47 protein-coding genes and 1 tRNA gene (2 of these 48 cut by a window edge) are annotated in these 57,548 nt (G+C 61.4%); 18 read left to right on the top strand and 30 right to left on the bottom strand.

The features are described 5' to 3' along the window. Window positions 1-527, top strand: partial view of an alpha/beta hydrolase gene (locus I5L79_RS09690; RefSeq protein WP_196954829.1) — the 3' portion only. Its footprint begins 352 nt before the window's first position; 527 of the gene's 879 nt are visible here — the last part of the coding sequence; the start codon falls outside the window, past its left edge; its stop codon occupies window positions 525-527. A gap of 119 nt (window positions 528-646) precedes the next feature. Here the strand turns inward: I5L79_RS09690 and I5L79_RS09685 are convergent, their stop codons facing one another. From I5L79_RS09685 to I5L79_RS09670, 4 genes are all read right to left on the bottom strand, one after another. Next, window positions 647-1,678 carry a J domain-containing protein gene (locus tag I5L79_RS09685; RefSeq protein WP_196954828.1) on the bottom strand — a complete coding sequence of 344 codons (1,032 nt, stop codon included), beginning with the start codon at window positions 1,676-1,678 and terminating at the stop codon, window positions 647-649. Between the two features lie 33 nt (window positions 1,679-1,711). Next, window positions 1,712-2,626, bottom strand: a complete 915-nt coding sequence (locus I5L79_RS09680; protein WP_196954827.1) for a helix-turn-helix domain-containing protein — start codon at window positions 2,624-2,626, stop codon at window positions 1,712-1,714. Between the two features lie 266 nt (window positions 2,627-2,892). Beyond that, window positions 2,893-3,888: an aldo/keto reductase gene (locus I5L79_RS09675; RefSeq protein WP_196954826.1), complete on the bottom strand. Its 996-nt coding sequence runs from the start codon at window positions 3,886-3,888 to the stop codon at window positions 2,893-2,895. Window positions 3,889-4,056: 168 nt separating this feature from the next. Further along, the gene (locus I5L79_RS09670) at window positions 4,057-4,959 is read right to left on the bottom strand and encodes a histone deacetylase family protein (RefSeq protein ID WP_196954825.1); all 903 of its coding nucleotides are present in this window, start codon (window positions 4,957-4,959) and stop codon (window positions 4,057-4,059) included. Between the two features lie 970 nt (window positions 4,960-5,929). Between I5L79_RS09670 and I5L79_RS09665 the strand changes: the two genes are divergently transcribed. The 5 genes from I5L79_RS09665 (at window position 5,930) to I5L79_RS09645 (ending at window position 14,016) form a co-directional block, all read left to right on the top strand. Further along, on the top strand, window positions 5,930-7,231 hold the full coding sequence (locus I5L79_RS09665) for a PcfJ domain-containing protein (RefSeq protein WP_196954824.1): 1,302 nt from the start codon (window positions 5,930-5,932) through the stop codon (window positions 7,229-7,231). 81 nt (window positions 7,232-7,312) lie between these two features. Continuing rightward, entirely contained in the window at window positions 7,313-8,842 is a 1,530-nt protein-coding gene (locus I5L79_RS09660) for a TROVE domain-containing protein (protein ID WP_196954823.1), read from the top strand. A gap of 1,526 nt (window positions 8,843-10,368) precedes the next feature. Further along, window positions 10,369-11,772, top strand: a complete 1,404-nt coding sequence (locus I5L79_RS09655; protein WP_196954822.1) for an RtcB family protein — start codon at window positions 10,369-10,371, stop codon at window positions 11,770-11,772. 169 nt (window positions 11,773-11,941) lie between these two features. Continuing rightward, complete coding sequence (locus I5L79_RS09650) at window positions 11,942-12,493, top strand: 2OG-Fe(II) oxygenase (RefSeq protein ID WP_196954821.1); 552 nt, start codon at window positions 11,942-11,944, stop codon at window positions 12,491-12,493. Between the two features lie 86 nt (window positions 12,494-12,579). Further along, a complete protein-coding gene (locus tag I5L79_RS09645; protein WP_196954820.1) occupies window positions 12,580-14,016 on the top strand; it encodes an RtcB family protein in 1,437 nt (478 codons plus the stop codon). A 180-nt stretch (window positions 14,017-14,196) separates the two neighbouring features. Here I5L79_RS09645 and I5L79_RS09640 read toward each other — a convergent pair whose 3' ends face one another. The 4 genes from I5L79_RS09640 to I5L79_RS09625 all read right to left on the bottom strand — a co-directional run bounded on the left by I5L79_RS09640 (window position 14,197) and on the right by I5L79_RS09625 (window position 20,717). Beyond that, window positions 14,197-14,412: a PID-CTERM protein-sorting domain-containing protein gene (locus I5L79_RS09640; RefSeq protein WP_196954819.1), complete on the bottom strand. Its 216-nt coding sequence runs from the start codon at window positions 14,410-14,412 to the stop codon at window positions 14,197-14,199. 79 nt (window positions 14,413-14,491) lie between these two features. Then, window positions 14,492-18,928 (bottom strand): DUF4394 domain-containing protein, encoded by a 4,437-nt coding sequence (locus I5L79_RS09635; protein WP_196954818.1) that lies wholly within the window; start codon window positions 18,926-18,928, stop codon window positions 14,492-14,494. A 381-nt stretch (window positions 18,929-19,309) separates the two neighbouring features. Further along, window positions 19,310-19,834, bottom strand: a complete 525-nt coding sequence (locus tag I5L79_RS09630) for an MOSC domain-containing protein (protein WP_196954817.1) — start codon at window positions 19,832-19,834, stop codon at window positions 19,310-19,312. 181 nt (window positions 19,835-20,015) lie between these two features. Then, window positions 20,016-20,717, bottom strand: coding sequence for a VIT1/CCC1 transporter family protein (locus tag I5L79_RS09625; protein ID WP_196954816.1), 702 nt, complete (start codon window positions 20,715-20,717; stop codon window positions 20,016-20,018). Between the two features lie 123 nt (window positions 20,718-20,840). On the opposite strand from I5L79_RS09625, the gene I5L79_RS09620 reads away from it, so the two are divergent. After that, complete coding sequence (locus tag I5L79_RS09620) at window positions 20,841-21,491, top strand: Dps family protein (protein WP_196954815.1); 651 nt, start codon at window positions 20,841-20,843, stop codon at window positions 21,489-21,491. Window positions 21,492-21,872: 381 nt separating this feature from the next. Further along, a tRNA-Leu gene (locus I5L79_RS09615) sits at window positions 21,873-21,954 on the top strand. A 212-nt stretch (window positions 21,955-22,166) separates the two neighbouring features. Here the strand turns inward: I5L79_RS09615 and I5L79_RS09610 are convergent. The 4 genes from I5L79_RS09610 to I5L79_RS09595 form a co-directional block, all read right to left on the bottom strand. Beyond that, window positions 22,167-23,762 carry an NFACT RNA binding domain-containing protein gene (locus I5L79_RS09610; RefSeq protein WP_196954814.1) on the bottom strand — a complete coding sequence of 532 codons (1,596 nt, stop codon included), beginning with the start codon at window positions 23,760-23,762 and terminating at the stop codon, window positions 22,167-22,169. A 577-nt stretch (window positions 23,763-24,339) separates the two neighbouring features. Then, entirely contained in the window at window positions 24,340-25,110 is a 771-nt protein-coding gene (locus tag I5L79_RS09605; RefSeq protein ID WP_196954813.1) for an MBL fold metallo-hydrolase, read from the bottom strand. Window positions 25,111-25,215: 105 nt separating this feature from the next. Beyond that, complete coding sequence (locus I5L79_RS09600; protein ID WP_196954812.1) at window positions 25,216-25,593, bottom strand: response regulator; 378 nt, start codon at window positions 25,591-25,593, stop codon at window positions 25,216-25,218. A 64-nt stretch (window positions 25,594-25,657) separates the two neighbouring features. Next, on the bottom strand, window positions 25,658-29,716 hold the full coding sequence (locus I5L79_RS09595) for a PAS domain S-box protein (protein ID WP_196954811.1): 4,059 nt from the start codon (window positions 29,714-29,716) through the stop codon (window positions 25,658-25,660). Window positions 29,717-29,855: 139 nt separating this feature from the next. On the opposite strand from I5L79_RS09595, the gene I5L79_RS09590 reads away from it, so the two are divergent. Both I5L79_RS09590 and miaA read left to right on the top strand, forming a co-directional pair. Continuing rightward, window positions 29,856-31,010 carry a glycosyltransferase gene (locus tag I5L79_RS09590; RefSeq protein WP_196954810.1) on the top strand — a complete coding sequence of 385 codons (1,155 nt, stop codon included), beginning with the start codon at window positions 29,856-29,858 and terminating at the stop codon, window positions 31,008-31,010. A gap of 18 nt (window positions 31,011-31,028) precedes the next feature. Next, a complete protein-coding gene (gene miaA, locus I5L79_RS09585; protein WP_317191372.1) occupies window positions 31,029-31,931 on the top strand; it encodes a tRNA (adenosine(37)-N6)-dimethylallyltransferase MiaA in 903 nt (300 codons plus the stop codon). Window positions 31,932-32,000: 69 nt separating this feature from the next. Here the strand turns inward: miaA and pfkA are convergent, their stop codons facing one another. Beyond that, window positions 32,001-32,972 (bottom strand): 6-phosphofructokinase, encoded by a 972-nt coding sequence (gene pfkA / locus I5L79_RS09580; RefSeq protein ID WP_196954809.1) that lies wholly within the window; start codon window positions 32,970-32,972, stop codon window positions 32,001-32,003. A 218-nt stretch (window positions 32,973-33,190) separates the two neighbouring features. Here pfkA and I5L79_RS09575 point away from each other — a divergent pair, with 218 nt between their 5' ends. Continuing rightward, on the top strand, window positions 33,191-33,640 hold the full coding sequence (locus tag I5L79_RS09575) for a tellurite resistance TerB family protein (protein ID WP_196954808.1): 450 nt from the start codon (window positions 33,191-33,193) through the stop codon (window positions 33,638-33,640). Window positions 33,641-33,648: 8 nt separating this feature from the next. Here the strand turns inward: I5L79_RS09575 and I5L79_RS09570 are convergent, their stop codons facing one another. The 4 genes from I5L79_RS09570 to I5L79_RS09555 form a co-directional block, all read right to left on the bottom strand. Further along, a complete protein-coding gene (locus I5L79_RS09570) occupies window positions 33,649-34,848 on the bottom strand; it encodes an aspartate aminotransferase family protein (RefSeq protein WP_196954807.1) in 1,200 nt (399 codons plus the stop codon). A gap of 98 nt (window positions 34,849-34,946) precedes the next feature. After that, window positions 34,947-35,411 (bottom strand): hypothetical protein, encoded by a 465-nt coding sequence (locus tag I5L79_RS09565; protein ID WP_196954806.1) that lies wholly within the window; start codon window positions 35,409-35,411, stop codon window positions 34,947-34,949. A gap of 23 nt (window positions 35,412-35,434) precedes the next feature. Beyond that, complete coding sequence (locus I5L79_RS09560; protein ID WP_196954805.1) at window positions 35,435-35,872, bottom strand: hypothetical protein; 438 nt, start codon at window positions 35,870-35,872, stop codon at window positions 35,435-35,437. A 31-nt stretch (window positions 35,873-35,903) separates the two neighbouring features. Beyond that, a complete protein-coding gene (locus I5L79_RS09555; protein ID WP_196954804.1) occupies window positions 35,904-36,455 on the bottom strand; it encodes an RNA polymerase sigma factor in 552 nt (183 codons plus the stop codon). Between the two features lie 568 nt (window positions 36,456-37,023). On the opposite strand from I5L79_RS09555, the gene I5L79_RS09550 reads away from it, so the two are divergent. Beyond that, window positions 37,024-37,254, top strand: coding sequence for a hypothetical protein (locus I5L79_RS09550; RefSeq protein WP_196954803.1), 231 nt, complete (start codon window positions 37,024-37,026; stop codon window positions 37,252-37,254). 75 nt (window positions 37,255-37,329) lie between these two features. After that, complete coding sequence (locus tag I5L79_RS09545; protein ID WP_196954802.1) at window positions 37,330-37,980, top strand: zinc ribbon domain-containing protein; 651 nt, start codon at window positions 37,330-37,332, stop codon at window positions 37,978-37,980. A gap of 209 nt (window positions 37,981-38,189) precedes the next feature. Here I5L79_RS09545 and I5L79_RS09540 read toward each other — a convergent pair whose 3' ends face one another. Continuing rightward, window positions 38,190-38,924 (bottom strand): DUF481 domain-containing protein, encoded by a 735-nt coding sequence (locus I5L79_RS09540; RefSeq protein ID WP_196954801.1) that lies wholly within the window; start codon window positions 38,922-38,924, stop codon window positions 38,190-38,192. Window positions 38,925-39,012: 88 nt separating this feature from the next. On the opposite strand from I5L79_RS09540, the gene I5L79_RS09535 reads away from it, so the two are divergent. Beyond that, window positions 39,013-39,603: a hypothetical protein gene (locus tag I5L79_RS09535; protein ID WP_231403005.1), complete on the top strand. Its 591-nt coding sequence runs from the start codon at window positions 39,013-39,015 to the stop codon at window positions 39,601-39,603. Between the two features lie 63 nt (window positions 39,604-39,666). Here the strand turns inward: I5L79_RS09535 and I5L79_RS09530 are convergent, their stop codons facing one another. The 6 genes from I5L79_RS09530 to I5L79_RS09505 all read right to left on the bottom strand — a co-directional run bounded on the left by I5L79_RS09530 (window position 39,667) and on the right by I5L79_RS09505 (window position 45,209). Continuing rightward, window positions 39,667-40,623 carry a transketolase family protein gene (locus I5L79_RS09530; RefSeq protein ID WP_196954799.1) on the bottom strand — a complete coding sequence of 319 codons (957 nt, stop codon included), beginning with the start codon at window positions 40,621-40,623 and terminating at the stop codon, window positions 39,667-39,669. Between the two features lie 63 nt (window positions 40,624-40,686). After that, window positions 40,687-41,358, bottom strand: coding sequence for a phytanoyl-CoA dioxygenase family protein (locus I5L79_RS09525; protein WP_196954798.1), 672 nt, complete (start codon window positions 41,356-41,358; stop codon window positions 40,687-40,689). Between the two features lie 92 nt (window positions 41,359-41,450). Continuing rightward, on the bottom strand, window positions 41,451-42,857 hold the full coding sequence (locus I5L79_RS09520; RefSeq protein WP_196954797.1) for a vWA domain-containing protein: 1,407 nt from the start codon (window positions 42,855-42,857) through the stop codon (window positions 41,451-41,453). Between the two features lie 93 nt (window positions 42,858-42,950). Then, window positions 42,951-43,844 carry a transketolase gene (locus tag I5L79_RS09515; protein ID WP_196954796.1) on the bottom strand — a complete coding sequence of 298 codons (894 nt, stop codon included), beginning with the start codon at window positions 43,842-43,844 and terminating at the stop codon, window positions 42,951-42,953. Between the two features lie 103 nt (window positions 43,845-43,947). Beyond that, window positions 43,948-44,397, bottom strand: coding sequence for a thioredoxin-dependent thiol peroxidase (bcp, locus tag I5L79_RS09510; protein ID WP_196954795.1), 450 nt, complete (start codon window positions 44,395-44,397; stop codon window positions 43,948-43,950). 236 nt (window positions 44,398-44,633) lie between these two features. Continuing rightward, entirely contained in the window at window positions 44,634-45,209 is a 576-nt protein-coding gene (locus I5L79_RS09505) for a lipocalin family protein (protein ID WP_196954794.1), read from the bottom strand. Between the two features lie 258 nt (window positions 45,210-45,467). On the opposite strand from I5L79_RS09505, the gene I5L79_RS09500 reads away from it, so the two are divergent. After that, window positions 45,468-47,033: a hypothetical protein gene (locus I5L79_RS09500; protein ID WP_196954793.1), complete on the top strand. Its 1,566-nt coding sequence runs from the start codon at window positions 45,468-45,470 to the stop codon at window positions 47,031-47,033. A gap of 7 nt (window positions 47,034-47,040) precedes the next feature. Here the strand turns inward: I5L79_RS09500 and I5L79_RS09495 are convergent, their stop codons facing one another. Both I5L79_RS09495 and I5L79_RS09490 read right to left on the bottom strand, forming a co-directional pair. Next, window positions 47,041-49,032, bottom strand: a complete 1,992-nt coding sequence (locus I5L79_RS09495) for a M23 family metallopeptidase (RefSeq protein WP_196954792.1) — start codon at window positions 49,030-49,032, stop codon at window positions 47,041-47,043. A 141-nt stretch (window positions 49,033-49,173) separates the two neighbouring features. Beyond that, complete coding sequence (locus I5L79_RS09490; protein WP_196954791.1) at window positions 49,174-49,788, bottom strand: fumarylacetoacetate hydrolase family protein; 615 nt, start codon at window positions 49,786-49,788, stop codon at window positions 49,174-49,176. A gap of 292 nt (window positions 49,789-50,080) precedes the next feature. On the opposite strand from I5L79_RS09490, the gene I5L79_RS09485 reads away from it, so the two are divergent. Continuing rightward, window positions 50,081-50,875: a M48 family metallopeptidase gene (locus I5L79_RS09485; RefSeq protein ID WP_196954790.1), complete on the top strand. Its 795-nt coding sequence runs from the start codon at window positions 50,081-50,083 to the stop codon at window positions 50,873-50,875. 15 nt (window positions 50,876-50,890) lie between these two features. After that, entirely contained in the window at window positions 50,891-51,463 is a 573-nt protein-coding gene (locus I5L79_RS09480; RefSeq protein ID WP_196954789.1) for a hypothetical protein, read from the top strand. 157 nt (window positions 51,464-51,620) lie between these two features. Here the strand turns inward: I5L79_RS09480 and I5L79_RS09475 are convergent, their stop codons facing one another. Beyond that, window positions 51,621-52,331 (bottom strand): alpha/beta fold hydrolase, encoded by a 711-nt coding sequence (locus I5L79_RS09475; protein ID WP_196954788.1) that lies wholly within the window; start codon window positions 52,329-52,331, stop codon window positions 51,621-51,623. A gap of 7 nt (window positions 52,332-52,338) precedes the next feature. Beyond that, entirely contained in the window at window positions 52,339-53,724 is a 1,386-nt protein-coding gene (locus I5L79_RS09470; RefSeq protein ID WP_196954787.1) for a UDP-N-acetylmuramate--L-alanine ligase, read from the bottom strand. 253 nt (window positions 53,725-53,977) lie between these two features. On the opposite strand from I5L79_RS09470, the gene dnaB reads away from it, so the two are divergent. Beyond that, on the top strand, window positions 53,978-55,594 hold the full coding sequence (gene dnaB, locus I5L79_RS09465; RefSeq protein WP_394368793.1) for a replicative DNA helicase: 1,617 nt from the start codon (window positions 53,978-53,980) through the stop codon (window positions 55,592-55,594). Window positions 55,595-55,683: 89 nt separating this feature from the next. Here dnaB and I5L79_RS09460 read toward each other — a convergent pair whose 3' ends face one another. Beyond that, window positions 55,684-57,159 carry a glutamate synthase subunit beta gene (locus I5L79_RS09460; RefSeq protein WP_196954860.1) on the bottom strand — a complete coding sequence of 492 codons (1,476 nt, stop codon included), beginning with the start codon at window positions 57,157-57,159 and terminating at the stop codon, window positions 55,684-55,686. 84 nt (window positions 57,160-57,243) lie between these two features. Continuing rightward, window positions 57,244-57,548 carry the final stretch of a glutamate synthase large subunit gene (gene gltB, locus I5L79_RS09455; protein WP_196954785.1) on the bottom strand. Its footprint extends 4,222 nt past the window's final position, so only the last 305 of its 4,527 coding nucleotides appear in the window; its start codon lies off the right edge, out of view; it ends in the stop codon at window positions 57,244-57,246.

Genomic DNA, 57,548 nt, shown 5'->3' with positions numbered 1-57,548 from the left:
GGCCGGCCCACGGGGCCTCCAGCGGCCGGCGCACCACGCTGCCTTCCTTTGCCCGCGCCGTGCAGGCCGTGGCCGATTCTGTAGGCGAGGTGTACGCGGTGGTGGCGCACTCCTTCGGGGCGGCGGCCTCGGTGGGCGTGCCGGTGCAGTTCAATCAGGCCGCCGATGGGCAGCTGCCGCGCCTGGTGCTGCTGGCCGCGCCGGGCAGCACCACGGCAGTGGCCCAGCGCTTTGCCGCTTTGCTGCAGCTGCCCCCAGCCGTAGTAGCGCGCATGGGCCGCCACATTCGGGAGCAGCACGGCCGCGACGCCGAAAGCTTCAGCCTCACTCAGGTGGGCCGCCGCTTCCCGGCCGGCCGCGCCCTGCATTTCCACGACCGTGCCGATGAGAGCATTCCCTTCGCCGAGGCCGAGGAAATTGCCGCCAATTGGCCGGCTCTGACCTTTCGCCCCACCACCAGCCTGGGCCACAACCGCATCATGCGGGATGAGGGAGTGATAGGGGAGGTGGTGGCGTTTTTGGGGTGAAGGCAGGAACCTGTAGAACGGTCATTCTGAGCGCAGCCGAGGAATGACCGTTCAATGAAGCGGTAGAGATGCTTGGACAAGCTCCAGCATGACGTTTTGGGTTGTTCAGTCATTTCTCCTTACACCGTATCGTGGCCCACGGCGGCCAGCTCGCGGAGGACTTCGCGCAGGCCGGTGGGCTCCTGGATCAGGCGGTGGACGTGGTGGAGGTACTCGGCCTCGGCGCGAAGGTGGCGCTTGAGCTGGCGGATTTCCTGCTCGCGCTTTTTGCCGGTGGTGCCGCTGAAGCCGTTGTCGCCGAATTTCAGCTCGTTCAACTGGGTTTTCAGGTCCAGCTGCTGCTGGTGCAGGGCCTGGGTGTAGCGTAGCAGCAGGGTATCGTCGGTGACCGCCGCGGGTGCCGACTCGGACAGGAGCTGGAGCAGGGTGTAGAGGTCGTTGGTTTCGTAGGCCTCCGTGATGCGCTGCATGAGCTGGTTGCGCTGCTCCCGAATGGCATCGTCCTGGGTCAGGTCGGGGTGGTGGGTGCGGGCCAGCTGGCGGTAGAGGGTCTTGGTGTTCGACAAGAGCAACTGCTTCTGGGCGCGGGCTTGCTGAGCGGCGGCTTCCTCGGCTTTCTGCTGCTTGGTTTTGCGCCGGGCGCGGGCGTGGGCGGCCGCCTGCTCGTGCGGGGGCAGGGTGGGGTCGACGGGTTCGGGCTCGGGCGGGGCGGGGGCTGCGTCGGCCGGGTCGTTGTCGGCCGCTTCGTCCTCGTCGGTGCGGCGGCGGGGGGCGTACTTGCGCAGGATGGCAGCGGCATCTTCCCCGAACCGGTTTTGCAGGGCGCGGGCGTTGCCCACCAGCAGGGCCGTAATTTGCTGTTCCTCCAGGCGGCTGAAGTAGCCCAGCAGCAGGGCGTCTTCCAGCGGGGCAAACAGCGCCTGACGGGCGCGCACCACTTCCTGGGCGGCGGGGCCTACCTGCTGCCAGTAGCGGCGGCGCGCCTCGGCCTGCTCCTGTTGCAGCTCCCGCAGCCGCTGCCGCAGACCCTCCACCTGCGCCACCGCTTCCCGAAACGCCCGCTGGGCCGGGGTGCCGGGCGCTGCGGCGGGGGCGGGCGTGGGCAACTGGCTGGCGGCGGGCAGGTCAGTAAGCGGGTTGTACAGGTTCATGCCCGCAAAGGTAAGGAGCGGCCGCCGCGGGCTCTACTGGGCCGAGAACCGGAAGGCAGCGGGCGTGAGGCCGGTTTTGCTTTTGAACAGGCGGGTGAAGTACTGGGGGTACTCGAAGCCCAGCTGGAAGGCGGTTTCGTTTATGGTAAGGGCGGTGCCCAGCAGCAGGGTTTTGGCTTTCTCAATAAGCGCTTGGTGAATGTGCTGCTGGGTGTTCTGGCCCGTGAGGGTGCGCAGCATGTCGCTTAGGTAAGCCGGCGACACGTGCAGGGCATCGGCAAAGTATTGCACGCTGGGCAGGGGCTGCTCGGCGTCCTGGCGGAAGTAGGTGGTTAGCAGTTCCTCGAAGCGGGAAAGCAAATCGTGCTCGGCGGGCCGGCGCGTGAGAAACTGCCGGTGATAAAAGCGGTTGGCGTAGCTCAGCAGCACCTCCAGCTGCGAGACCAGCACGTCTTGGCTAAAATCGTCAATGGGCTGCTCGTACTCGCGGCGGATGTTGTCCATGAGGCTTTCCAGCGCCTGCTCCTCGCGCTCGGAGAGGTGCAAGGCCTCGTGCACTTGATAGGAGAAAAACCCGTAGCCGGCCATCTTCTTGCCCAGCGGGTAGCGGTGCAGCAGGTCAGGATGAAACACCAGCATCCATCCGCTTATCTCCGAAATATCCAGGCCATCATTACCCTCGCAGAGCTGGCCCGGTGCGTAAAACGCCAGCACACCCGCATCGAAGTCGTAGGCGCGGTGCCCATACCGGATGTTGCCCTTCAGGTTCTTCTTAAGCGCAATGATGTAGAGCTGCCGTAGCGCCGAACCAGTAGGCGGCGTGAGGTGGCGCGTTTTCTCCAGATCAACCACCGTAAGCAGCGGGTGCGCCGGTGCCGGAAACCCAAAGTGCTGGGTGAAATCCGAAACAGTAGCCAGCAGGCGGAAGTCTTTGGCAGGTGGTTTCATGAGAAAGAGAATTAGTTGAATGTCATTCCGAGTAGGTGGCGCATCAAGCCAGGGGCCGAGTCATCTCGCGTGCTGATGTTGCCAACGTAACCGGCATGCTTCATCTGGCGTCCGCGGAGTCGAAGTATCTCTACCGCTTCGTTAGAGCGTCATTCCGAGCGAAGTCGAGGAATCCCGCGTGCTGACGTCAGAATAGCATTGCAACATCAGCACGCGGGATTCCTCGACTTCGCTCGGAATGACGGACGATTATAGGTACAACAAAATCAGAAGCCCGCTGGATACGCGGCGCCAGCGGCGCTACCAACTGGCATAATGGCGTCGAGGTCGGCTAGCTCCTGCGGGCTAAGCACGATGCTGGCGGCGGCTACGTTTTGCTCCAGGTATTTGCGGCGCTTGGTGCCGGGAATTACCACCACGTCCTGGGCCAGCACCCAAGCTAAGGCCAGCTGGGCGGGCGTCACGCCCTTGTTGGCGGCTAAAGCCTTAAGCTTTTCTACCAGCTCCAAGTTCTTATAGAAGTTCTCTCCCTGGTAGCGCGGGAAAAAGCGACGGGAGTCGGTAGGCTCGAAGTCGTCGGGCGTCTTGATGTCGCCGGACAGAAAGCCCCGCCCCAGCGGCGAGTACGCCACGAAGCCGATGCCCATTTCGCGGGCTGCATCCAAGATATCTTCATCCTCCACGCGCCGGTCAAACAGGGAGTACTCCGATTCCAGAGCCGAAATAGGATGCACCGCGTGAGCCCGGCGCAGGATGTCGGCGGGCACTTCCGAGAGGCCGAGGTAACGTACCTTGCCTTCTTCCACCAGCCGGCCCATGGCGCCCACCGTGTCTTCGATGGGTGTGTTGGGGTCGAGGCGGTGCAGGTAGTACAGGTCCACGTAGTCGGTGCCCAGGTTGCGCAGGGAGCGTTCAATGCTTTTGCGCACGTATTCGGGGCGGCCGTTGTAGCCCCCGGTCCAGTTCTCGTTGTCGTCTACCTCGAAGCCGAACTTAGTAGCTACAGTGTACTGCTGCCGGCGGCCGACCAGGGCTTTGGCAATAAGCCGCTCGTTCAGCATGGGGCCATAGAGGTCGGCCGTGTCAAGCATAGTCACGCCCAGTTCCAGGGCGCGGTGCAGGGTGGCCAGGCTTTCGGCTTCGTCAGCGGCGCCGTACACGCTCATGCCGTTGATGCCGCCGGTCATGCCCATGCAGCCCAGGCCTTCCACGGATACGGTGAGGCCCTGGCGTCCCAGGGGTACTTGTTTGATGGTGCTCATAGTGCTTGGTTTGGGTAAGAGGTGTAAGGCAAAAGCGGCGGGCCTTTGTCCTGCACAAAGGTCCCGCACCCTGCCCCGGGCCAGGCTATACAAACCGCAGCATCTGCAATACAAAACGAGGCTCCAGTTGCCGGTTTTTGAGGCGAGGCGGAAGAGCTTTATCACCTGTCACCCATACACCTCATACGCCACCCGGAACGTGTTGCAGTGCGCGTCCACGATGTCGCGCAGCAGCTTGGAGTAGCCGCCGCCCATGCTTACGGCCACGGGTAGCTCATGCTGGCGGCATAACCCCAGCACGTATTCGTCGCGCTGGCGACAGCCGGCCTGGGTGAGGGCCAGCTTGCCCAGCTTATCGGTTGCCAGCACATCTACGCCGGCCTGGTAAAAGATGAAATCGGGCTGCACATCGGCCAGCAGGCGCGGCAGTGTGGCTTGCAGAATGCGCAGGTAGGTGGCGTCTTCGGTGCCCAGCGCCAGGGCCACGTCCAGGTCCGACTGCTCTTTGCGCAGGGGGTAGTTGGCGCCCGCGTGCATGGAAAAGGTGAACACACGCGGCTCTTGCTGGAATATACTGGCCGTGCCGTCGCCCTGGTGCACGTCCAGGTCCACTACGAGTATTTGCCGGGCCAGCTGATGGTGGAGCAGGTGAGCGGCGGCCACGGCAATATCGTTGAGCACGCAGAACCCTTCGCCCCGGTCCCGGAATGCGTGGTGGGTGCCACCCGCCAGACTTAGGCCTATGCCATCCTGCAGGGCCCGTCGAGCCGACTCTACCGTGCCGGCCACGCTGCTCAGGGAGCGTCGCACCAACTCGGGGCTTTGGGGCAGGCCCAGCCGACGCACCTCGGCGGGGGAGAGGCGCAGCTCCTTCACCTTGTACCAGTACTCGGCCGAGTGCACGCGCAGAATGTCTTCCTCGGCAGCCAGGCCCGGGTCGTAAATGTCGGCGGGCTGCGCAACGCCCTGCCACAGCAGCTGCTCCCAAATCAGGGCGTACTTGGCAATGGGAAAGCGGTGGCCGTCGGGCAGCGTGATAGAGTAGTTTTCGGAGGATGCAAGGCAGGGCATGGAAGCTGCTTCTACGGGGCGGAGCAGAGCTGGTTAGCCTTGGAACGGTTTCCCAAATAATGTAGAGACGAATACCTGCGTCTTCTCGACGAACGAAACCCGGCGCAAATGATGCGAAGCAAATGCGCGTTTGTTCAGGCTGTATGCACTATTTTTATTGCGGTTGAAAAAGGCTTACGTATCAATTGATCCAGGATAATTAAGTAGGTGGTAAGAATGATTATTAGCAGTGTTTGAGTCTTACGGGAGGAGTTGAAAAAATAATTCAAAAAATTTAATAAAAAATTTGGTTAGAGCAAAATAACCTTTCTACCTTTGACCCGTTCAAAGACCCAAACGTCACCGACTTCTACCACTTCCCTCGTCATGCGCCGGCACTTCAATCAATATTTAGGTACCCCATCAATGCTGGATAGCAAGATCCAGCCGGGGTTCGGCGCGCTAGCAGCAAGGTGAAGTTCTACCAATAGAGCATCCTCCCGCGAAACGCCCGAATCCCGCCAGATTCGGGCGTTTTGTTTTTCAACTATCTGTTACCTATTCTCCTGCCTCCCCATGCTTACGCCCAACCAGTTCCGCTCCCTTGTCGCTTGCGAACGAGTGTTCAGTTCCCGGTGCCACGTGGGCTGCATTCGGGATAAGCGGCTACTTGCACGACGCCGAAAACGCGGCGACGAAACGAGAAGTAGGTTGAAATCGGCTAGCTAAAGTCGAATTAAATTACGGATTTTATTTTCTGTTTTATTGCCTCTTTCGGGGTGATCAGGAAAAATATTGCCCGAATTTTTAAATAAAATAATTTCCAAAATAGCAGTATTCGTGCGCGAATAGCTGACTGATTTTTCACGTCCTTTTTTCGATTTGTCATGTACGAAGGTTTCAGGATTCTGCTTCATCCCAGCGCGCCCCCGGCGCCAACATCTTCTGATTTTTCAATCGGTAAACGACCCCGCGAGGGCAACCCCGACCGATGGCTAACCGTCACAAACCATTATCCCACGAAGCCTGGCAAGCCGAGCAAGCAGTAATTGTGCTGGCGGCAGCCCGGCGCCTCTACTGGCGCAAATGGCCGCTCCGCCAGCAGGTAGAATACTTATTTAACCAGGGCGGGCCTTTGACGGCCGTACAGGCCCAACTCGGCACCGACTGCGTGTTGCTTCCGTTCTACGAAGCCTGCATCCTCAATCAGCCGGAGGAAGTAAGCCAGCGGCAGCGAAAAGTGCTACTGGCCCTGGCCAACCAACGCAGCGAGCTGCTGTGGCGCCCGGAGCTTTGTCAGGCGCTGGCTGCCATCGGCAAGCACTATCCTCAGCGCCGGCGCGAGCTGGCCGACTGGAAACCCCGCAGCCGAAACCCGTTCCGGCAGCTGGAAAGCCTGGTTCGCCACCTGTTCGACCAGTATGGCGACGTGCCAGCCTGGGTGCTGAACTCCTGGATGGCGGGCCGGCTGTACGAGGGTATCGACATTCCGCGGCTTACGCTCCACCTTGGGCAAGGCTTGGCATTGCGCAAGTTTCAGGGACTCCCGCTGACGCTGACCCGCAAGCTGGAGCACCACCTGCGGCAAGCCCCGGCAAACTGCACGTTTCTGGAAGCCCTACGCTACGCCCAGCTTGCCGACCGCAACGCGCTAAGCTGGCTCGGGCCGGTGCTGGACTCGCGGCTGGGCCGGGAAATCGGGCGCGACGACAGCTTCTGGCTAACCGTAGTCGACTTTTTCCGGGCTGCTCCCGCAGTTGATATGTGGCGTTTCGGCCCGGTCTGCGACTGGATCCACCAGAAGCGGAGCATAGGCCTGCCACTGGAACCGCCACAACCCGGCTTCACGCTCAAGGGCCGCTCCATGGCGAGTGTGCTGCACCAAACGGAGCAGTGGCACCGTCAGGTAGCCCGCCTCCCGCCGATACCCGAAGAGGGCCTCGACATCACGGCGGCTACTACCTGGGAACCCCTGGCGGTAGCTGATTTCAACGGAGGCGGGCCGGGCAAAGTGCAGATTACTCAACTGCGCACCTACCGCGACCTGCTCCGGGAGGGCTGGGCTCAACGGCACTGCGTTTCCACCTACGTGCAAGCCTGCGTGCGGGGCCGCTGCGGCATCTTCTCGCTCACCGTTGGGGGTGTGCGGGCCCTTACCCTCGAGGTGCTGGCCAACCGCACCATGGTGCAAGCCCGGGGCGTGTTCAACCGGCGCATGAATGATGAGGAGTTGAGCTGGGTGCAGCGCTGGGCCAATGAAAACCGCCTGCTGGTTCCAAAGCACCTGTACTAGAGGTCAGCTGCTGGTCTTGCCATAAGCCGCCAGCAAATACTTACATAATCGAACAACGAACAACCAAAACCCACTTCCCTCATGCGTTTCAACTTTAGCTTCCGCAAAGCTCAGCCGGCCGCCGTGGTGAACCACGAGGGAGCCGTGGCTTACCAGCTCACGCCAGCCCTGGAGCTGTATGCCGCCGTTGCCACGGCTGCCCTCAGCGACCAGTACTACGAAAAAGCCGATACCCGCCTGCAGCGCCTGCGCGAGCTGGTAGCCCGCAACGACCCGCGCTTTGTGGCTCAGCTGGCCGTGTATGCTCGTGAAAAACTCTACCTGCGCACCGTGCCCCTGGTACTGGCCGTGGAGCTGGCCCAGATCCACCGCGGCGACAACCTGGTGAGCCGCCTGGTAGCCCGCGTAGTGCAGCGCGCCGACGAAATCACGGAATTGCTGGCTTTCTACGCCCTGGCCAACCAGCGCCAGGGCACCAAGCAGCTCAACCGCCTGTCGAAGCAGCTGCAGAAAGGCCTTGCGCTGGCGTTCAACCGCTTCGACGGCTACCAGTTGGCCAAGTACGACCGCGCCGGCCAAGTGCGCCTCCGCGACGCCCTGTTTCTGGTGCACCCCGCCGCCAAAAGCCCCGAGCAGCAACACCTGTTCGACCAGCTGGTGCGCGGCGAGCTGCCCACGCCCTACACCTGGGAAACCGAGCTTTCGGCCCTGGGGCAGGCGAGCTATGCCACGGCGGCGGAACGGCAAGCGGCCTTCCGCCAGAAGTGGGAAGAGCTGATTGGCAGCGGCAAGCTGGGCTACATGGCCTTGCTGCGCAACCTGCGCAACATCCTCGAAGCCGAAGTTTCGGCCGGGGCTATGGCGCAGGTAGTGGCTACCCTCACCGATGCCATGGCGGTGGCGCGCAGCAAGCAGCTGCCGTTCCGCTACCTGGCCGCCTACCGCGAGTTGCTGACCGTGAAGTCGGGGCACGTGGGGGCCTTGCTGGCGGCGCTGGAAACGGCCATCGGCCACTCCATTGCCAACCTGCGCGGCTTCGGCCCCGAAACGCGGGTGGTAGTAGCCTGCGACGTGTCGAGCTCCATGCAGCAGCCGGTATCGGCGCGCAGCAAGGTGCTGCTCTATGATGTGGGCCTGGTGCTGGGCATGCTGCTGCAAAGCCGCTGCGCCCACGTGGTAACCGGCATGTTCGGCAACACCTGGAAGCGAGTGGCCTTGCCCCAGGGCCAGGTGCTGCGCAACGTGCAGGAGCTCTACCGCCGCGAAGGCGAGGTAGGCTACAGCACCAACGGCCACTTGGTGGTGCAGGACCTGATCCGCCACAATGAGCGGGTAGATAAGGTGATGATTTTCACCGACTGCCAGCTCTGGGACAGCACCGGCAACGATGCCTCCCTGGCTACGGTGTGGCGGCAGTACCGCCGCACGGTGGCGCCCCAGGCCCGCCTGTACCTCTTCGACCTGGCCGGCCACGGCACAGCGCCGGTGCAGGTACACGAAGCCGACGGGGTAGCCCTCATTGCTGGCTGGTCCGATAAAGTGTTCGACGTGCTCCAAGCCCTGGAAAACGGAGGCACTGCCCTCACCGAAATCCAGCGAATTGAGCTGTAGTTCTTTAATCAACCGAATTGCTTGTGTGCTTATCGTTAGCCCCGATGGTTATGAACTGCTAACACTACGCGGCCGGGCGGCGGTCAATCCGGGCCGCCGCCCACAAAAACGACTTAGGTAAATGCTGATCGTCATGCTAAGCATGACGCAACAGAGAACAAAGCTCAACATCCAACTTTAAGCTTTACGCGCATGAAACCTTGATAAACAACTTTGTGCAACTCAAACAGCTGCACTTTCGCCGCGGCCAAGCAGGCGGCCGGGTGCCGTCGGAGGGCATTTCTTCGTCTGGTTGAGGGCACTGGACAACCGTCCACGCTCGGGGTTCGACTCCCCAAGAGGCCTTCCAACCCGTTGCCCCGGTTCTTGCTTACGCCTGCCGCCGATACCTTCGCCGGGTGTCGTGGCCTTCACGTACTTCGTGTTATAAGTTCGACTCTTATCGTGGCCGCTTTTTTCGCTGAACGGCCGCGTAGCTCAATGGTAGAGCAGAAGTGGGACCTTTTTTACCCCGGCGAATTTTTCTTCATCATTCAAACAGGTGCCGTAGGAACGCATTCCTTCGCTTAGGACTGGTGCCGCAAGGCGTGCAGGTGCAAACCCTGCCTCGCTGCCTTTGGGTAGCGGGTGGCGGAAGGTAGACGCGCCGGTAAATAAGGGCGCTCCGCCTGTTGCCCTGTCAGAATGATTCTTACACACTCGTTGGGTGCCGTAGCTCAGCCTTACTTCGCACTTCTACTGCCCGGGTCGCGGGTTCGAATCCCGCCCACCGCTTCGGCGGCGGTAGCTCAGTCTGGTAGAGCAGGATATGGTGGCTGGGCGCCCTGTTGCCCTAACGATTTTTTACCTGTTTGCCGGGTGCCGTAGGCGGGCGTTACTTCGCAAGTTGTTTCGTAAGATTCGCGGGTTCGAATCCCGTCATTGTCTTTCCCAAGGCAATGTGGCTGAGTGGTTGAAAGCGCAATTCCCTATGTGCGCCCGCCGCTTTTTGCCCTGGTAAGCAGCTTTTTTCCTGATTGGTGCCGTCGTGCAGCCCTACTTCGATTGGGTCGATGGGGTCGGAGGTTCGAGTCCTTCCTGCTTCTTCGGAAGCAGTAGCTCAGTTGGTTAGAGCACATACAGGCTGCGGAGTTGTTGCCCAATCAGGGGTGGGGCGGGCGAGGTGGCGTCGGGCAGCATTCCTTCGACTGAAAATTGAAACCTGAAGCTGCTCACCTGTAACCCTTGCCCGAACCTACCTGCCTTCCCGGCCGGATGCCGTAGGCCCGCGTTACTTCGACCTGTCTTGTCGGGTAGTATGCCTCCGGTATACCCCAATGTACGCGGGCCGGCCTGTTGCTCCGGCTTTCAGGGAAAAATCATCCTTTTTAAGGTGGAGTGCCGTGCTATTGAAAACTGTCTGATTCAGAGGGTTTCGGCTGTCACGGTTAACCGCCCCGCCCTTCGGGTACCCCTCTTTCAAAAAGGAGGGGAGTTCGTTCATCATTCTTCTTTTAACCTCACGCGACGTTGTTCGCACGATTAGTATGGCCAATCAATTACGCGGCAACGACCTTCGCCAGCTCGGATTTCCCGAAGGCCGGGCCATTGGGCTGGCGCTGGCCCAACTGCAGCGCAAACACCTCAAGCGCCTCTCGCACACCGATCAGCTGGCGCTGCTCAACCTCATCCTGCAAACCCCCAGCAACTTCCTCACCGACCTCGACTGGAGCCATACGGCCGCCGCGCTGCTGCCCGCACCCAGCCGCCACATTGCCCTCACCGAGCGGAAGCCCTACGTCACGTTCGGGGCTGAGCACATCGAGGCCGGGGCCATCCACCAGATGGAAACGGCCATGAAGCTGCCCGTGACGGTAGCCGGAGCCCTCATGCCCGACGCCCACTTTGGCTATGGCCTGCCTATAGGGGGCGTGCTGGCTACCGACAACGCCGTGATTCCCTACGCCGTGGGGGTAGATATCGGCTGCCGGATGGCCTTGTCCGTCTTCGCCTTGCCTCCTCAATATCTCTCCCAGCGGGTGCAGGAGCTGCGTAACGTGCTGCTGACTACTACCAAGTTCGGCAACCGGGACGTGTTCCGCCACGGTCAGAAAATGGGCCACGAGGTGCTGGAGCGGGACGAGTTTGCTTCCATTCCCTTCCTGCGCAACAAGCACGAGTCGGCCATTGCGCAGATTGGCACCTCCGGCTCCGGCAACCACTTCGTGGAGTTCGGCATCGTTGAAGTCACCGACGCGACGAACGAAATGGGCGTGCCGGTAGGTCAGTACCTGGGGCTGCTTTCGCACTCCGGCTCCCGTGGGCTGGGCGCGGCCGTGGCTCAGCACTACACCAACCTGGCCAAGGACGTCTGCAAGTTGCCCGCCGAGGCTCAGCACCTGGCCTGGCTCACGCTTGACTCCGAGGCCGGGCAGGAATACTGGGCGGCCATGAACCTGGCCGGGGACTACGCCTCGGCCTGCCACCACCAGATTCACCAACGCGTGGCCCGGGCCCTGGGCGAGCGGCCCCTGGCGAAAGTGGAAAACCACCACAACTTCGCTTGGAAGGAGCGTCTTGCTGATGGCCGGGAGGTGATTGTGCACCGCAAGGGCGCTACCCCGGCTGGCAAAGGCGTGCTGGGCATCATCCCTGGCTCCATGACCGCGCCCGGCTTTATCGTGCGCGGGCGGGGCGTGGCCGATTCGCTCGGCTCTGCCTCCCACGGGGCGGGCCGGCTGATGTCGCGTACCCGGGCTAAAGCCGAGCTGGGCGAAGCCGACGTGCGCCGCCACCTGCAGCAGCACGGCGTGGAGCTCATTGGCGGCGGCCTCGACGAAGCCCCGCAGGCCTACAAAGACATCCACACCGTGATGGAAAGCCAGCAGGACCTGGTAGATGTACTCGGCACCTTCACGCCCAAAATCGTGCGGATGGACGGAGCCGCGTAGGTATCAGGATAGCGTGTTCGGTTACTGTCATCCTGAGCACAGCAAAGGGCCTTCTCTCGTCAGAACAAGTCGTTCAGGTGTGATAAGAGCCTTCACTCCGCTCAGGATGACAGATGGTAAGCGCTAGAATCGGCGCAAGTGTTTTTTAGTTTTTATATCCTCACTCACAATGACCTGCACCCAACTAGCCGAATCCATCTTTACTGTCGATGACTTCCTGAGCCGGACGGAGTGCCTGGAGTACATGGCGCTAAGCGAGCAGCTGGGCTACGAGGCGGCTAAGGTGACTACAACCTCCGGGGCCCGGCTCGTACCCAGTGTGCGCAACAACAGCCGGGCGTTCTATTCCAACGAGGAACTGGCCCAGAAACTCTGGGAAAAAGCCCAGTCATTCATTCCTGACCGGTTTGGCAACAGCCAGGCCCTGGGCCTCAACGAGCTGTTCCGCTTCTACCGCTACCAGCAAGGCCAGCAGTTCCGGGGCCACTACGACGCGAGCTACGTGCGCAGCCCCACGGAGGCTAGCCTGTTCACCTTTATGGTGTATTTGAACGACAACTTCCAGGGGGGCGACACGGCTTTTCGCAACCTGCGCGTCTGGCCTAAACAAGGGCGGCTGCTGCTGTTTGAGCACGGCCTCTACCACTTGGGGCATACCGTAACGCAGGGCGTGAAGTACGTGCTCCGCACTGATGTAATGTACCGTCTACCGGCCGGGTAAGCCTTTAAGTAGCCTTGTAATAAGCCGCCGCTGCAACCCGCAGCGGCGGCTTTGCGCTAGAGGAGTTCCACCCTTTGCTCTTCGTTATGGCTAAAGCAACCAACAAGCTCCACGGCAAAGACCTGCGCCAGCTGGGCTTCACCGACGATAAACAGATCAGCCTGGCGCTGGATATCCTCGACCAGCGCGAGCTGCGCCGGCTCGATAAAGGCAGCGCCCTGGCTTTGCTGCGCGAAATCAAGGCCGACCCCTTCAAGTATGTACGCGACCAAACCTGGCGGCCCCTGGCCCAGGAGCTGGTGCCCCAGCCCAGCCGCGACGTGCAGCTCAACCCCAGCATCAAGGACTACCGCCGCTACGGCGACGCTTTCATTGAGGACGGGGCCCGCAAGCAGATGGACACCGCCATGCAGCTACCTGTCACCATCGATGGGGCGCTGATGCCCGATGCTCACCAGGGCTATGGCCTGCCCATTGGGGGCGTGCTGGCCGTGGATAACGCCGTCATTCCCTACGGGGTAGGCATGGACATTGGCTGCCGCATGGCCTTGTCGGTGTTTGATGTGCCGGCCCGCTACTTAGAGCAGCGCCGCGACGAGCTGAAAAAGCTGCTCCACAACCACACCCGGTTCGGCAACAAGGAAGTGTTCAAGAACCCCGCCGACGACCCGGTGCTGGCGCGGCCCGAGTTCCGGGAAATCGGGGTGGTGCGGGGCAAGCGCGAAGCCGCCATCAACCAGCTGGGGTCCTCGGGCTCCGGCAACCACTTCGTGGAGTGGGGCGTGGTGGACATTACGGCCGAAGACAACGACCTGAACCTACCCGTGGGCCAGTACCTGGGGCTGCTTTCGCACAGCGGCTCCCGCGGACTGGGCGCGGCCATTGCCCAGCACTACACCAAAGTGGCCATGAATAAGTGCCCGCTGCCGCCCGAGGCTCGCTACCTGGCTTGGCTGGGCCTCGACACCCAGGAAGGGCAGGAGTACTGGGCCGCCATGAACCTGGCCGGAGACTACGCCTCCGCCTGCCACCGCGACATTCACCGCCGTCTGAGCAAGGCCCTGGGGCAGGAGGCCTTGGCCAAGGTCGAAAATCACCACAACTTCGCCTGGAAAGAGCAGCTGCCCGATGGCCGAGAAGCTATAGTCCACCGCAAGGGCGCCACGCCGGCCGGCCAGGGCGTGCTGGGCGTCATTCCCGGCTCCATGACGGCGCCCGGCTTTATTGTGCGCGGCCGCGGGGAGCAGGACTCCATCCAGTCGGCCTCGCACGGAGCGGGGCGGCGCCTCTCGCGTACGCAGGCCAAGCTGCAGGTAACTGAAGGCGAACTGCGCCGCCTGCTGCGCGACCAGGGTGTGGAGCTCATCGGCGGCGGCCTTGACGAAGCCCCCATGGCCTACAAAGACATTCACCAAGTGATGGCGCATCAGCAAGACCTGGTAGATGTCCTCGGCTCGTTTCAGCCCAAAATCGTGCGCATGGACGCCGGTGGCGCCGGCAAAAGCAAGTACGGGGGCGAGTAGGGTCGGGGCTTGCCCTTGCCCGTCGTACGTGCCGGTGGATAGCCGCATTGTAACCACGGACGCAGGCAAGAACCGTACTTTACTGCAGACAGATTAGTGCCTGATAGCTCAATAGCAAAGAAGGCCCGGATGCATGCATCCGGGCCTTCTTTGCTATTGAAGTGTAGTACAGCTGACAGTTCAGACTTTTTTCCGGCGCCGCAGATGGCGCACGCCTAGGCCCACACCGGCGGCCAGCAGCAGGGAAGCGCCCCCGTCAATGGGAACAGCGGTGGGGTCCTCGGGCTTGGGGCCCCCCTCGGGCGGCTCTTCGCTTTGGGCGTGGACCAACGTGGTGCAGCAGAACAGGGCCACGGTGAGGCCGCAGGCGCGCAGAAGGAAGGGAAATCGGTTCATCTGAAAAATCTAAGGCTAAGTCAAAGAAAAAGCAACCCGGTAGAGCAGCCGCCGCCGGAGCGCCGGCCGCTCGCTGGGTTTATTGTACTACCAGGCGCTTGGCAATCAGGCCCTGGGCCGTGCGCAGCTGCACGGTGTATACGCCCGGGGCCAGGTCCCGCAGGCTCAGGCTGCGCTGGTCTGCGGCTACGGCCTGCCGCCGGACTGTCTGGCCCAGGCTGTTGACCAGCACGGCTTCCACCGGCTGCTTGCTCAGGCTGGCGGGCAGCAGCACGCGCACGGCGTCGCGGGCGGGGTTGGGGTAGAGGGCTACCTGCTCGCGCAGGGCCGCCGGAGCCGCGGCCAGCACACTGCTGGCGCTGAGCACCAGCGTAAAGCGCGGAGCCTGCAGGCCGTCGGCGGTGGTGCTAAACGCGTAGCGGGGCTGGGCATTCAGATCCGTCAGCTGGCCGGTCTGCGCGTCGCGCAAATAAGCTTTCATGCCGGCGGGCAGGTTCAGCAGCTGGGCCGCGTGCAGGGTGTAGGTGCCGGCCGCGGGCACGCGCACCGTCAGGGGCAGCTCCGTGGTAGTAGCCGCGTTCAGGGCGGGCAGGCCGCTGATGCTCATTTCCTCGGTGCCGGCCAGCAAAGCCAGGGACAGTCCCGAGCGCACGGGGAACTTCACGGCATCAAACCTGGCGTCGAAGCCGGGGGTAGCACCCTGCTCCCAATAGGCGTAGGTAGCATCGGCCTGGTTCTGGCCCAGCAAGTCGAGCTGCACGAGGGGGCGCTGCTCGCCGGTGCCGCGCTGGAAGGCGGGGCTGGCATAGGTCGTCAGGCGGGCGGCATTGCTGAAGGTGAGCGAGCCGGTCGTGCCGGGCGTGGTCACCCGCACAAAGAAGCCCTGGGCAGCGGCAATGTTCTGGCCATTAAACGGCACCCCGTTTACGAAGGAGCTGTAATTGCCGCTGTACTGGCCCGAGGAGGCGAAGATGTACACGGCTCCGTTCAGGCCCGACGCTCCGCTCTGGTAGAGGGCCGACCAGTCGATGGGCGAGGGGTAGGGGTTGCCTAGCAGGTGCCAGCCGGAGCTGGCCGCGTCGGTGGTGGTGCGGGTCAGGCCGGTTTGGGCAATGGGGCCGTTGTTGAGCGTGCCTTCGAAATCGACCAGGGCCGTGCCGGGCAGGTTCACGGTGTAGCCGCGGCCGCGCTCCAGGGAGCTAGCCAGGCTGGCCGGGGAAAACCAGCCCTTGGTGAAGGGCGCCAGCGCGGTAGCCGGGCTGGTGTCGAGGCGCTGCTCGTCGTAGCCGAACACGGTCGGGTAAGCCTTTACGCTGCCTGGAGTCTCCGAAGTGTTGTAAGCCGGGTTTACCACGGGCGTGAAGCCAGTCGTGGCCAGATCGGCCACCGTGGTGCTCACCACGGGGGAGGAATAGTGGCGGTAGCCCAGGCCGTTGTTGCTGGACAGGATGTAGCGCTGCACAGTGGCCGTGCCCAGTACCGCGCCGCTGGTGTTCACCACGTGGGCCGTGCCCTCGGCATTGGAGAGCAGGGTCAGGTTGCCGTTCGAGGTCAGGTTGCCGTTGAGGAGCAGCACGCGCTGCACCTGCACCGGGCCACCTGCCAGCACGCCGGCCGAGCCTACCGTGAGGTTGTTGAACATCGTCGTCGAGCCGCTGATGGTCTGCGCAGCGGCACCCATAAAGCGCACTTCGCCGGTGCCGGTGCCATCGGTCAGGCCGCCGTTGTTGGTGAAGGCACCGTTCACCGTGAGCACGCCGCCGTTGGCAGTGAAGAGGGTGGCGCCGCTGCCCAGGGTCAGGTTGTTGGCCTGCTGAGCGTCATCCACCACTGGGTCGTTGGCCACGTTCGGGATAATGACGTTGCTGGTGGCGGTGGGCACCTGCATGGGCAGCCAGTTGCCGGCTGTGCCCCAGTCGGTATCCACGGCGCCGGTCCAGGTCAGGTCGCCAGTCAGCACGGGAGCCGGCTCCAGGAAGGCGGCCAGACCGGTCAGGTTCGAGCCCGAGCCGATGCGGCCCACGAGTGAAGCCGCGCCGGAGCCCAGGGCCACGGTGTACAGGTTGTCGGAAGTGCTGCCGGTGGGCGTGGCCACCAGATAGGCCGTGTTGTCGGGCGTGGCGGGGTCAGCTACATCGGCGAAGATGTCGAAGTCCACGCCGGGGTTCACCGTGATGCCCGAAGCGCCCCGCACCGAGTTGGTACCCGCGTTGGGGTCACTGAACACGATTACCTGATTGGTGCTCTGCTCGTAGGCGTAGAGGGCCGTGCCCGTAGCCGTGTTGTTGTCGTTGTTGGTGTAGGCGGCGGCGCTCAGGCTGCGGCCGGTGGTGCCATCGGTGGTGACCACATCGGTGCCCACCGTTGGGTTGAGGCGGTAATTGACGCCGCCGGCCCCTACAACCCGGATACGGTCAGGCACGGGGTTGAAGTCGAAGCCGATGCCGGCCGCGCTGGTGCCCAGGGCCAGATTGTTCACGCCGCCTACGGCCGTGAGGGCCCCGGTGGTGGTGTTCAGGGTGTAGAGCTGAGCCTGCTGGTTGGGGGCATCGTAGCCTAAGGCATACAAGGCGCCGGTAGCGGGCCGGAAATCAACCCCGGCTACCACTTGCCCGGTGCCCAGGCCGGTGATGTTCACGGCTGTCCGAATCACTTCGGGGTTGCCCGAGCCGAACGATACCAGGTTGCCGCCGGCCACGCCGTAGAGCAGGCGGCCGGAGAGTGGGGCCGAGGCATTGGCTCCGGTCAGGAAGGCCGCCACGTCGCGTACCGGAATGCCCCCGCCAATCACGCCCAGGCTGCTGGTGCTGGCACCCAGCAGGTTCACGGAATACAGGGTGCTGAAGCCTGCCGGGCTGCCGCTGCCCGCGTCCGACACGGCAAAGGCCCGGTTTACCAGGGCCGAGGGGTCGAAGTACACATCCAGGTCGATGTTCGAGCTGCCGGCGTCCGCAAACAGGGCATTGCCGTTCACGGCCGTCAGCTCCCCGGCGTTGGGGTTGGTTTGCACGAAGAGCCGGTTGCGCACCCCATCTATGTCGTAGAGCGTGGTGCTGGTAGCGCCCACGTAGGAGTTGGTGTAAGCCACCGCCCCAATGGTAGGCGTGCCCGTGGTCCCGTCCACAAACTTCAGGTCGCCGTCGGGCTGCACCCCCGCTTCGGCGGCGTTGCCATCCACAATAGCGCCATTATTGGGGTTGAGGCGGTAGTTGCTTTGGTTCAGGCTCGTCACCCGGAGGCGGTCCACGGTGGGGTTGAAGTCGAAGCCGATGCCGTTGACGGCTGCGGTGGTAGTGCCCAGATTCAGGGTGATGGGGCCGGAGCCCACGGGCGTAGCCACGGCCGTGCTGCGGTCAATCACGTAGAGGCGCGACTCGCCGTTGGTGGGGTTGTAGCCCAGCCCGAACAGCTGCCCGGTGTTGGGGCGAAAGTCGGTACCTGCCAGCGTCTGGCCGGCGGCTATGCCCGTAATAGGGGTGGCCGAGTTGATGAAGCCCGGCGTGCCCGAGTAGAAGCTCAGCAGGTTGTTGGTGGAACTCACGGCGTAGAGCAGCTGCCCGCTGGGGGCCGGAGCCGTACGGTTAATCAGCACGGCAATGTCACTGAGCTGGTCGCTGGGGCCACCGATAAGAGCCGGCGTGCCCAGCGTGCCGTTGTCCAGGTTGAGGCGGTACAGGGTGGAGCGCTCCGGGCCGGCGCCGGGGTCGGCGGTGGCCAGCAGAAAGGCGTCGTTGGTGCGCGTGGCGGGGTCGAAGTAGATGTCGGCGTCGACGGCGGAAGCGCCCGAGAAGCCGGGCAGGGTGCCCGCGGTGTTGAGGGTGCCGGCATTGGGCGGGTTCTGGGTCAGCAGGCGGCCGGCCAGCTCGTCTATCACATACAGCGTGGTGCTGGTGCTGCCGATAAAGGAGTTGGTGTAGGCGGCCGTGCCCACGCCGGGGTTCTGGCCCGCGTTGGCGTCGGCGGGGGCGTAGGCCAGGGTACCATCGGGCTGCACCCCGTCCAGGACGGCGTTGCCATCCACAATGGCGCCGGTGGTGGGGTGCAGGCGGTAGTTGAAGTCGTTAGAGCTTACTATCCGGATGCGGTCCACGGTGGGGTTGAAGTCGAAGCCAATGCGCTCCGAGCTGCCGCCCAGCTCCAGGCGGCTGGCGCTGCCCACGGCCGTGGCGGCCCCGGTGCTGCGGTTGATGACGTACAGCTGGGCATTGGTGGCCGGCGAGGCCGCCGCGGCGTTGTAGCCCAGGGCATATAGCTCGCCGGTAGCGGGCCGGAAATCAAGCCCCACCAGCATCTGCCCATTGGCCAGGCCCGAAATGTTGGTGGACGTGAGCGTGCCGGGCGAGGCAGCCGCGAAGCTCACCAGCTTGTTGTTGTTGGTGCCCGAGAGGCCGTAGATGGTTTGGGCGGAAGCCGCGCCGGCCGAAGTCAGCAGCAGCCCCAGGCCCAGGGTCCAGCGGCGAAGGGAGGGGTTGTTTCCCGGAAGGCGCAGCCGCGGCGGGAGTAGGGGTGTTGGCATACTCAGATAAGGTAAAAAAGTGAGAAATACACGTTCCACATGCCGGGCCGCCCGCCTCATCGGGGCAACCGCAACCTAGCTGGTGCGTGATATGCCTACGCACCCGGTTGAGCTTTCGGATTGTATAATTGGATTAAAAGGAAGTTAAAAATTAATTATCCTAGTCAACTGCCGCTCAAAACCTTATTGGGACACCAGGCGCCCCGTAAAACCATAAAAAAGGCCCCCTCCGAAACCGGAAGGGGCCTGCAATAGGTGCGAAGGATAGAACAGCGGAACAGCCGGGGCCTAGAGGGCGGCTTTGCGAGTATGCATTTCTCTCGCAAAAGGGTTTTCGTAATCCACAGCTGAGGAAAATTGCCAGATTAGTAGCGTAGGTAGCTACTCACCTGCTTCCACCACCCGCACGGCATCCCCCACGCGCAGGGTGCCGCCCTGCACAATGCGGGCCGTGAGGCCTCCGTGCCCGCGCATGGCGTTGTAGCCGCCGGGGCCCAGCTCTTCCTCCATGCGGGAGCAGGGGTGGCACTCGCCCGTAATTTCGAGTTCCACTTCCTCGCCCAGCCGGATGCGGCGGTTTTTGAGGGCCAGCAGGTTGAGCCCGCTCACCACCAGGTTGCGGCGCAGGCGGCCGGGCTCCACAGGCTCGGGCAACCCCAGGTAGCCGGCCACGGCCGCCAGGTGCTCGTGCTGGATGAGGGTAATCTGCCGCTTGCCCCCGGGCTTGGGCCGGGCATGGTCGCCCAGCAAGTGGCGGTCGGTTTCCACGGTGGCCTCGGCCACGCTCAGCAGGGGTTCCCGTCGGGCCGGGCGCAGGCCTATCCACTCCACGCGGCCGGTTTGGGGCAGGGTAGCCAGCAGCTGGGCTATTTTCGATTTATCGTCGCCAAAGAAGGGGAAAGCCATGTTATTAATGTGGGGAATGTGGGTTGAATGTGCTAATGTGGGAAATGTGCTGAGGTGGGAAAGGGGTTATAACTAGCTGTTAGTTCCCCTCTTTTTTGAAGGAGAGGAATTAGGTTTCTAGCCTCCAACCCATTAGCACATTACCACATTAGCGAAGCGCAGCACATTCAAAACACATTCCCTAGCCCCCGATCCAGCGGGCGACGAGGAAGGCGGCGCCGGCGGCCAGGGCCCCGATGCCGGCCATGCGCAGGGCGCCCAGCACGGGCGGCTGACCGGTGAGGCGGCTTTTGAGAAAGCCAAATACCAGCAGGCACACCAGGGTAATGACGGCCGACCACAGCAGGCCCTCCCGGGGCGTGGCCGTGAAGAAGTAAGCCGAGAGGGGTACCAGCCCGCCCAGGGCGTAGGCCAGCCCAATGGTGAGGGCGCTGTTGCGGGCCTGTTGAGGGTCGGGCTTTTCCAGCCCCAACTCGTACTTCATCATAAAGCGCACCCACTGGTGGGGGTCGGCGGTGAGCTCCTGCACGGCCTGGGCGCGGGTGGCAGGGGAGAGGCCCATTTCGGCCAGCAGCTCGTCTACTTCGGCGCGCTCCACGTGGGGTACTTCGGCTACTTCGCGGTACTCGCGGGCTAGCTCGGCCTGGTAGTGCTCCACCTCCGTGCGCCCGGCCAGGTAGCCGCCCAGCCCCATAGCAATGGAGCCGGCCACAATCTCAGCCAGCCCGGCCGTAATCACCAGCGCCGACGAATCCACGGCCCCACTCAGGCCGGCGGCCAGCGCAAAGGGTACCGTGAGGCCGTCGGAAAGACCAATGACAATATCCTGGAGCATGGCCGAGCTGGTGAGGTGCTCCTCGGGATGCGGATGCTGGTGCTGCATGGCAGGGAAATCTTTGAAAAAGGAAAGTAACGGGTTTTCCTCAACCTCAGGAGGAAGGCTGCGTAAGAAAAGCCCGGCCGCCCCTGTTGAATAGGCGGCGCCCATCTTACTCCGAATCCTATCATGGCAACCAAAACCACTGCTCCCAAGAAGCCGGCCGCCCAGCAAAAAGCGGCTGCAACGGCCTCCAACGGCCGCGCTGCCGCGCCCAGCGTGCAACCCATCCTGAACCAGCAGTTCGACGCCCCGGCGCCCCTGCAGAAGTACGGAACCGTGTCGCAGCGCCTGCCTATCGGCCTCGACGCCGCCACCCGCCAGGAAAGCGTGAACATGCTCAACCAGCTGCTGGCCGATACCTGCTCCATCCGCGACATGTACAAAAAGCACCACTGGCAGGTGGTAGGCCCCACGTTCTACCAGCTGCACCTGCTCTACGACAAGCACTACGAGGAGCAGGACGCCCTGGTAGATATGATTGCCGAGCGGATCCAGATCCTGGGTGGCGTGGCCGTGGCCATGGCCGCCGACGTGGCCGAGCTGACCAGCATCCCGCGTCCACCCAGGGACCGGGAAGAAGCGCCCGTGCAGGTGTCGCGCCTGCTGGAAGCCCACCAGATCATCCTCAAGAACTGCCACGAATACGCCGAAAAAGCCGATGAGTCCGGCGACGACGGCACCAATGACCTGGTGGTAAGCAACGTGCTGCGCACCAACGAGCTGCAAGTGTGGTTCGTGTCGGAGCACGTGGTAGATACCCCGCTGGCCCGGTCGTAAGCACGTTTCGCGCATCGATATAACTGAAGTAGCCCGGCCGGATGGTCGGGCTATTTTGGTTTTAGGGGTTGATGGGTTTCAGCGCGAGGGAAAGTGTTAAACAACGTTTGTGAAGCATCTTTGGTCGGGGAGCAGCCGTGGCCACCTAGCTCCAGAATGAAGGAGTATCTGCCTCATACGAAATAAAAATACGGACAGGCTTATGGCTGAGAATGAGCCGCAAGAGGAAGCAAAGTCGCCGCCAGCTGCCTCAGTAAGGCAAAAAAATACGGCCCCGGCTTGCACTGGTGTAACTGAGTAGCTACTTTTGCCCTCGCTTCGCCGCCTCACCGAAGCCGAAAACAACGGTTTTCGCTCTTTATCGATTTCGCCTTCTCTTTTGCGCACGTGGTGAAACTGGTAGACACGCCATCTTGAGGGGGTGGTGCCTTCGGGTGTGGGAGTTCGAATCTCCCCGCGCGCACGCAAATTCATACACGACCCGCTCTGGCCTGGCCAAAGCGGGTCGTGTTGTTTTAGTACCGTTCAGAAGAGAGGCAAGAAACGTAGTAGGGGCGGGGCTCGTCCCCGCCCATCGTTGAACGGCATCGTTATAGCGGCGCAGCCGGCGGGCGGGAGCTAGCCCCGCCCCTACACCGCAGTGGGCGTCAGACCCGGTTGGATATGCCTCGGCTGCTAATCCCGCTCGAAGGGGTTGGCGGGCACTACCAGCAGCACTTTTTCCCGCTCCACCGCTACTGAGCCGGCCACCGCGCCTTTGGGCTTGCGCACAAACTTCTTGGGCGTGATGGTGACGGGGCAGAGCGAGTCGTTTTTACGACGGGAGTACCAGGCGGCCAGCTGGGCGGCGCGCTCCTGCACGGGCTCCGGCACCGGATGGCCCGGCCGCTGCCGAATCACGACGTGGGAGCCGGTGACGTCCTTGGCGTGCAGCCACAGGTCGTCCTTGTGGGCGTAGCGCTGGGTAAGCAGGTCGTTGTTCTGGGCATTGCGGCCGACGAGGATAGTGAAGCCGCTGTCCTCAAATACCTTGAAAGGCAACTCCTGGGCTGCCGCTTTGGTGGCCGTGGCGGCATCGAGCCCGTGCTGCTTGCGCCAGGCTCGTAGAGTACGCAGCTCATCGGGCGGGAGGGCCGCCAACTCCTCCAGGCGCTCCAGGGCCACAAAGGCTTCGGCTTCGCGGCGCTCGGCCCGCTCCCTAAGCTGGCGGGTTTCCAGCTGCTGATTTTTGGCTTTGCGGTAGAGGTTCTGGGCGGTTCGCTGGGGCGTTTCGGTGGGCTTGAGTTTGATGGTGCGCTGCTCACCGGTCAGGTAATCTTCTACTTCCACCTCCGCGGCGCCGGGCGCAATCTGGTGCAGGTGGGCCATAATCAGGTCGGCGGTGTGGCGGTAGCCGGCCTCGTGCTCCAGGGCGTGCAGGCGGCGCCGGGCGTGGCCGGCGCTGGTGCTGGCTTCCTCGGCGCGCTTTTCCAGCTGCTGGCGCACCTGGCGCAGCTCGGCTTCGTAGGCGCGGCGGCCCTGCAGCAGGGGCACAAAGCGGCGCAGGGCGGCCACGGGGTCTTCGGCGGGCAAGGTGGCTTCCACCTCGCCCACGGGCAGCAGGCTAAGCCGCGTACGGCCCTCAACCCGCACGATGTAGAAAGCGGCGGGCTGCTCCAGCTGCTGCACTACGTCGCGCACCAGCCGCCACCTTTCGGGGAGCGGGGCAGCCTCGTAGCCGTGGGCCTGCAGATACAGGGGCGTCAGGTCGCCAAGGCTGGGGTAGGCTTTGAGCGGATTCTGCGGCGGGCTGTCCTGCGGCACCTCACTTACGGAAGCTTCCGGCTGGGTTCTTTCCGGCGAGTGGGGCAGCAGCTCCGCGTCGGCGGCGTAGCGCTGGTGAAACAGCTCGGCCGGGGAATCGGGCGCGGGGCGAAAAACGGCATTGGGACGGGTGCTGTACAGCTTCAGCAGCAGCGTGGCCCCACCCCGGAAGTTGAGCTGCAGCACCCGGTCATAGGGCCAGGCCTGCACAGAGTCCAGGCGCCGCCCCAGCAAACCGGGCAGCAGATCCACAGAGTTCTGGCGGGCGCGGTGGAAGGTTTCGGGGAGGGCAAGCAAGGCACCAGCCGCGGCCAGGTGCAGCTTCAGCCAGTACTCCGCCGTGCCGTTGGTCAGGCCAATCACCAGCTCATCCTTGTCCTGCGAAAAGCACGTGGCTACGGTGAAGCCTGCCAGCTGCCGGGTAAGCGTCGGCGCCAGCTGTCGCAGGAAGTAGTAGTTGATGTGCATGGGGAGGGGGCTTACAGTTCAGTCAAACGGAGAATACAATGGCTGAGACGAACTATAGCACTGTATTGCTATTGAAAGCCACGGTAAAGCAGATGAGAGAATCGTCTTAACGCGTAAGCCGCCGGCAGATCAGATTTATGCCTTGTACTCCCAAAGCAACCAGCAGGCTCAATACAAGCGCAGTTGACAGTAGAATTATCCAGCCAGCCCATGATTGATTGAAATACTGGCCAGTCATGCTTATAAATACCGTCTGAAGGCCAAGTGCCATGAAAGATACACCCCAGCAGATGCCTATTATCGAGTATAAGCTGAGGTCCGGCCTGATTTGCCGAACTGATATTATCGTTCGTATTAGTATACAAACTAACACAAGCAATAGCAGGTAGCCGTTCAAATAATAGAGTACTGTATCGAAGAGCCGAGTACATATGAGCAGAATACCGCCAATTGTACCATTACGCAACAGGATTTTTGATATGGGCACAGCAAGCAGAACGCCGGTGAAATTATTGGAGACTTGGCTAACCGGCTTGGTTTTGCCAGCGCGCTTAGCGAATAAATATACCAGACTGGCTTACTTCAACTCCACCCGCAGCCCGTCGTACGCCAGCCGGATAAACGGCGGCAGAGTAGCTTCGACTTCACGGTGGCGGCCCAGCTGGTGGCTGATGTGGGTAAGGTAGGCCCGCGTGGGAGCCAGGTCTGTGAGAATGTCCACGGCTTCCTGCAGGGTGAAGTGCGAAATGTGCTTTTCGTGGCGCAGGGCGTTCAGCACAATCACCTCCGAGCCGCGCATCTGCTCCAGGGCCGCCGGAGAAAGGTGGTTGGCATCCGTGACGTAGGTGAAATTGCCAACGCGAAAACCCAGCACCGGCAGCTTGTAGTGCAGGGCCCGAATAGGCTCGAACGGCACGCCTTCCACCAGAAAAGTCTCCGTGTCGCTCAGGATGGGTTGCAGCTGCACCTGCGGGATGCCGGGGTAGCGGTGCTCGGCAAAGATGTAGGCATACTCTTGTTTCAGCTGCTCCAGCACCCGGGGCTCGGCGTACACGGGCATGTCCCGCTGCTGCCGGAAGTTGTAGGCCCGGATGTCGTCGAGGCCGCCGGTGTGGTCTTTGTGCTCGTGGGTGAACACCAGCGCGTCAAGGTGCTGGATGTAGGCGCGCAGGGCCTGCTGCCGGAAATCGGGGCCCGAGTCGATGATAATGTTTTTGCCCTGCACCTGCAGGTGCACCGATACCCGCAGCCGCTTGTCGCGGTAGTCGAGGGAGCGGCACACGGCGCACTGGCACCCAATCACGGGCACGCCCTGCGACGTGCCCGTTCCAAGGAAAGTTATCTGCACTGCGTTTGAATTATGAATGCTGAATTATGAATTATGAATCATGATAAAAGAGCAGGTAGGACGTTTACTGCCAATTCATAATTCAGCATTCATAATTCATAATTCCTATCCTACGTACTGCTTCACCACGCGCACGAGGGCGTCGAAATCGAGGGGCTTGGGCAGGTAGTCCGTTACGCCGGCCTCGCGGAACTGCTCCATGGAGTAGTTGTTGGCGTTGCCGGTAATGGCAATAACCGGAATGGCGGCAATGCGCGGGTCGGTGTGGCGGCGGATTTCGCGGGTGCACTCCATGCCGTCCTTCACGGGAATGTTGATGTCCATCAGCACGCAGTCGATGGGCTGGGCTTCCACCTGCTTCATTACTTCGCCCCCGTTTTTGGCGGACACGATTTTATATTTCTGAAGCTCCAGGATTTTCTTGGTCAGATTCAGAATCACGGAGCTGTCTTCGGCAATCAGAATCGTCTTAGCGTCGGCCATGAGAAAGAGAGGAATAAAGGGGATGGGGAGTGGAGAGGGAGAATGGCTTAAGTAAACGTACCGGTTAGTTTACCCCGGTCAGGGTAACGTAGGTTTCCGCAAAATGGCGGAAAAATTCTTGTAGTAGTGCAAAGTCCGATTTTACCTGGGCCATATGGCCCTGCCGCACGTCGTGCTCCATCTTCTTGGCCATTTCGCCTAATTGGTTCAGGCCAAGCGTGAAGCCAGTGCCCTTGAGCTGATGGACGTGGGGCAGAATCTGCGAAAAATGGTCTTCCTGCAGCAGGGCGGCGGTTTCATCGAGCAGTTGCCCGGCTTCCTGCTCGAAGTCGGCGTAGAGCTGGGCGGCAAATTCGGCCCCGCCGAGCTCCTGCAGCTGGTGCAGCACGTCCACATCCAGGGCGGCGGCGGCGGCTACGGCCCCGGGCAACTCGGGACCCGGCATGTCGGCAGGCACCACGTGCAGCGGACGGGTGGGCGTTTCGCTGGCCGGCCGCCACCGAGCCAGTACCGTGTACAAGTCCTGCGACTTCACCGGCTTCGACACGTAGTCGTCCATGCCTTCCTGCACGAAGCGCTCCGCGTCTTCCTTCATGGAGTACGCCGTCATGGCTACCACCGGCGGGCACTCCGCGCCTAGGCGGCGCCGGATTTCGCGCATGGCCGTCACGCCGTCCATTTCCGGCATCTGGATGTCCATGAAAATCAAATCGTAGCGTGTGCCGCTGGTTGCCCGGCTGATGGCCTCGAACCCGTCGCCGGCCACATCGATGCGGCAGCCCAGCTTTTCGAGCAGGCGTTCGGCCACTTTCTGGTTGATGGGGTTGTCATCGACGAGCAGCACTTGGGGCACGGTGGCAAACCGCTCAATCTCCAGCTGGCTCCGGTCGCGGGAGGAGAGGCGCTGCTGCACAATCTCCTCCTCGTTGTGGGCCACCTGACAGCGAATCTCAAACCAAAACGTGCTGCCCTTGCCCAGGCGCGACTCCACCCCAATCTGCCCGCCCAGCATCTCGGCCAACTGCTTGCTGATGGCCAGCCCCAGCCCCGTGCCCCCAAACGCCTTGGTGGCGCCGTTGTCGAGCTGGGTGAAGTTGGTGAACAGCAGCTTGGCGTTTTCCTCCGTGATGCCGATGCCGGAGTCCTGCACCTCGAAGCGCAGGGTGTACTCCTCCTCGGCCAGTTGGGCCGAGGTGACGGCAATGTGCACGCCGCCCTCGGGCGTGAACTTGATGGCGTTGGAGGTGAGGTTGCTCAACATCTGGAGCAGGCGCGTTTCGTCGGTGCGAATAAAGCGCGGCGTTTCCTGGCTGACGTGGTAGGTGAAGAGCAGGTCCTTCTGCTGGGCGCGGTTGGCAAACAGCGAATGAATCTTGTCGAGGGTATAGTACAGGTCGATGCCGGTGGGGTTGAGCACCAGCTTGCCCGCCTGAATCTTCGAGAGGTCCAGAATGTCGTTCAGAATGGCCAGCAGCGCGTCGGAGGACTTGCGTAGGGTGTCCACGTAGTCCTCCTGCTCCGGCGACGACACCGTTTGGTGCAGCAGGTCAATCATGCCGATGATGCCGTTCATGGGCGTGCGCAACTCATGGCTCATGTTGGCCAGGAACTGCGTTTTGGCGTGCAGGGAGGTTTCGGCCTCGTCCTTGGCGCGGCGCAGATCGTCCTGCATCTGCTTGAGCTCCGTGATGTCGCGCGCAATGCCCTCGGTGCCGGCCGGGCCATCCTTCACGCGCCGGGCGTTGATGAGTACGCTCACGGCATGGCCCGCCTTGTGGCGCATGTCAATTTCGTAGTTGCGCACCTCATCCAGCTCCAGAATAGCCCTGAGCAGCGCGTCGCGGTCCTCGGGGTTCTGGTAGTAGTCGATGATGGGCGTGCCCACTACTTCCTCGGGCCGGTAGCCCAGCATATCGTACACCGAGGGGCTCAGCAGCGTGAGTATGCCCTGCCCGTCGGTGCGGTAGTATACATCCTGGAACGACTCAAAAATGGCGCGGAACTTCTCCTCCTGGGCAGCCAGCTCCAGCTGGGAGCTTTTCTTGTCGGTGATGTCGTGGGCGATGCCCGATATTTCCTCGAACGTGCCGTCGTCCAGGTAAATAGGGTTGAGGTAGATTTCGCGCCAACTTTCCTGGCCGCGGGCGTCGCGCAGCTGCACCTCAAAGCGGCGCGGCTGCCCTTGGAAGGCCTTGCGGTAGTTTTCGATGAAGGCCGTGCGGGCCGGGGGCTCCATCATCGTCACGTCGGCCTGCATCAGGTTCACGTTCAGGGCAGGGTACACACCGTTGCGCCGCAGGAAGTAGGCCGCGTAGTTGCGGTTGAAGGACGTGAGGCGGGCCTGCGTATCCACCGACCACATCAGGTGGGTGCCACTCTCAAAAATGGCGTTCAGGCGGGCGTTCTGCTTGTTGATCTGCACCTCATTGCGCTTGCGCTCAATGGCCAGGGCCACCTGGTTGGAAATAAAGTGCAGAATCTCAATGTCGGAGGAAGCGTAGGCGTCGGCCTTCTGGTAGTCCTGCACGGCAATAACGCCGATGATCCGGTCGCCCACGCTCAGGGGGGAGCAGAGCATCACCTCGGGCATGGAGCCAAAGGACGTGATGGTGCCGCTGCTGATCAGGTTCTGCAGATCTTCGCGCAGCAGATACTGCGGCCGCCCCGTGCGAATGATGTACTCGGAAATGCCCGAGGAAAACGGCCGCGACACCAGCGTTTTCTCGCCCTGCGTGAACTGATCCACGAAGTAGGCAAACTGCAGCTGGGTGCGGTTGTCGTCGCAGAGGGATATGTAGAAGTTGTTGGTTTCGATGATCTTGCTCAGCTCCCGGTGGATGGCTCCGTAAAGCGAGTTCAGGTCCTTGGCGCTGATGGCCAGGTTGGCAATGCTGTAGTACACCTTCTGGAGCCGCTCGGCCTTGATGCGCTCCGTGATGTCGTGCAGAATGGCGCGGGTAGCCACCGGCTCGTCGCCCTGCCAGGAGCAGGAAATGGAGCCGATGAGGTGAACGGGCTTGCCGGTTTTGGTGAGAAACACGGTTTCCAGCTTGTTCACTTTCTCGCCCTTGTACAGGTTACGCAGCTGGTACATCAGCTTGGCCTTGTAGTAGGGGTGCACCACGTCGGCCAGCGTGAGGTCGGGCAGGTCTTCGTCTTCGTAGCCCAGCTTTTCCTTCCAGGCCTTGTTCACGAACAGGAAGCGGTTGTCCACGCTCAGGTTCTGCACCAGGTCGTGGGCATTGTCGAGGAAGTCCTGGAGTCGGTTGCGGTTGTCGCTCAGGGCGCGGGCCGTCACCTGGCGGTCGGTCATGTCGCGGCCTACCAGAAAGATGCCGGTAACCTGGCCGGTGGCATCGTGGGCAAACTCGGCGTGCCAGAACACCATACGCTGCTGCCCCGATTTGGTGGGAATGGCCCGCTCGTAGTAGTCCTGCAGCCGCCCCGTACGGATGCTGATATCAAAGGACTCGCGCCGCAATGTCCGCTCCCCGGGCAAAGAAAAAAGGTCGTAGTAGCAATAGTTCAGCACTTCTTCCCGCCTGTACTCGGTGTACTCCAGAAAGTACTCGTTCACGTCCACCACGCGGGCCTCCAGGTCTAAGAGCACGTAGCTCAGACCCGAGCGACTCAGCAGGTCGCGAAGCTGGGCGCGGCCCTGCTCCAGGAGCTCGGCGGGCTGTGTTGGTGAGGCCGATAGTGCTTCCGCTTCCTCACGGCGAAGCGTGAGCTGAACCCGCGGGCCGGTAGGCAGCTCAATACGGTGCAGGGTGGCGCGGGCTGTGAGCGAAGTGTGGTCGGCGCGGTGGCCGCGCCAGCTTCGGGCAGCCTGCTGGCCGGTCTGAGCCGCGGCGAGAATAGCCAGCCGCAACTGCTCGGGCGACGCCCACTCGTTTTCTGCCGCCTCGTTGTGGTCCGCCATGAAGCCCGTGAGGCCCGAGGAAAGCAGCACGGGACGCGTGGTGCCCAGCAGCGTGAGGGCCGTGCGGTTGCAGTCGACCAGCGTGGCCTGCTCATCATAGAGCAGGATGGCGTCGTACGCTCCATCGAAAAGAGCCTGATACAGAGGCTCCTGAGCGGTTGGCGAGGCAGCCAGGGCAGGAGACGTAGGACGGGTGGCCATACGGGTAGAAGCGAACAGAAGAAGCACCCGGCGGAAAATAGCCCCCGCACGGGAGAGGTTGACTGCTTAAATTTGCTGAAATATCCCGAATCCGCCGTGTGCGGCCGCCGAATAATCCGGTATCGGGCTTTGCTTTGCCATGCCCCGCCTGCTTTTTACTGTCACCACCGACCTGAACTACGACCAGCGCATGCAGCGCATCTGCGGCTCTTTGGCGCAGCGCGGGTACGAGGTGCTGCTGGTAGGGCGGAAGCTGCCGCAGTCGTTGCCCCTCACGCCGCAGCCCTACGCCCAGTACCGGCTGCGCTGCTGGTTTCACAAAGGCAAGCTGTTTTACCTGGAGTTTACGCTGCGGCTGCTGGCCTACCTGCTCACGCAGCGGGCCGCCGCCTGGTGCGCCATCGACCTGGATACGGCTCTTCCCGTGTGGCTGCGGGCGCGGCTAAGCGGGCAGCCGTTCGTGTACGATGCTCACGAGCTGTTTACGGAGCTGCCGGAAGTGGTGCGCCGCCCGGCTGTGCAATGGGTATGGCGCCGCGTAGAGGCATTTATCGTGCCCCGGGCGCGGCTGGCGTATACGGTGGGGCCCGCGCTGGCCCGGCTGTTTGAGCAGCGCTACAACCGTCCTTTCGAGGTCATCCGCAATATCAGTCGCCTCGTTGAAGTGGCTGAGCATGCCCCTGTTTCTGCCCATGGAAACCCGTTTATTCTATACCAGGGAGCCTTAAATGAGGGTCGAGGACTGGAAGCCCTGCTGGAAGCTATGCCGCAGGTTCGTGGCCGGCTGGTGCTCTGTGGGGAGGGCGACCTGTCGCAGGAGCTGCGGGCGCGGGCGGAGCGGCTGGGGCTTCTGGCCAGCGGGCAGGTGGCGTTTCGTGGGTACGTGCTGCCGGCCGAGCTGCGCAGGCTTACCCGGCAGGCCACGGTGGGCGTGATGCTGCTCGAAAACCTGGGGCTGAGCTACTACTATTCCCTGGCCAACAAGTTCTTCGATTACCTGCACGCCGGCGTACCCCAGGTGGTGGTGGACTTCCCCGAGTACCGCGCCCTCAACGAGCAGTACGACGTGGCCGACCTGATACCTGACCTGGCGCCGGACACGCTGGCGGCGGCCCTCAACCGCCTGCTGCCCGGTGGCGACGCGGCCCACTACCAGACCCTGGCTCGTAACTGCCGCCAGGCCCGCCGGGAGCTGAGCTGGCAGCACGAAGAAGCCCGGCTGCTGGAGCTGTACGCCGCATTGGTGCCGTTGAGCGCGCCTGCGAAGCAGTCGGCAGCCGCTTTTATTTCCTGAATCGTTTTCCGATAACCTGTGCAGCTGCATTCCCTGATTTCCTCCGCCAAGCCGACATTGCTGGTCATCACTGGGCCTACCGCCGTGGGCAAAACCGACCTGTGCGTACGTCTGGCGCAGGAGCTGCGTACCGAAATTGTGTCGGCCGACTCACGGCAGTTTTTCCGGGAGCTGACCATCGGCACGGCTAAGCCTACGCCCGAGGAAATGCAGGGCATCCCGCATCACTTCATCAACTCTCACAGCATTACGGAGGAGTACAATGCCGGCCGGTTCGAGCAGGACGCCCTGGCCTTGCTGGCCGACTTATTCACGCGCCATCCCGTGGTGATTCTGACGGGTGGCTCGGGCTTGTATCTGCAGGCCGTCACGGAAGGGTTTGATGTGCTGCCGGCCGTGGCGTCTGAGGTGCGGGCACAGCTGCACGAAGAATTAGCCACCCAAGGCCTTGCCCCGCTGGTAGCCGAGCTGGCCCGACTCGACCCCGTTACGCACGCCCGCATCGACCAGCAAAACCACCAGCGCGTGCTACGGGCCTTGGAAATCTGCCGGGGAACGGGGCAGCCGTTCAGCTCGTTTCACGGCACCAGTTCGGCAGAGCCGCGGCCGTTTCGGATAGTAAAAATTGCCCTCAACCGGGAGCGGGAGGAGCTCTACCGACGCATCGACCAGCGTATGGATCTGATGCTGGTCCAAGGCCTGGAAGCCGAGGCCCGCGCTCTGTACCCGTACCGCCACCACAACGCCCTGCAGACCGTGGGCTACCAGGAGCTGTTCGGCTACTTCGAGGGCCAGTATGATTACGCCGAAGCCGTGCGCCTGCTCAAGCGCAACTCCCGTCGTTACGCCAAGCGGCAGCTCACCTGGCTTCGCCGCGACCCACAATATCAATGGCTGCATCCGACGGAGGTGAACTGGTGAGTTGATGTTCTAAGTTGCAGCACTTGCGCCGTCAGAACATCAACTCACCACTCCATCATCTCACCACTGCTACACGCTCAGGATGTCCACCATGCGCATAAAGCTCTGGTTGATGAGCTTCTTCTTATAGATAGTGTCTTTGAAGGGCGTGTACACCAGCTTGCGGTCTACGATGCCGGCCATTACGTTGCGCATACCGTTCATGAGGCCTTCCACGGCCGCAATGCCGATCTGCGAGGCCAGCATCCGGTCGGCAGCGGAAGGGGCGCCCCCGCGCTGAATGTGCCCGATGATGGTAACGCGGGTATCAAGCTGCGGAATAGCCTCCTTTACCTGCTTGGCCACAGCGTGGGCGTTGCCTTCCTCGTCGCCCTCGGCCACGATAACGATAAACGACGTTTTGGACCGGTCCCAGCTGGAACGCAGGCTGTCGATGACGGCCTCCGTAGAAAGCTTGGTTTCGGGCACCATCACGATTTCAGCCCCGCCGCCAATAGCGCACGGAATGGCAATGTAGCCGGAGTCGCGGCCCATTACTTCCACGAAAAAGCACCGGTCGTGCGAGTCGGCCGTGTCGCGGATTTTGTCGATGGCCTCCAGGGCCGTGTTCACCGCCGTATCGTAGCCAATGGTATAGTCGGTGCCGTACAGGTCGTTGTCGATGGTGCCGGGGGCACCTACCGTTGGGATGCCGAACTCTTCCTCAAACAGGGTAGCGCCGGTGAAGGTACCGTTGCCGCCAATGGCCACCAGGCCTTCGATACCGTTGTTCACGAGCTGATCGAACGCCTGCTGGCGGCCTTCCTTGGTTTGGAACTTCTGCGAGCGGGCCGATTTCAGGATGGTGCCGCCCTTCTGGATGGTGTTGGATACGGAGGCCGAGTCGAGGCGCACAAACTCGCCCTTGATCATGCCGCTGTAGCCGCGCATGATGCCGTACACTTCAATTCCGTGATACACGGCCGTGCGAACCACGGCGCGGATGCAGGCGTTCATGCCCGGCGAGTCGCCGCCGCTGGTAAAAACTCCTATTCGTTTCATGTAAGTCTGGTTCCAAGTACTATGCAGGCGGCCACGGCAGCCCACGCAAATGTTGCGAAGTACGTTAAAATCAACTTGTAAATTGTGGAGTTGGCTGTTTTTTCGGCAATTCCGTATTGCTACCTTAAGGCCGAACTACTATATTCCACCTTCCGTCCTAGGGCACGCGCTGCCATTTTCTCTTTCTCATTTTCACCGTTTTAAGCACTCCCACTGCTATGTTTGGTTTTTTCGAAAGCGAACAGACGAAAAAAGTCAAAAGCCACCTGGCTAACCTGGCCGCGCTGGCTAAAGCCGATGGTCACATCGACGAGCGCGAAATGAATTTCATTGTAGCAGTGGGCAAGAAGAACGGTGTGCGCGCCGACGACGTGCGCACCCTCGTAGCCAGCGCCCACGACCGCACAATGCTCGTGCCCGATAACGACTCCGAGCGGTTCGACCAGATCTTTGACCTGGTGGACATGATGCTGGCCGACGGCGTGGTAGACGACAACGAAATGGACTTCTGCATTGATATGGCCGAGAAGCTGGGCTTCCGCAAAGCCATTGTGGGCGTGCTGGTGCGCAAAATCTCCCTGGGCGTGAAGGATGGCCTGCCCCGCGAAAAAATTAAGGAAGAGTCGCAGAGCTTTCTGAACTACAACGAAGGCCTGGGCCCTCACTAAGCCACCCGCTACACCCGGTCCGTGACAAATGCTACGGCGCGCAGCAGCGCGGTGCAGGCCTCGTCTATTTCCTCGTGGGTGATGGTGAGGGGCGGGGCAAGGCGCAGGGAATTGTCGCAGAACAGGAACCAGTCGGTGAGGATGCCTTCGTGGGTTAGTGCCCGGTCGATGATGGGCTTCAGCACCGCGAAAGACTCGAACTCCACGGCCATCAGCAGCCCGCACCCGCGCACCGCCCGAATGGCCGGGTGCCGCAAAAGCCGCCGAAACCGAGCGGCTTTTTCCGTTACGCCTGCCAGCAGCTTTTCTTCCTGAATAACTCGCAGCGTAGCCAGCGCCGCCGCGCAGGATACCGGGTGCCCGCCAAACGTAGTCAGGTGCCCCAGAATCGGGTCCGACTTAAAGCCTGCCATAATTTCCTGAGGCGCGATAAACGCCCCGATGGGCATGCCGCCGCCCATGCCTTTGGCCGTGAGCAGCATGTCGGGCTCGATGCCGAACTGCTCGAAAGCCCAGAAGGTGCCTGTGCGCCCGAATCCGCACTGAATTTCGTCCAGAATCAGCAGGGCGCCTACCTCTGTGCAGCGCTGCCGTAGCGCCGCTAGGTAGCCGGTTTCCGGTACCCGCACGCCCGCTTCGCCCTGCACCGTTTCCACAATCACGGCGGCGGTGTGCTCAGTAATCAGTCGCAGATCATCTAGGTAGTTGAACTCGATGTGCTGCACGTCGGGCAGCAGGGGGCGGTAGCTGCGCTTGAAATCCTCGGAGCCCGTGACGGAAAGCGCGCCCTGGGTGGACCCGTGGTAGGCGCGGTGGCAGCTCACCAGCCCGGTGCGGCCGGTGTGGCGCTTGGCCAGCTTGAGGGCACCTTCCACGGCCTCGGTGCCGGAATTGGTGAAGTACACGGAGTCGAGGCGGGGCGGGAGGGTTTGGTGCAGGGCGTGGGCCAGTTCGGCCGGTGGGGCCTGCACCAGCTCCCCGTACACCATCAGGTGCAGGTACTTATCGAGCTGCCGCTGAATGGCTTCGATAACGCGCGGATGCCGGTGCCCCACGTTGCTGACGCCAATACCCGAAATCAAATCGAGGTAGCGGCGTCCATCGGGCCCGTACATGTACACGCCTTCGGCCCGCTCAATTTCAAGCAGCAATGGGAAGTCGGAGGTTTGGGCCTGGTGGCGCAGGAACAGCTGGCGGGGCGTAAGCATAAGTTAGTAACAGCGTCAGCCCGCAAAGGTACACCAGCAGAGAATGAGCGAAGCGGCGCATAATACGTCACTTGGCTCTTTTCCCCGGTTATTCTTCCTTATTCGCCGCCCACGCGGCTGCTGCGCCGGTCGGCTACGCGCTGCAGCACCTGCTTGGTAAACTGGCGCTCAGCTACAAACAGGCTGGCCGTCTGACGGATGCTGATGACTTTCTGGAACCGCTCGAAGTAGTCTTTTTCCAGATCTACTTCCTGCTGGCGTAGGGCCAGGGCCTGGCGCAGGTTGTCGCGCAGCTGCTGGTCGGTGAGACTTTCGGGGTTGTCGGTGCGGAGCTGGCGCAGGCGGCGGTTCAGGTCGCGGCGCTTGTCGCTGTACTCGTTGTAGACCGGCCAGAAGCGCTGGGCCTGCTCCGGGGTGAGGGCCAGCTTATCAGTTAGGAAAGCAATTTTGGCGCTTTCAAGCTGGTTGAGCCGTTCTCCCCGGCGGCCGCCCTGGGCCTGCGAGGCCAAAGGAAGCAGCAACAGCAGCAAAGCCAGGGTGAGATAGTGCGGAAAGGATTTCATGGCAACGGAAGGCAAAAGGCAGGTTAGAAGTACACTTCGTCGGCGGGCAGCGCGTCCAACTCGCGTTGCAGCTCATCGGGCGTAGGCTGCGGATACGGGTCGTTGCCGAGGGCAACGGCGTCGGGCAGCTCCGCCAGGTCGGCCAGGGTCACGCGCTGGTCGGACGCCAGCAGGTACTGCACCAGCTCATCCTGCGGGACCTGAGCCAGCGAAATTGCCGCCACATCCGGCGTCGGGCTCAGGAAAAACGAGGCCGCAAAGCCCCCCAATACTAGCGTCGAGGCCAGCGCCGTGCGCAGCGGCGCCGACAACGCCGTGAGCCAGCCCCAGGCCGGTGCGGCGCTGGGCTGCACGCGCTGCATCACGCGGGCGGGCAGCTGCTCAAAATAGCGGTCCGGGGGCGCGGCCAGCGGCGGGTGCGGCCGGCGCCGGTGTTCATCCAGACGGAAAGGAGTATTCATAGGCGGTTAGAGGCGGCCGGGGGCGTCGGGTTTAATTGTTAAGGGAATGTTCAGTAACGTACTGCTCTACCTTTTTGACGGCATGGTGGTAAGAGGCCTTCAGCGCGCCTACGGACGTGCCCGTGACTTCGGCCATCTGCTCGTAGGGCATTTCGTCGTAGTAGCGCAGGTTGAACACCAGGCGCTGCTTGTCGGGCAGGCGCAGGATGGCTTTCTGCAGCTTCAGCTCTACTTCGTCGCCGGCCAGCTGCTCGTCGGCTTCCAGCTTTTGCGCCAGCTCGGCGCCTACGTCGTTAAGGGGCAGGAAGAACCGCCGCCGCTTGCTTTGCAGAAAACTCAGGCACTCGTTGGTGGCAATGCGGTAAATCCAGGTGTAGAGCGAGGCATCCTGGCGGAAGCTTTCCAGGTGGTTCCACACCTTCACAAAGGTATCCTGCACCAGGTCGTCGGCATCGTCGTGGTCGACCACCATCTTGCGCACGTGCCAGTACACCTTGCTTTGGTACTTGCGCACCAGCTGGTTGAAGGCCACGTTGCGGGAGGCCGGGTCACGAAACTTGCTGAGAATTTCCTGGTCTTCCAAGCAGGCGAAGGTAGGGTAGAGGCGGAGGGAGTGCGCGGGATTAGAGGTGCTGGGTGGGTGCGGGTTTAATCTAAGCCCCTAATTTTTATTAAGGCTGCTCAGATGTTACTAGTCATGCGCCAACTTGCACCCTATATTATTCATCCCTAAACAATACGCTGAGAAGTTATCCTGATGAGCTTACTTAAACCCTGCTTTCGCTATCTGAGTGTTTGCTGCCTAGTTCTAATAGGTTTCCCCGTCGTGGCCCAACGTGCTTCCCTCAACAGTATACCCACGATGGAACAGGAACTGGTTGTAGAAACGCCAGCGGGAATTCATTGGTATCAGGCAACCGAGATAATAGTGGAGGATTCCCGCGTTTTAGCATCGGATCAACCGCTGAAACTTCCTTTAGTATCGGTATCCGGCCAACAGGCATAGAGTATGCCCTACGCTGATACCACAGCAACAGGCGCGTATTCAAACGCTGTTGCGCAATGGCTTTCAAGGCAACGACTCAGTGCCCGCAGTTACAGTACGCTGCCGGATACGTGAGAGCTATCAGTTTTTTGCCGTCTCAAATAGAATGGTGACTAACGCTCCGGCAGCGGAGAGCATCAGCCTGATGGCGAGTGTCCAGCTAGAGTTGCTAGACGCTGAAGGTAATATCCTCCATAGCGTTGTGGGAAGGCAGCAGCTTTTGCGGCACAGTAATAATGTTCAGTATAAGATGGCAGGCCAGCTATATATGCTAGTGCTGGAAGGTGCTGTATTTGATGCGCTGCAGCGTTTAAAGGAGCAAACTCAGCCAGAGTAAACTAGTGTGCTCAGGAATAGAACTGGCCGAAGGTAATCCGTATTTTCGCCCCGCCGATTACTTCTACCCACTGCTATGAGCAACATGATTCAGTTCGTCGCCAACCACGACGACCTCAGCACCGACAAGGGCTTCCAGTTTAAATTTTACTGCGACAAGTGCCGCAATGGCCATATGTCGCGGTTTCTGCCCAACAAGGTGGGCATAGCCGGGGAGTTGCTGCGGGCGGCTGGCAGCCTGTTCGGCGGCCACTTCTCCGATGCCGGCAACGCGGCCTACCACGTGCAGCGCGCCATTGGTGGCAAGGCGCACGACGACGCCCTGGACACCGCCGTGCAGGAAGGAAAAACGTACTTCAAGCAGTGCACCCGCTGCGGCCACTGGGTGTGCCCCGATGTGTGCTGGAACCACTCGGCTGGCCTCTGCGAAGATTGTGCCCCCGACGAGCACGAGGAACTAACCGCCCAGCAGCGGCAAGCGGCCCGGGAGCAGATTCACACCAAAACACGGGAGCAGGACTATACCAAGGATCTGGATTTCCTGGGCCGCGCCTCGCTCACCCAGTGCCCCAAGTGCAGCGCCAAGCTCGCCCCCGGCCAGAAGTTCTGCCCCGAGTGCGGCACCACCAACGCGGCGGCCGCTACCAAAGCCAAGTTCTGCGGTGACTGTGGGGCTGCCGTCAAAGCCGAGCAGCGGTTCTGCGCCGAGTGCGGGGCAAAGCAGTAGCACACCAACAGGTCATTGCGAGCGACGCGAAGTAAATCCGTCCTATAAAATGTACTGAACCCGAATAAGTAAAAAGCCCTTTCCCGTTGCAACGGGAAAGGGCTTTTTACATTTTGAGGCGTTGGGCGTTACTCAGGACGGATTGCTTCGCGCCGCTCGCAATGACATGACAGCTGATGAATTGAGGCGTTTTGAGTGTCCGTGCGCGGCTACTTCGTGCTGTAGGCCACGCCTACGGTTACGTTGGTGTTGTCGTTGGGCTTGCCTTCCAGCACGCGGCTTTCGAAGGTGTAGGCGTAAGTGCCCGTAATGGCCAGCCGCGAGGTGAAGCGCAGGGCCAGCGTGGTGAGCTGGCTGAAGCGGTAGTCGTCGAAATTCTGGAGGTTGGGCAGGTAAAACGTGTTGGCCGTGAGGCTGAAGACACGGTAGCTGTACACCACCTTCAGGCGGGCCGAGCTGCGCGTGACTTTTCGGCTTGAATTATCCTGAAAATACGTGGCTTCCCGTATGATGAGGTTGCTCAGGGCCACCTCCCGCCCCAGCGAATCCTGGTAAAACGCCCAACCTGGCCCGGCGCCCAGCTGCGTACGGTTGTCGATGCCGCGCAGGTTGCTGCGCTCGTATCCCCCGATACCGTAGAAGCGGAAGTGGCCTTTCCAGTAGTAAGGCGTGGCGTTGAGCAGAAATTCCCGCTCCTTCAGCCGCCGGTCCTGCTTGCCGTAGGCAAAGCTGCCCATCACGGGCGCGCCAAAGTGCATGCCGCGCAGCAGCGTCACGTTGTGCACGGTGGAAAACAGGGCCCGGTTCACCCCGCCCGACGTGTACTGCCCCGTGAGTTGCCCGCTGTAGCGGATGATAGTGGTATCGGGCCGCTGGGCGAGAGCGGGAGTGGCGGCCAGAAGCAGGATTAGCAGTGGCAGCTTGCGGAGAAAGAAAACGAACATGCGGTAGTAGTGGGGCCGGTTGGCGGCTTATGCGACGCAGGCTGTATCTTGTCAGCCGGTAACAGGCCCCAAAACTACCGATGAATCTTTGTTCGATAATCCAATGAAGTGGATAATACTTACCGTTCTTCTGTGGGTTTCCGGAGCAACGGCTCATGGCCAAACGGTGCTCCAGGGGGACTCGCTGTATCGGGGCTTGCAGGTAGGCAAGTCAACATTCGAGGACATTAAGCGGGTAATGGGCAGCGACTATAAAGCTGAAAAAATAACAGGGGAAAGTACGGGCAAGCTGCGGGATGGGAGGTGTGTTACTATCAGGCGAGTAATCGGACAAAAGGTCTATTACCGTAAACAGGGAGTTACATTTTACATCCGGAGTAATTCCAGACAAGAATGGTTAGGAGGAATTGACTTCAATTCTAGATGTACTGTTCAGTCATCTCAGGGTATTATGCCCGGCCACCACACGTTTGCCGACGTAATTGCTAGCTATGGGCCTATTGATTTCGATAAAAAAGACAACACTACGCCCAAACTTGAGCAATCCTCTGATGATGGCGAAAATTGGATGACAAGCATCGTATTCCCGAACGTCAGTTTTCGAAGTGTCGGCAAGCGTCAGCCCGGCGAAAATATCTTACTCCGAAGAATAGAAATTATTCGTTTGGCCAGTGAGTAAACACAACGTCCCGGCTGCAGTTGCTGCAGCCGGGACGTTGTGTTTATGAGAAGTAGTTAAACCCTACTTCCGCCGCGCCATTACTTTCTCCACGGCGCGCACGATGGCGGCTTCGTTGAGCTCGTATTTTTCCATCAGCTGGTCGGGCGTGCCGGACTCACCGAAGGAGTCGTTTACGGCTACCATTTCCAGGGGCAAGGGCTCCTCGCGGGCCAAGAGTTGGGCAATGGAGTCGCCGAGGCCGCCGTTCATCTGGTGTTCCTCCGCCGTCACCACGCAGCGCGTCTTGCGCGCCGACTCCAGCACCAGCTGCGCATCCAGCGGCTTGATGGTGTGCAGGTTGATGATTTCGGCGTTGATGCCTTTCTCCGCCAGCAGCTTGCCGGCCTGGATGGCCTTCCACACCAGGTGGCCCGTGGCGAAAATGCTCACGTCGGCGCCCTCGTTGAGCACAATGCCCTTGCCGATTTCAAACGTCTGGTCGGCGGGGGTGAAGTTGGGAACAACCGGGCGGCCGAAGCGCAGGTACACGGGGCCTTCGTGCTCGGCAATGGCCAGCGTGGCGGCCTTGGTCTGGTTGTAGTCGCAGGGGTTGATGACGGTCATGTGGGGCAGCATCTTCATCAGCCCGATGTCTTCCAAGATCTGGTGGGTGGCGCCATCTTCGCCCAGGGTGAGGCCGGCGTGCGAAGCGCAGATCTTTACGTTCTTGCCCGAGTAGGCAATGCTCTGGCGGATCTGGTCGTAGACGCGGCCCGTCGAGAAGTTGGCGAAGGTGCCGGTGAAGGGAATTTTGCCCCCGATGGTGAGGCCGGCCGCCAGGCCCATCATGTTGGCCTCGGCAATGCCTACCTGGAAAAACCGCTCGGGAAAGTCCTTCACGAAGGCATCCATCTTGAGGGAGCCAATGAGGTCGGCGCACAGGGCTACCACATTGGGGTTGGTTTTGCCCAGCTCGTGCAGGCCCGCGCCAAAGCCGCTGCGGGTATCTTTCGATTCAGTGTAGGGAAAGTCTTTCATGTGGTAGGGTCTTGGGGCCTTAGGGAATTGATTTTTTTATGGTTGACGCGTATTGCGCGGAGTTCAGGATAAGGGCAGCTTTTCCCGCCACTGCAAGCCTGCGGGCAGTTCAGCGGCGCTGAACTCCAGATGGATGACCCGGCGGGGGCGCGGGCTGGTGCTGCGGTTGGACGCGTGAAGCGTGAGGGGTTGCATCAGCATAACGCCTCCGGCTGGTACATCGCAGTGTATGGCCCAGGACGTAAAAGCCGGGTGCTGGTCGTTCGGGATGACACCGTGGCGGTGGGAGCCGGGTACCACGCGTAGGGCACCGTTGGTGACGTCGCAGTCGTCGAGGTGTAGGCGCAGGGTGATGATGCTTTCCAGGATTTCGCGCGGGGGCAGCACGGTGGTTTCGCCGTTTTTTGTGCTCCAGGGGCCGTAACCGGGTAAGTCAAGCCGCTGGTCTACGGCTATCATCACATCCTGGTGCCAGGCCACCAGCCAGTTGGAGCCGGCCGGTTTGTCAAAATAAATAGCCTTGACGAGTTGTGGCGTTCGGCCGGGAAACAAGGCTGCCAGCAACGACCGTAGCCGGGGCGTCAACAGCAGCTCCTGTAGCTGGGGCAGCTCGCCCAGCAGATTGCGGATGGCAAACACATCCTGGCTGCGGCGGAAGTTGGGCGAGGAGCCTTCGGCTGTTTCGATGGTATGAAGTAGGTCAGCTATTTCCTCGGGGGAGAAGACGTTCGGCAACGTAGCATGGCCAGTTGTAGCAAGTTGAGCGGCCACTTCAGCTGCCTCAAATTCAATTGAGCTACTGCTCGCTATTTCCTTTAGCTGCCCGCTCATTTTCCGAAAATGCTTACCGACGTTGTCTGGCCGGATCTAATGGTGAAGGAGCGCGTGTCAGTGAACTTGCTGCCGGTGGCGGTGCTGGTGCGAAACACCAGGCGGTAAGTGCCCGGCTGCATGGGCAGGTTGATCTTGCTGCTGCCGCCCTCGGGCAGGTTGTAGAGCCAGGTTTGGGTATCGTCGGGGTTCAGGCGGTAGATGCTGCCGTAGCCTTTCAGGTCGCTGATGATGTTGAGCGTGCCAGGAGCGTCGTAGGTCACTACCGTTTCGCGGCCCTGCGTGATAGTGACGCGGCGTAGCTGGCGGGGCAGCGTGAGCAGCTCCACCTCGTAGTTGCCGGCCAGGAGCTTTTGGCGGGTGCCAAAGGAGCGGGAAATGAGCGTGACCGGGTTGCCGGCCTGCCGGACCACGGCCTGCACCCGCCCGTAGGCATTGAGGGTGGACAACGGGTTCTGCAGCACCAGCGTGCCCTGCGGCACTTTGAAGTTAAGCACATTGGCCTTGCCCGGCCGGATGGCCAGGTTCGGGTGGCGCACGGCCGGCACCGTATTAATCACCAGGTCGTAGCTCTGCAGCGGGTCCACGTCCAGCACGTCGGGCTGGCCTTTCTCGTCGCGCCAGTGGATGTAGTTGTACTCCGGCGTCTCCGTCACGTTGTTGATGAACGTCATATTCACGTTCGACTCCACGCCCCGGCCCAGGTCGTCGGTCAGGTTCACGGCTACGGTGGTGCGGGCCAGCGTCTGGGCAATGACGTCGTTGAGAATCGTGCGAAACGTCTTCACGTCGGCGGCATTATAGTAGGTGCCCATACACTCCAGCTGCTTACCAAACTCCCGCTCCGCTCCAATGCCAATCACAAACGGCTTGAGGAAGATGCGCTTGCGCTGCAAGGCCAGGGACGTGGCGCACGGGTCGCCCTTGCACGACTCCAGCCCGTCGGTAATCAGAATGAGCACGTTGCGGGCCGACTTATCCGCCGGAAAGTCGCCGGCCGACTGCTGCAGGGCGTAGGTGATAGGCGTGTTGCCCTGGGGCTTCAGCTGCTGCAGCCGCTGCTTGATGGCCCCCGCGTTTTTGCGCGCAAACGGCACTTCCAGGCGCGAGTCCTCGCAGTTGTTTTCCTTGTTGTCGTGCTGATGCCCGTAGGCGCGCAACGCCAGCTCCAGGTTGGGGTAGGCGTTGAGCGAGTCTACCATCTTCGAGAGCAGGTTCTTGGCTATATCCCAGCGCTGCTGCCCTTCCCACGGCGCCTGCATCGAGCCCGAAGCATCCAGCACAAAGAGGATGCGGGTAGTGCGCGGCTGTTCGGAAGGAGGAGCCTGCTGGGCACGAAGCGGCCCGGCCAGCCACAGCCAGCCAGAAAGCAGCAGAAACAGGACGCGAACGGGGTGGGACATAGGGCAGCAGGGCGCGGCAGGCAGAAAAGGGTGCATAAGAAGCCAAACGAAACCGGCCAGGCTTCTTATGCAAGGCAAAAGCAGTAGCTGTGCTTAGTAGTCGGAAGCCTTTTCTACGGCCAGCTGCTGCAGAGCCATTTCCAGCTGCTCGTTGTTGGGAGCTACGCCGTGCCACTTGTGGGAGCCCATCATAAAGTCAACGCCGAAGCCCATCTGCGTGTCCATTAGCACCATCACAGGTTGGCCCTGGCCGAGCAGGCCCTGGGCTTCCTCAATTGTGGGAAGCAGCTTCTCGAAGTCGTTGCCATCGGTTTCGAGCACGCGCCAGCCGAAGCTCTCAAACTTGGCCCGCAGGTCACCCAGGTGCATCACTTTGTCGGTGGGGCCGTCAATCTGCTGGCCGTTGCGGTCTACGAAGGCAATGAGGTTGTCGACTTTGTGGTGGGGCGCGTACATGGCTGCTTCCCACACTTGTCCTTCTTCCAGCTCCCCGTCGCCCATCAGCACGAACACGGTGCGCGGGTCGTGGTTGAGCTTTTTGGCCTGGGCAGCGCCGGTAGCTACGCTCAGCCCCTGGCCCAGCGAGCCGGACGCAATGCGGATGCCGGGCAAATGCTCGTGGGTGGCGGGGTGGCCCTGGAGGCGGGAGTTGAGCTTGCGGAAGGTAGCCAGCTCACTTACCGGAAAGTAACCCGAGCGGGCCAGCACCGAGTAGAAGACCGGCGAAATGTGCCCATTCGACAGGAAAAACAAGTCCTGGTTGCGGCCATCCATATCAAACGGCTGGGGCGTGTGCTGCATCACCCGGAAGAAGAGCGAAACTAGCAGGTCGGTGCAGCCCAGAGAGCCGCCGGGGTGGCCCGAGTTTACGGCGTGCACCATGCGCACGATGTCGCGCCGCACCTGCGCGGCAATCTGTTTGAGCTCGGCCACGGAGGTGGTGGCGGAAGGGGCGGAAGAAGCGGCGAAAGACGTGTCCTGCGACATGGGCTGGCGGAAAGAAGAAGTTAGGGTAGGCAAAGGTAGGAACTTGGGCCGGCTAGGCCGCACAGAAAAAAGCCCCGCCGGAAAGACGAGGCTTCAAAGGAAATCAAAGCAGTTGCGCGGCGTGGTTCTTCGTATCAACTTTGGTAATGACCTTCTCAATACAGCCCTGCTCGTCAAGCAGAAATGTGTAGCGCATCGTGCCCATGTACTTGCGGCCGTACATCGATTTTTCCTGCCACACGCCGTAGGCTTCCACCAGCTGCTTGTCTTCATCGACGAGGAGCGGAAAAGGCAGCTCATACTTGCCGGCAAACTTCTGATGCGACTGGGGCGAGTCGATGCTCACCCCCAACACCTGAATGCCCGCCGCCAGCAGCGCCGAATAGTTGTCGCGCAGGTTGCAGGCCTGGGCGGTGCAGCCGCTGGTGTCGTCTTTGGGGTAGAAGTAGAGGGCTACTTTGCGGCCCGCGTAGTCCTGGAGGCGGTGCCGGGTGCCGTGCTGATCTAGGGCGTCGAAGGCCGGAGCCTGCTCGCCGACGTGGGGAATTGCCATGCCGCGAAGGTAAGGGGAGATGGGGAAAGGGTAAGTTGTCATTGCGAGGCATGTGGCGCATCAAGCCAGTGTCCGAAGCAATCCGTCCTAGGCAACGTACCAAGCCCTGATACGTGAAAAACCCCAGACGTCCGTGCTGGCGTCAGGGGCTTTCTGGTAGAAGAAGGGGTCTGGTATTGTTCAGGACGGATTGCTTCGCGCTGCTCGCAATGACAGCAGAACATCAACTCACTATCTCACTTCTCCGGCTGGGGCGTGTAGATGAGGTTCTCGACGGGGAAGCCCAGCTCCTTGGCGCGGGCCACCAGCCGGTCGCGGCGGTTGCGCTCCAGGTGCGGGGCGCGGCTTAGCAGCCACAGGTTCTTGCGGCTGGGCTCACCTACCAGGGCATACTGGTAGTCGGCCAGGTCAAGGTCCAGAATCCAATAGTCGCCTTCGAAAGGCCAGAAGAACTGCACTTTCAGCCGGGCATTGGTGGCATCGATAGCGCGGGCTACGGCCGTAGCCGTTTCCACAGGGCCTTCCAGGCCTTCCTTGTGACAGGTATTGCGCACGGCTACTTTGCCATCAGGGCGCAGCTTGTACTCAGCCGTCACGTGCTGGCAGCCTTTCTCGAAGCGGGTGGGCAGCCGGGCTACTTCGTGCCACAGGCCGGCGTAGCGGTGCAGATCTACGTGGGGCACGGTGGGCAGCGGTGGGTGCAGCTTGCGGCGGGCGTAGGCATATACCGCTACGCCGGTGGCTATAGCGGCTGCAGCTGCACCCAGGAGTACCGGCTGGCGTTGTTTGGGAAATTGGGGAATGGGAGGCATAGACACAGGGTGAGTTGGAACTCGGCTATACGCAAGCTGGCGGCCCTGGGTGGCCTATTCACTACCTTGTCGATACTCCCTCTGCAGATGAAGGAGTATTCCCTGGGCTGTGTGGACAGCAAGCAAAAAGAACGTCATGCTGAGCTTGTCGAAGCATCTCTACCGAACGGTTTCGTGCGACCGAAGCAGTAGAGATGCTTCGACAAGCTCAGCATGACGCCCTAGAAAGCCTAAGAATAAATTTTTCGATATATCTTAATGAGAAACTATCTTCTGCGTCTGGTTTTTCTGCTGCTAATGCCGCTCGGGCTTTGGGCGCAAATAGCTACCCCGCCTAGTGGTTACAAGCTGCAGCGGGTGCGGCGGCTGCGGCCGGTAGCGCAGCCACTGGGCGGGCTGGTACCCTATCAGGGCTACTACGACTGGGGTTTATCCGACACCTTAGGCCGGGTGTACGTGCGGCCGATTTTCGAGGATGAGCCAAAGTCCACCGCCGGCCCCTTTTGGGTTTCAGAGTGGAGAAACGTGAAGGATATTTACCTGCGCCGAAGCGAAAGATGGATGGAACTCTGGGGTAAATCAGAAATCTGGCTGAATGCCCGCGGGCAATACCTAGTCGTTCCCTCAGAATACGCCGCCTACCGGCAACCCGATGGCAGCCTGGTTGCTAAACCATACCGCCACCGCCTCACGGAACCGCTGTATCGATACGAGGTACTGCCCTACAGACAAGACAAGGAAGCGCAAGTTCCATCTCCCTGGCGCTACTGGCGCAATCATCGGCGTGGATGGCTTTACTACGTAGGGGCCGGGCTATATGCGGTGCGTGGACCTAGCGAATGGCAATATTTCCGGCGCGAGAGACGGCGTCGCCATCGGTATCGTCATTCAACTGCTATTATGGTTCGTGGGGCGCCGCTGACAGGGCCAGCACAGGCCCTATTCGATAGTGCAAGTCGACGCCTCACGCCTTACCAATACGAAAGGCTTGGGCGAATCCACAGCGGCCGAATTCATTATGCCTTATACAAAACGCCCTTTACCGAGGGGTTCTTAGACCGCAGAGGGCACCAAGTACTAGGCCCTTACCGAACGGCGGCTAACTTCTCGCACGGGCGGGCTGTCGTCTCGTTGGAGGGTATTGGGAAAGAGCCTTTGTACGCGCTTATAGACACTGTCGGTGCGTTCATCATAGCTCCGCAACTGAAGGTACTAGATGGACCTGATGCCCGGGGCTTCGTTCGGCGTAGTATTCCCCGTCCGGCTGAGCGGTCGGTGTACGAGTATCTGGACCTCGACGGAAAGCCTGCTTTCCCAGGTCGTTATTTCGGCTGGGGTGAACAGTTTACCGGCGACTCCGCCGCTGTACCCGACACACTTAACCGGCCCGGTGTTCTGTACGCCAATGGTACCTGGCTGCCCCGGCCAACGACGCCTGAGCAGCAGTACGTAAAGCCCGCCCGAGGAATGGTAGTTCCTGCCGATAGCAGCCGTGTGGTGTTAGTTAGCCCTACTGGTCACCGGGTAACCACCGCCACCTATGCAAAGGGGCAACCTTTAGCAGGAGGATGGTTCGTGGCTTACGATAGCGCCAGCAGCCCAGCCGTGCTGATAACGCCCGCTGGAAACCGGTATCCGCCGCCACCCGGCTACGCACCCGACTTGCTGTATCACGGCCCAGATAACTACAACCACGTGCCCTTCGACAACGGCCTGCTAAAAGTGCGCTGGGGCCAGCCACATCAAGAGGGCTGGGAGCCTAAGCGCGAAGCCTATATGACCCGTAGTGGGCGCATATTGGTCGGTGACCCGAATCCAAAGTAGGTAGCCGCTACAGCGTCACGCTTATTACCTTTTCATTGCCGGCCATGTCCCGGAGAGTGAGGCGGGCGGGGCCGCGCAGGGGCGGGCCCAGCTTGTCGTCGCGCTCGGAGAAGAGGGTGGAATTCTTGTGCTCGAAGCGTAGGAGGCGGAACTGTCCGTTCACTTCCAGCTGGTAGCTGGCCAGGCCCGAGAGGTCGTCGCCTACTTTGAACACCACGCCGGCGGCGCCTTTGCTCACAAGGCGGCCCGAGGGCGGCGTCACGTCCGTCACCAGCTTGAACTGCCCGAACAGGCGGGTATTGAAGCTGAACTGTTCGCCTTCCCACTGGCCGCTTTGCCAGATGCGGGCGTTGCCCCGAATCAGGCAGGCAGCTGTGCGCTGCTTGTCCGTCACCGGCATTTCGGGCTTCAGCGTCACGCGCAGGGCTTCCTGAATGGGCGTCACGGCGCTTTGTACCTTCCAGAGGCCATCCTTGTAGGTGGTTTGCAGGTAAAGCGTGTCGTAAGTGGTGCGGGGCGCAAAAGTCAGGCTAACGAAGGGCGTGGCAAACAGGCGCTCCTGCCCGGCCGGAATAGCGGCTACCCGGTCGAAGGCCTGGGCGCGGCGCAGGCCGGGAAAGCGCAGGGAGTCGGGGAGGCCGGCGCGCAGGTCGTAGAGGTACACCGTGCGGCCCTGGTCGGTGTAGCTGGGGCGCAGCTGCCGTTGGCGGTTGCCGCGCGTGAGGGTGAGGTTAGGTGCCTCGCGGGCCGTATCGTCTGCCGTTACCCGCAGAATATTGCGCACCACTTCGTAGCGCAGGGCGGGTTTGCGGGTGGCGCTGCTGCGGGTTTGCCAGTACTCGGGCTCCTGCCCGCGCAGCACCAGGTGCAGGGGTGTGGCGTTGCCGTAGGCGTCTTCCAGGCGCATTTCCACGTCGTAAATTTTGCCGGCCTCTACCAGCAGCTTGCCTTTGGTGGGGCCGGTCTGGTAGAGGCGCAGGCGGTTGCCATCGTCCACCCACAGCTTCTCGAAGGTGCGGCGCGAAGTCATCAGGTACTCGTAGTCGATGTGCTGGTTTACTTCGCGCGTCTCGCCGGGAAAGCCAATACCGGTGATGGTGTGCGTGTAAAACGGCTGCCCGTTCACGCGCACCGACACCCGGTAGAGCCCGTTCTTGTTCCAGGCCCCGTCGAACCGGTCGAAAGCTTGGAGCAACAGCCCCACGGTCCCGAAGGCGGGAATGGTATCGGCCACGGAGTAGCCGGTGCCGGCCGCGCCGGTGGGCGTGAACAGGCGCTTTTCGAAGCGGCCCTGCACGCGGCCATCAATACTGAGCGGCTCCACAGCGGCGGCCAGCACGGTAGGCGCTACGTGGTCCTGAATTTCGGAGAAGCCGCCCCACTGCAGCGGGTTCAGCTGGTTGTCCTGGGCGTCGCGCACTTCCCAGTGCAGGTGGGGTCCGGCCGAGCCCCCCGTGTTGCCCGACAGTGCCACCACTTCGCCGCGCTTTACCGGAAACTGCGTGGGCTGAAAAAACAGCTCCAACTCGTAGGTTTTTTTCTGGTACTGCTGGCGGCGCATTTCTTCCGCCACCGGCCCCCGGAAGTGGTTGAGGTGGCCGTATACCGTAGTCAGGCCGTTGGGATGCGTGATATAAAGCACGTTGCCGTAGCCGAAGGAGCTTTGCTTCATGCGGGAGATGTAGCCGTCGGCGGCGGCGTACACGGGCAAATCCACCCGCCCGTCGGTTTTGATGTCGAGGCCGCCGTGGAAGTGGTTGGGGCGAAGCTCGCCCATGCTGGCCGCCAGAAAGTTAGGCTGACCGGGCTTGATGGGCAGCAGAAAATAGCCGTTGGCTACTTCGTTGGGCTTGGCCGTGACCGGGGCTACAGGGCGGGGCTTCTCGGTGGAGTCGGGCTCCTGGCCGCCGCAGGAGCTGGGGCGCAGGCCCATCAGCAGCAGGAAGGGCAGGGCCACTCCCAGCAGCCGGCGCGGCCGCAGATTCAGGAAATCAGGCATTCAGCAATAGGTAAGCAATTCGGAAGCCGGCAACCGGCAGTTCGGGGCTTCAACGAAAAAAACGGCGAAATGGGATACGCCGCGGGCATAAATGAAACAAAAAGCCGGGCCCGGGCAGGCGTTAGGCCCGGGCCCGAAAAGCTACTTCACGGCCAGATCGAACATCTTTTCCTCGCCGATAAAGCCCGTGAGCTGGTCGCCAATCTGCACTGGGCCCACGCCGCTGGGCGTGCCGGTGAAAATCAGGTCGCCCATTTTGAGGGTGATAAAGCGGGAGATGTAGCTGATGATTTTGGCGAAGTCATGGAGCATGAGGCCGGAGTTGCCCTGTTGGCGCACCTCGCCGTTCACTTCCAGCCGGAAGTCAATGTTTTTCAGGTCGGGAAAGTCGGCCACGGGCTTGAATTCCTGGGATATGGGCGCCGAGCCATCGAAGCCCTTGGCCAACTCCCAGGGCAGTCCTTTGCTTTTGAGCTTGCTTTGCAGGTCGCGGGCCGTGAAGTCGATTCCCAGGCCGATGGCATCAAAGTAAGTAGGGGCGAATTTCTCCTCGATGTTCTTGCCGTTTTTGCAGATGCGCAGCACCAGCTCAATTTCGTGGTGGATATCCTGAGAGAAATCGGGCAGAAGAAACGGCTGGTTGCGCTGGAGCAGGGCCGTATCGGGTTTGGCAAAGATGACGGGCGCGTCGGGCGTTTCGTTTTGTAGTTCGGCAATATGCTCCGCGTAGTTGCGGCCAATGCAAAGGATTTTCATTTCTTGGGGACTTGGGGACTTGGGGACTTGGGGACTTGGGGACTTGGGGACTTGGGGACTTGGCAACTGGCAACTGGCAACTGGCAACTGGCAACTGGCAACTGGCAACTGGCAACTGGCAACTGGGCAAGATAGCGGGCGAAGGTATCAGAACGAAATCCAAGACCCTAAGAGCCCAAGTCCCCAAGTCCCCATTAAACATTTTGCCCGCTGCCTCACGTATAGCACCCCGTCCCTCCGCGCCGTCGGCGCGGAGGGGGCTGTTTCACGCTTTCCGTACCTTCCTTCTCTCATGCTCAAGAAAATTGCTTTAGCCAGCTCCCTGTTGATAGCAGCCGCTTGCTCTACCGTTCCCATTACCGGCCGCCGTCAGCTCAGCCTTGTTTCTGAAACAGAAATGAACACTATGGCTGCGCAGGAATATCAAAAGGTGCTGGCCTCAAGCCGGGTTACGACCAGTGGCGCCCAGGCGGCCCTGGTTAAGCGCGTAGGCCAGCGCATTCAGCAGGCAGTAGAGTCCTACTTCCGGCAGCAGGGCCAGCAGGCGCAGCTGGAAGGCTACGCCTGGGAGTTCAACCTCATCGAAGACAAGCAGGAAAACGCCTGGTGTATGCCCGGCGGTAAAGTGGCCGTATACTCCGGTATTTTGCCCATCACCCAGGATGAAAACGGCCTGGCCGTGGTTATGGGCCACGAAATTGCCCACGCCGTGGCCCGCCACAGCTCCGAGCGGATGAGCCAGCAGATGGCGGCCCAGGGCCTGGGTACGGCTGTATCTACGGCCGTGGGTCAGAATCCTTCGGCCACCCAAAACGTGTTTCTGCAGGCTGTAGGCATTGGTGGACAAGTTGGCCTGCTGAAGTTCGGCCGCAACCAGGAGTCGGAAGCCGACCACCTGGGACTGATTTTCATGGCCATTGCCGGCTACAACCCCGACGGGGCCGTGCAGTTCTGGCAGCGCATGGATGCCCGCGAAAACGCGGCTTCTCCGCCTGAGTTTCTCTCTACGCACCCTTCCAACGGCACCCGCATTGCCGACATCCAGAAGGAACTGCCCGAGGCCCGCAAGTATTACACCGCCCGCTAATTACCGCTCCCGCGCATGTGCCTTCCCCTTTTTCGCCGCCTCCGCAGGATTCTGCCCGGCCTGTTACTCGCTTCGGCCGGGCTGCTCAGCAGCTGCGAAACTTCCCGCCGTCAGTCGTTTCCCGAAGTCAGCTCCCCGGTGAATGACCCCACCAAAACCGAGCAGCGGCAGCTGGAAGCCACAAGCAAGCTGGTGGCCGATATTGCCGAGGGCAAAACCCAGTACTCCATACCACGCGACCAGCTCACCCACAACTTCATCCGCGAATTTGCCGATGGTACGGTGGTGGATAAAGTGATGATCCGGAAAGTGCAGGAGCGGCCCAAGGATGCGCCGGTGTACTATCTGGTGGGGCTTGGCCTCAAGGATGGCATGTTTCGGGGTATGGCTATTCCGCTGCGCAAATCTTCCGACAACTCTCTGTACCTAAGCTCCAACACGGAGCGGTATATCCTGGAAGGCGTAGGCTGTACGTTCTGCTTTTTCAACTTCCAGGGCAACAAGATAGTAGGCACTACCTGCGAGGAAAATACCGGTGGCTCTTCCTGCGACCTGACGGTGAAGGACAACAATACCTTTTTCCGCTAAGTCATGCTCAGCCGCAAATGGATTCTGCGTCTCTCGCTCACGGCTCTGGCGCTGCTCGTCACCACCGACAGGCGCCGGCCCAAGCCCGCTCCAGTTACCAATAAATAAAAAAGCCCGCCAAGTACCTGGCGGGCTTTTTTTGTGGGTTTCCTCCGGCTTAGCGCGGACCGGCCATTGCCTGCCCGGCAAACTGCGCTACGCGGGAGGCCAGCAGGTCGGGGTTGACTTTATCCAGTGGGTGCGGGGTGTTCATGATGATTTCGAACACGGCGCGGGGCAGATAGTTGGCAAACTGCTGGGAAGTATCCACGCCGGCCGTGGTATCCAGTTCGCCTACCAGTACCTGCACGGGTACTTCCAGCGTGCTGAGGTTGGCCTGGGTGAGCGGGGGTGCGTCGCCGAGGCTGCGCATGAGGGCGGCAGTAGCCTGAAGCAGCGCGGGCAGGGGCGTAGGCGCGTGCAGCTCTTCTAAGTGAGCGGCAAACTGCGGTACTTTCTCGCGCATCTTGTCCGCATCAAGGAAGGCAGTAGCCTGCGCAGCTGTTGCTGGCGACCAACCAAACGTAGTACCCAGCGTGGTGATACTGAGAAACCGGGCTGGAGCCTGGGTAGCGGCCAGCAAAGCCGCGTAGCCGCCCATGCTGTAGCCGAATACGTGGGCCGCTTCCCAACCCTGCGCATCCAGGAACCGGAGCACTTCCCCGGCAAAGCCAGCCATAGAAAAAGCCGGCCCGTCCAGGGGCTGGCCGCCGTGCCCGCTGAAGCTGAATGTGCGCACATCGAAGGCCGTTGCGAGCTGGCGGGTCAGGGGTTTAAGCTGCTTGTCGGAAGCCAGCGCACCGTGCAGCAGGAGCAGAGGAGGTTTCATCGTTGCGCTATTTTGTGACTTCGGCCGCCAGCTGGTTCAGGTCGAGCCCGTCAAACGTACCCGACGACATCATCAGCAGGTTGGCGTTCTGCCAGTCCTGAGCGTGCAGGAAGGCGGCCAGCTCCCGGCTGTCGGTAAACACCTGCAGGTCGAGGCGCTGGAAGGCCTGCTGCACGGCCTCGGGCGGCAACGCCGGCAGGCGCTTGTGCTCCAGCACGTGGGGGTTGAAGTACACCACCGCCACGTCGGGCGCGTCGAAGGTGTGGGCGTACTGGGGCAGGAAGGCGGGGTTGAGCGAGCTAAAGGTGTGCAGCTCCAAGCAGGCCACCAGCTTGCGCTGCGGGTACTGCTTTTTAAAGGCCGCCGCTGTGGCCTTCAGCTTGCTGGGTGCGTGGGCAAAGTCCTTGTACACCACCGAGCCCGCGCCTTCGCTCACCTTTTCCAGCCGCCGGGCGGCGCCCTTAAACGAGGCCAGCGCCTCGTAGAATTCCTTGCCTTTGATGCCCAGCTGCTTGCATACTTCCTTGGCCGCCGAGATGTTGCGCAGGTTGTGCTCCCCAAACACCTGCACCGGCACTTCCTCATCCTTCTTGTTGAGCAGGAAAGTCTTGCCGTCCCGAATCACGTGCTCGTGGGGGCCGTAGCCGATGTACTTCACGTCGGGGCTGGAGGGCACTGTTACCAGCTGCACCTGCTCGTCGTCCTGGTCGTAGATGAGCACGCCGGCCTTGGGCGTCATCTCCGCGAAGATGCGGAACTGCTCCCGGTAGACTTCCTCGGTCGGAAACACGTTGATGTGGTCCCAGCTGATGCCCGAAATAACGCCGATGTGGTGCTGGTACAAGTGAAACTTGGGCCGCCGGTCAATGGGCGAGGCCAGGTACTCGTCGCCCTCAATGATGATGATGGGCGCGTCCTCCGTCAGCTTTACCATCAGCTCGAAGCCTTCCAGCTGGGCGCCCACGGCATAGTCGAACTTACGACCGTGGTAGCGCAACACGTGCAGGATGAGGGAGGTGATGCTGGTTTTGCCGTGCGAGCCGCCAATGACGATGCGCTGCTTGTCGCGGGAGGCTTCGTAGATAAACTCGGGAAAGGAGTAGACCCGTAGACCCAGCTCCTGGGCGCGCAGCAGCTCGGGGTTGTCGGCGCGGGCGTGCATGCCCACAATCACGGCGTCTAGGTCGGCCGTAATTTTCTCGGGAAACCAGCCCTCCGCAGCCGGCAGCAGCCCGGCTTTGGCCAGACGGCTTTTGGCCGGTTCAAAAATTTCGTCGTCGGAGCCCGTTACGTGGGCACCGCGCTGGTGCAGGGCCAGGGCCAGGTTGTGCATGATGCTGCCCCCGGTCGCAATCAGGTGCAGGCGTTGGAGCGAGGAAGGAGTAGCGGCCATTCGGTCGGAATAAAGAATAGGGCGGCAAAGGTAAGCGGTGACAGGTAACAGGTGACAAGTAGCACGGGGCAGGTGTCACCTCTTCACCTGCCCCTGTTGCCTTATCAGCATACAAAAAAGAAACATTTTCTGCCAGCCCCGGATTGTAGAGCCCAGCCGTTAGCTTTGTATCCCTTTGGGTAAAATTCGGGCCGGCTGGTAGAAATTCCCGCCTGAATCGGCCCAACCTGCTTACCTTGTAGTGCTACCTTAAGTGATGAACGACCGGATGGATGACCGCCTGAAACAAGCTGGCTCACGAGCGAAAGCTGCCTGGAACAACCGCCCGCCGGTAATTCCGGCCAGTGGTCCGGCCGGCAAGCTGCCGCCCCAGGCCCTTGAGCTGGAAGCCGCCGTACTGGGTGCGCTGATGCTGGAAAAGGATGCCCTCACCACGGTTATCGACCTGCTCAAGCCCCAGAGCTTCTACAAGGATGGCCACCAGCGTATCTTCAAGGCCATCCTGAACCTGTTTGACAAGTCGGAACCTATTGATATTCTGACGGTTACGCACGAGTTGCGCGAGATGGGTGAGCTGGAAGTGGCCGGCGGGGCGCACTACGTCGCCAGCCTCACCTTCAAGGTGAACTCGGCGGCCAACATTGAGTACCACGCCCGCATCATCACCGAAAACGCCATCAAGCGGGAGCTGATCCGCATTGCCTCCGACATTCAGCGCGACGCTTTCGAGGATACAACCGACGTGTTCAACCTGCTTGACTCCACCGAGCAGTCGTTGTTCGAGGTGTCGGAATCCAACATCCGCAAAAATTTCGACGACATGCGCAGCCTGATGGGCAAGGCCATCAAGGAGCTGGAAGAAAAGAAGGACCAGAAGGACGGCCTCACCGGCGTGCCCTCTGGCTTCTCGGCCCTGGACCGCGTAACCTCCGGCTGGCAACCATCTGATTTAGTGATTATTGCAGCGCGTCCGGGTATGGGTAAAACCGCTTTCGTGGTTTCGGCCATGCGCAACGCGGCGGTGGAGTTCAAGAAGCCGGTGGCCATTTTCTCCCTGGAAATGTCCTCGCTCCAGCTCGTGAATCGTTTGATTTCGGCCGAGGCAGAGCTGGACTCCGAGAAAATCAAGAAAGGCAACCTGGCCGACTACGAGTGGGCCCAGCTCAACCACAAGATTTCCGGCCTCTCGTCGGCGCCCATCTACATCGATGATACACCCGGCCTGAGCATCCGGGAGCTGCGCACCAAGTGCCGCCGCCTCAAGGCCCACCACGATATTTCGATGATTATCATCGACTATCTGCAGCTGATGACCGGCAACACCGATGGCAAAGGGGCCGGCAACCGCGAACAGGAAATTGCCTCGATTTCGCGGGCGTTGAAAGGCATTGCCAAGGAGCTGAACGTGCCGGTGCTGGCCCTGTCGCAGCTTTCCCGTTCGGTGGAAACCCGCGGCGGCGACAAGAAGCCCCAGCTAAGTGACCTGCGGGAATCGGGCTCCATCGAGCAGGATGCCGACATGGTAATCTTTCTGTACCGCCCCGAGTACTACAAAATTACGGAGGACGAAATGGGCAACCCCACCCAGGGTACCGGCGAGGTTATCATTGCCAAGCACCGGAACGGCTCCCTCGAAACCGTGCAGCTCAAGTTCATCGGCAAGTTCACCAAGTTTGCCGACCTCGACGGGGGCGGAGGCTTCGGCGACGCGGGCTTCAACCCCGGCGCCTTCCCGCCCAGCAGCTTTGACGAGCAAACCGGCTTTACGCCCAACACCATCCGCCTGGGCTCCCGCCTCAACAACGACGGCCCGCCGCCCGCTCAGCCCTTCCCGCGCAGCAACTTCGACGACGGTCCGCCGCCGTTTTAGGCTGGAGGTAAAAGAGAAACGCCCGCTACCAGTAGCGGGCGTTTCATTTTATTCGGTATGATGTTCCAACGTTTCTGTTACAAACAGCTTTACCCGAACATGCCCACCGCATCCTTGCTCACCAGCGCGGTTTTGCCAGTCAGGAAGAAGTCAACCTGGCGGGCGGCCTCGCGGCCTTCGGAAATGGCCCACACCACCAACGACTGACCCCGGCGCATGTCGCCGGCCACAAATACGTTGGGCTGGGAGGTCAGGAATTCGTCGTCGGAAACGGTGCGCACGTTGCCCCGCTCATCCAGGGCTACGCCCAGCTGTTCCAGCAGGCCTTCGTAGCGGGGAGAGGCAAAGCCCAGGGCCAGCAAAGCCAGCTGACAGGGTATTTCGCGCTCCGAGCCTTCTACTTCGCTGAACGCCAGGCGGCGGCCCAGTACGTCGGTTTCCCAGGTCACGTCCGTCACCAGCAGGGCCCGCACGTGGCCGTTTTCGTCGCCCAGAAAAGCTTTGGTGTTGATACCCCAGTAGCGCTGGCAGCCTTCCTCGTGGGAGGTGCTGGTGCGGAACATGGCAGTGGGGTAGTGGGGCCAGGGCTCAAAGTTGGGGCGCTCGGGCTTGGGCTGGTGCATAAGCGCAAACTGCGTGACGGTGCGCGCCTGCTGACGATTGGCCGTGCCCACGCAGTCGGAGCCTGTGTCGCCGCTGCCAATCACCACCACATCCTTGCCCGAGGCCAGCAGCTCCTGCGCGTCGATGGGCAGCCCGCTCACGCGGCGGTTGTGCTGGGTGAGGTAGTCCATGGCGAAGTGAATACCCGCCAGCTCGCGGCCGGGCAGGGGCAGTTCTTTCGGCACCAGCGCCCCGCCGGCCAGCACCACGGCATCGAACTGCGCCGTCAGCTCCCGGGCGTGGATGTCGCGGCCGATTTCGGTGTTGCACCGGAACTGCACCCCGTCTTCTTCGAGCAAACGAATGCGGCGGTCAATCACCCACTTGTCAAGCTTGAAATCAGGAATGCCGTAGCGGAGCAGGCCGCCGGGTCGGTCGTCGCGCTCAAACACCGTGACGGCGTGGCCGGCGCGCACCAGTTGGGCCGCCGCCGCCAGCCCGGCCGGGCCGGAACCTACTACGGCTACCGTTTTACCCGTTTTAAGTACCGGAGCAGTGGGTTGTACGTAGCCCTTGGCGAAGGCAATTTCGATGATGTGCTTTTCTATTTCCTCAATGGCCACCGGCGCCGCATGGATGCCCAGCACGCAGGCCGACTCGCAGGGCGCGGGGCAGATGCGGCCCGTAAACTCGGGGAAGTTGTTGGTGGAGCTCAGAATCTGGTAGGCCTGCTCCCAATCCTGGCGGTACACCGCGTCGTTGAACTCGGGGATGATGTTGCCCAGCGGGCAGCCCGCGTGGCAGAACGGAATACCGCACTCCATACATCGGGCCGACTGCTGATGTAGTTGGGTATCGGAGTAAGTGGCGACAAACTCGCGGTTGTGCACCACGCGCTCCTGCGGGTGTGCCTTGGCCGGCGTTTCGCGCTGAAATTCCTTGAAACCGGTGCTATTGCCCATGATTGGCTTTGCGTCGTTGAGTTGTTGTCGGGTAGGAGCCATGCCCTGGCTTTGCCTGGCATGACATTCTGGATGAAATGGAGGCTAAACCGCGGCTACCCGCGCCTTTTGCAGCACCTTCTTGTATTCGCTCGGGAATACCTTCACAAATTTCCGGGCTTCTTCGGGCCAGTTGCCCAGCAGGAAGGCGGCCAGCTGGCTGCCGGTTAGCTCGCTATGCTGGCGAAGCAGGGTCTGGATGTGGGCTTCGTCGTCGGCGTCGAGCGGATCGAGCTCCACCATTTCGGGGTTGCAGTTCTGGGGGAAGGAGCCGTCAGCATCGTACACCCAGGCAATACCCCCGCTCATACCGGCGGCGAAGTTGCGGCCGGTGCGCCCCAGAATGAGGG

This window comes from Hymenobacter guriensis (assembly GCF_015773195.1).
Taxonomy (GTDB): domain Bacteria; phylum Bacteroidota; class Bacteroidia; order Cytophagales; family Hymenobacteraceae; genus Hymenobacter; species Hymenobacter guriensis.
This window is presented reverse-complemented; position numbering and strand designations above follow the sequence as displayed.

Coding starts and splice junctions, on each gene's coding strand:
- I5L79_RS09480 (WP_196954789.1), top strand. CDS start 50,891: ATGTGCCTTCCCCTTTTTCGCCGCCTCCGCAGGATTCTGCCCGGCCTG.
- I5L79_RS09640 (WP_196954819.1), bottom strand. CDS start 14,412: ATGAACCGATTTCCCTTCCTTCTGCGCGCCTGCGGCCTCACCGTGGCC.
- I5L79_RS09545 (WP_196954802.1), top strand. CDS start 37,330: ATGAGCAACATGATTCAGTTCGTCGCCAACCACGACGACCTCAGCACC.
- I5L79_RS09665 (WP_196954824.1), top strand. CDS start 5,930: ATGGCTAACCGTCACAAACCATTATCCCACGAAGCCTGGCAAGCCGAG.
- I5L79_RS09655 (WP_196954822.1), top strand. CDS start 10,369: ATGGCCAATCAATTACGCGGCAACGACCTTCGCCAGCTCGGATTTCCC.
- bcp (WP_196954795.1), bottom strand. CDS start 44,397: ATGGCAATTCCCCACGTCGGCGAGCAGGCTCCGGCCTTCGACGCCCTA.
- I5L79_RS09550 (WP_196954803.1), top strand. CDS start 37,024: ATGGTGACTAACGCTCCGGCAGCGGAGAGCATCAGCCTGATGGCGAGT.
- I5L79_RS09650 (WP_196954821.1), top strand. CDS start 11,942: ATGACCTGCACCCAACTAGCCGAATCCATCTTTACTGTCGATGACTTC.
- I5L79_RS09495 (WP_196954792.1), bottom strand. CDS start 49,032: ATGCCTGATTTCCTGAATCTGCGGCCGCGCCGGCTGCTGGGAGTGGCC.
- I5L79_RS09645 (WP_196954820.1), top strand. CDS start 12,580: ATGGCTAAAGCAACCAACAAGCTCCACGGCAAAGACCTGCGCCAGCTG.
- I5L79_RS09625 (WP_196954816.1), bottom strand. CDS start 20,717: ATGCAGCACCAGCATCCGCATCCCGAGGAGCACCTCACCAGCTCGGCC.
- I5L79_RS09475 (WP_196954788.1), bottom strand. CDS start 52,331: ATGAAACCTCCTCTGCTCCTGCTGCACGGTGCGCTGGCTTCCGACAAG.
- I5L79_RS09560 (WP_196954805.1), bottom strand. CDS start 35,872: ATGAATACTCCTTTCCGTCTGGATGAACACCGGCGCCGGCCGCACCCG.
- I5L79_RS09660 (WP_196954823.1), top strand. CDS start 7,313: ATGCGTTTCAACTTTAGCTTCCGCAAAGCTCAGCCGGCCGCCGTGGTG.
- I5L79_RS09620 (WP_196954815.1), top strand. CDS start 20,841: ATGGCAACCAAAACCACTGCTCCCAAGAAGCCGGCCGCCCAGCAAAAA.
- I5L79_RS09610 (WP_196954814.1), bottom strand. CDS start 23,762: ATGCACATCAACTACTACTTCCTGCGACAGCTGGCGCCGACGCTTACC.
- I5L79_RS09565 (WP_196954806.1), bottom strand. CDS start 35,411: ATGAAATCCTTTCCGCACTATCTCACCCTGGCTTTGCTGCTGTTGCTG.
- I5L79_RS09595 (WP_196954811.1), bottom strand. CDS start 29,716: ATGGCCACCCGTCCTACGTCTCCTGCCCTGGCTGCCTCGCCAACCGCT.
- I5L79_RS09600 (WP_196954812.1), bottom strand. CDS start 25,593: ATGGCCGACGCTAAGACGATTCTGATTGCCGAAGACAGCTCCGTGATT.
- I5L79_RS09490 (WP_196954791.1), bottom strand. CDS start 49,788: ATGAAAATCCTTTGCATTGGCCGCAACTACGCGGAGCATATTGCCGAA.
- I5L79_RS09685 (WP_196954828.1), bottom strand. CDS start 1,678: ATGAACCTGTACAACCCGCTTACTGACCTGCCCGCCGCCAGCCAGTTG.
- pfkA (WP_196954809.1), bottom strand. CDS start 32,972: ATGAAACGAATAGGAGTTTTTACCAGCGGCGGCGACTCGCCGGGCATG.
- I5L79_RS09500 (WP_196954793.1), top strand. CDS start 45,468: ATGAGAAACTATCTTCTGCGTCTGGTTTTTCTGCTGCTAATGCCGCTC.
- I5L79_RS09630 (WP_196954817.1), bottom strand. CDS start 19,834: ATGGCTTTCCCCTTCTTTGGCGACGATAAATCGAAAATAGCCCAGCTG.
- I5L79_RS09540 (WP_196954801.1), bottom strand. CDS start 38,924: ATGTTCGTTTTCTTTCTCCGCAAGCTGCCACTGCTAATCCTGCTTCTG.
- I5L79_RS09530 (WP_196954799.1), bottom strand. CDS start 40,623: ATGAAAGACTTTCCCTACACTGAATCGAAAGATACCCGCAGCGGCTTT.
- I5L79_RS09515 (WP_196954796.1), bottom strand. CDS start 43,844: ATGTCGCAGGACACGTCTTTCGCCGCTTCTTCCGCCCCTTCCGCCACC.
- I5L79_RS09575 (WP_196954808.1), top strand. CDS start 33,191: ATGTTTGGTTTTTTCGAAAGCGAACAGACGAAAAAAGTCAAAAGCCAC.
- I5L79_RS09590 (WP_196954810.1), top strand. CDS start 29,856: ATGCCCCGCCTGCTTTTTACTGTCACCACCGACCTGAACTACGACCAG.
- I5L79_RS09470 (WP_196954787.1), bottom strand. CDS start 53,724: ATGGCCGCTACTCCTTCCTCGCTCCAACGCCTGCACCTGATTGCGACC.
- I5L79_RS09680 (WP_196954827.1), bottom strand. CDS start 2,626: ATGAAACCACCTGCCAAAGACTTCCGCCTGCTGGCTACTGTTTCGGAT.
- I5L79_RS09460 (WP_196954860.1), bottom strand. CDS start 57,159: ATGGGCAATAGCACCGGTTTCAAGGAATTTCAGCGCGAAACGCCGGCC.
- I5L79_RS09635 (WP_196954818.1), bottom strand. CDS start 18,928: ATGCCAACACCCCTACTCCCGCCGCGGCTGCGCCTTCCGGGAAACAAC.
- I5L79_RS09570 (WP_196954807.1), bottom strand. CDS start 34,848: ATGCTTACGCCCCGCCAGCTGTTCCTGCGCCACCAGGCCCAAACCTCC.
- I5L79_RS09485 (WP_196954790.1), top strand. CDS start 50,081: ATGCTCAAGAAAATTGCTTTAGCCAGCTCCCTGTTGATAGCAGCCGCT.
- I5L79_RS09675 (WP_196954826.1), bottom strand. CDS start 3,888: ATGAGCACCATCAAACAAGTACCCCTGGGACGCCAGGGCCTCACCGTA.
- I5L79_RS09520 (WP_196954797.1), bottom strand. CDS start 42,857: ATGTCCCACCCCGTTCGCGTCCTGTTTCTGCTGCTTTCTGGCTGGCTG.
- I5L79_RS09505 (WP_196954794.1), bottom strand. CDS start 45,209: ATGCCTCCCATTCCCCAATTTCCCAAACAACGCCAGCCGGTACTCCTG.
- I5L79_RS09670 (WP_196954825.1), bottom strand. CDS start 4,959: ATGCCCTGCCTTGCATCCTCCGAAAACTACTCTATCACGCTGCCCGAC.